Below are 57,671 nucleotides of genomic sequence, written 5' to 3'. Positions count from 1 at the left end.
ATGACTTAAGGAACATTAGGGCTATTTCTCCTTCACCCGAGAAAAGAGGCTTTTTGCCTCGCTTGCTCTTATGGCTAAGGATCGTATACTCTGCTGCCAACTCCTTTAGTGGGAGCTGGGAATGAATGCGTCCAAGTTCGCTTTGTGCAAAGCTTTCACGATAGCTCTGTAAAAAATCGAACTCTGTAAAGGGCAAAGTTGGTGTTATATCAGAAATTTTTTGTATCTTCACGACGATTTATTTTAAGTTTTCCCCCGATTCTGCCCGTGATGGGTCGTTCGGGGGATTTTATGTAAAGGTACAAATAATATATTATGCTGACAAACAATTAGTTAGAAAAATTCTGAATATCCCTACATAACCATGAAATTAAGATTATTATTACACGGATAATGTGTATCAATCCCTTTCCCATAATAGCCTTTAACATTTCTATTGTCGTAATTTATTACGTAAAAAATAAAGTTAAAAAGCTTTTAGTGCATCAATTACTTCACGCGAGTCAGCATCTTGCTTATATAACCAACCTCTATCATTCTACAAACTCATAGCAAGATTATCTTGCATGCCTATCTTATCCTTACCCCCAACATAGAGATTCTTATAACTTTAAAACCAATTGTTCAGACTCTGAAAAATCATTACATAATTTCAAAGAAAAACCTCGGAACAAAGCCAAAAAACAGATATATGAACCAAGTTTGTAACCTTCACGAAACCAATCAGTTACAAAAGTGCGTTTTAAAAGGTGCTTAATTAGACTCCAAAAGGGCGTTAGTAAGACATCAAAAGAGCACCTATTGGAAGCTAATTAAGGCTTAATTCGAATACAATTAAGCCTTAATTAAAAAGCAATAGAGGAAAAATATTTACATCGAACGGTTTAAAAAGACTTTCTAACAGCCCCAATTACTTCTCCTCTGTTAATAGCTTTCGTGCATGAAGAACACTTTCTTCCGTAGGCGATTCTACATCTGTGAGTGCGTAAGGAATACCTAACTGCTCCCATTTATAGACACCTAACGAATGATAAGGCAGAATCTCCACTCGCTCAACATTGCTTAAAGTATCTATGAAAGCACGAAGTTTATAGAGAGATTCATCATCATCATTAATACCAGGAATCAAGACATGTCTTATCCATACAGGTTTCCCAATGTCAGAAAGATAGCAAGCACAGTCGAGGATATTCTCGTTTTTCCAACCAGTCAATTGCTTATGGGCATCGCTATCAATATGCTTTATATCCAACAACACCAAGTCAGTATATTTCATTAACTCCTCAAAAGCAGAGAAGCTACTCGACTCCCGATTGAAAGGTTGGGCTGAAGTATCAAGGCAGGTATTGATTCCTAAAGCCTTAGCTTTACGGAACAGTTCCGTAAGAGGTTGTATCTGCAACAGAGCTTCACCGCCACTCACGGTGATACCGCCTTTCTCTCCCCAATAACTCCGATAACGTTGGGCTTGTGCCAAGACATCATCAACAGAGCGGAGGTTACCCCCCGCCCTGTCCCATGTGTCTGGATTATGACAGTACTGGCATCGCATAGCACACCCCTTAAGGAAGATAACGAAACGAATACCAGGTCCATCAACCGACCCGAACGACTCTACAGAGTGTACCCGTAGCATCATTTCGGAAGTCGGCGAATCCGATAAATTGTTATGTTGATTATTCACTTTACATTGAACCATGCGCACGACGTGCAATAACATCCATCTGCTGTTCGCGTGTAAGGTCGATGAACTTCACAGCATAACCGCTCACACGGATGGTGAAGTTTGCATATTCTTCCTTCTCAGGATGTTCCATACAGTCAATCAGTTTGTCTACACCAAAGACATTCACATTCAAGTGGTGTGCACCACGGTCGAAGTAGCCGTCCATAACACCAACAAGTGTACTGATACGCTCCTCATCATTGTGACCAAGAGCATCTGGACTAATTGTCTGTGTATTAGAAATACCGTCAAGCGCATACTCGTATGGGAGTTTGGCTGTTGAATTCAACGAAGCCAGCAAACCATTCTGCTCTGCTCCGTAAGATGGGTTTGCACCAGGAGCAAGCGGTGCACCAGCAGGACGACCATCAGGCATATTACCCGTAAACTTACCATATACAACGTTTGAAGTGATGGTAAGGATACTTGTTGTAGGCTCTGAATTACGATAAGTATGGTGCTTGCGAATCATATTCATAAAGGTCTTCAACAACCATACAGCGATGTCATCAGCACGATCATCGTCGTTACCATAACGTGGGAAGTCGCCCTCTGTCTTGAACTCGATAGGGAAACCAGTCTCATCACGTATGATATTAACCTTTGCATACTTGATAGCAGAGATAGAGTCAACCACATGACTGAAGCCAGCGATACCCGTTGCGAAAGTACGACGTACGTCCGTATCAATGAGTGCAAGCTCAGCAGCCTCATAGAAGTACTTATCGTGCATGTAATGGATGAGGTTCAATGTGTTTACATACACACCAGCCAACCACTCCATCATATCCATGAAACGAGGCATAAACTCATCATATGTTACCACATCACCCTCTATTGGACGATAAGCAGGTCCACACTGCTCACGTGTCTTACTGTCAACGCCACCACTGATTGCATAAGTAAGACATTTTGCAAGGTTTGCACGAGCACCAAAGAACTGCATCTCCTTACCCGTCTGTGTTGCAGATACGCAGCAGCAGATAGAATAGTCATCGCCCCAGATTGGTCGCATAACGTCATCATTCTCATATTGGATAGAGCTTGTAGAGATAGAAATCTTCGCAGCATAGTCCTTAAAGTTCTTTGGAAGACGTGAGCTATAGAGCACAGTGAGGTTAGGTTCTGGTGAAGGACCCATGTTCTCAAGTGTATGGAGGAAACGGAAGTCAGTCTTAGTTACCATTGAACGGCCATCCATACCCAATCCCGCAACTTCGAGGGTAGCCCATACTGGGTCACCTGAGAAGAGCTGGTTGTATGAAGGGATGCGTGCAAACTTAACCATACGGAACTTCATTACCAAGTGGTCGATGAGTTCCTGCGCCTCAGCCTCCGTAAGTGTGCCTTCCTTGAAGTCACGCTGAATGTAGATATCGAGGAAAGTTGAGATACGACCAACTGACATCGCAGCACCGTTCTGTGTCTTAATAGCTGACAGATAACCAAAGTAAAGCCACTGTACAGCCTCACGTGCGTTGTTTGCTGGTTCAGAGATATCATAGCCATAGATGGCTGCCATCTCTTTCATCTCCTTCAAAGCCTTAATCTGCATAGAGATTTCCTCACGCTGGCGGATAACCTCTTCGGTCATAGTACCATCACCACAGTTGCGGAGATCCTTTGCTTTTTCGTTGATAAGGAAGTCTACACCATAGAGTGCAACACGACGATAGTCACCCACGATACGACCACGACCATAGGTATCAGGAAGACCTGTGAGGATATGGTTGTGTCTAACGAGTTTCATCTCGTCTGTATAAGCATCGAAGACACCCTCGTTGTGTGTCTTACAATACTTCGTGAAAATCTCATGAAGTTTCTCTGATGGCTCATAACCATAGGTTGTACATGCCTGCTCAGCCATCTTGATACCACCATAAGGCATAAAGGCACGCTTCAAAGGTTTGTCTGTCTGCAAACCTACGACCTTCTCCAGTTCCTTAGTTCCTTCACCGATATAGCCAGGACCATATGCAGTCATACTGGATACCACCTCGGTCTCCATATCTAAGACACCACCCTTAGCACGCTCCTGCTTCTGTAGTTCTTTGAGCATACCCCAAAGTTTGTCTGTTGCTTCTGTTGGCTTCTCAAGGAAGGAAGCATCACCATCATAACTATCATAATTATCTTGGATGAACTGACGCATATTGACTTCATCAAGCCACTTGGTTCCAGTAAATCCTCTCCATGCTTTTTTCATGACTGTTTATTTGTTATTATGTGAAACGTTTTAATTAATATGCTTGTTAATTGTTATACTGATTGAGCATTACTAATTACCGAGGACAAAGATAGACAAAAAAAACGTAATATCAAGTATTTAGAGATACTTATATTTAAAATATGCATATAAATACCTATAAATAGTGAGAAGAAATCTACTCTTGCAAATATTCCAAACTTATAGGTATGAGATTTGATTATTGATAAGGCTAAACAATAAAGGTAGAATGGTAAGTATGAAGCCTCAACACCAAGAGAGGAATGCACATTTACCATTCTACCCGACAAGAATAGCCACAGCCGCTAAATACTTTCCGTGTCAACAGAAGCCTTACGATTTACGAAGTCGGGAATCATCACTGGCATTGAGCCTTGTTCAATAGAGCGTTTGGATAGCTCAGCAACGCAACACCACTCCGCTAAATCATACACATCCATATCTAAAGGCAAACCTTGTTGTAGGCATTGAGCAAGCCGTAAGTCCATAAGTTAACCTTACGCGTTGATGATAATTGTAAACAAAAAACTTGCCCCTTAACACCAAGAGTGGTGACAGGGGCAAGAAAACGAAAATTAAATTAATAAATTAAAAAGTATTGCTATTGATATCACATCAAGGGCATATCTCTAAAAACATGAATAAAAATTAATTCAGAATCTTTCAAAACCGAGTTTGTTTCCAAAGTTCTTTTCAAACAGCCACACCAAAAACTTTCGCATTCAGTGAGGGTTAGACGGTGTCTGGTACAGGACCATTTTCCTCTTCTTTCTTTTCCTTTTCCTTTTTCTTCTTGTCTTTGCCTGCCTCTTCTGTCTTTCTCACCGATTCGTAAGAATTTACGGAAAGCTCACGTTTCAATTCTGTTCCGGGAGTGAAGACCACACGAGGTTTAATCGTCTCGGTCTTAAAAGTTTTTTCTGTTTCCGACCCTTTGCTCGACAGTGTGACACGCATCGAGCCAAACTCGCCCAACTGAATGCTGAAACCATCACGGAGATAATGGGGCAAGCAGTCGATAAAGTTATACAGCACGTTCGACACATCACCACGTGTCAAGGACGAACGCCCCGCAATGTCACGTGCAATATCGTCGAGCGACTTATGCCCAAGGTTAACTGGGTTAGCATAAAACTTTACTTCCTCCCGCTTCTGCGGATTTTTCTTTGGTACTAAACGAATTTTCATAATTCTTCGTGTTTAAAGTTATACATTAGATTCTTATTATCATAGCGTAGGGCAGCACGCCTCTGCAGCTTTCTTTGTGCATCTTCATGCTGCCCCATTCTATTTTCTTGGTTTGTTTCCTACCTTTCATCGTCTCTTTTTTCCTCCTTTCTGCATCCTTATCCCGTCAGATACGTATTCCCTTGCTGCCGAATGCGTATCTACGTGCCGTTAGATGCGGTGAGCGCTGCTGCTGAATGCGGTGAGCGCCGCTGTTAGATACGCATCTAACGGTAGCGCAATGCGTATCTACAAGTAGCTAAATACGCATCTGCCAACACGTAGATGCGGTGAGCGCAGCAACGGAATACGCATTCAGCAGAAGCCTTGTCCGTTAGGCACTCCCTCCCCTTTACTTCCCTTCGGTCAGTGACCGTTGGTTCGGGGAGGGCCGGGGGGCTTCTTGGACTACTGGAACGCCTCCACCCTGAACCCGATATTGCGGTCACTGATGTTCACGCCGACGTAACCACTGCGGATGTACAGGTTGCACGCGCTGCCACTGTCCCATGCGTAAGCACTTGACGACCAAAAGTAGCCTTCGCTGCCAACAAGGTACAGCTGACCATCGATGTAGAGACCCAAGGCGGGCAGGTAGAAGTAATTGTTTGCGTCAGCAGCAGAAGGGAGAGTCTGAGATGCAGACCAGGCTTGATTTTTGCTGGTTGTTCGCCAATCAGTTCCGTCTATGGCTGTATTAGGGTTGTATCCGCTTATGTTTGCCTTCTTCTTAAACCACATGCCACCTTTATATAAATGATCCATTGTTGTCCATAACTCGTCACCGTCCCAACGTGGCTCGCCCTTTGCAGCGTACCAGGTCATCTCGTTAACGTTGGGAAGGCCTTTACATGAAGTGCGGGTTGCTGGGTTACTTACGCCATAACCTGGGTAACTTTCGTTATACCAACGATTGTTAGTATCGCTACTATTATAAGGGTAGTCGCTGCTGGCAGACTGACTCATCAGTGTTGGCTGACTGCCACCGAGGTTCCATTCGTATCCCTTCCAGTATTGTTCCTGTGCGTCCCACATGTAGTATTTGTCGCCGTCGTAATCAAACGGATTAAGATTAGCAGTTATATCATGGATAGAACCTGCTGTACAGTTAAGTGTAATAATTTTAGAGACTGTTCCATCTATTGTTCCTTCTGTATTGTCCGTTGTGTTACGAAGCCAGTAGCGAATACGGAAAGTATGAGTACCAGGAGCAACGACTGCATAAGTTGCATTCTTGCTCATATCATCTGCAGTATTGTCTATTGCAAAGCCCGAACCTGTTGTTACTGTAATCGTCTTAGAACCACCTGAAGCAAGCGTAAGTGTGCCATCTGCAGCCATATTGTAAGTTCCAGCAATCTCATCATCGCTCATAATCTCAACCTTAATCAACGTGCTGCGCTTTACATATTCGTTGTTTGTACGAGGAATTAAGCAAAGATAAGAGGCCTTGTGATTGAGCGTAAAATTATAACCACTACCAAGTTTGACACCTGTAGCAATTCCGCAATCTCCCGATTCACCTGCATGATCAAAGTTATTTGGTACAGACTGTGTTTGTTCTGTCTTTATCTCTACTTGTGGTTGTGAGCCTGAAACAGCCTTATTGGTGTAAATAATATCATGTGAAGCACCTGTATATGTCCCAGAAAGAGTAAACTTAGCAAATGCCTGGTTTGCTGCTGAAGGTATTGTTGCCGCAGCACTCTGCTGCCAAGTACCAGCATCATCCTTTACCCATATCCTGTCACTGCTACTCCAATTCACAGAAGCACCAGCACCCTTTGTATGGTTAAGAATTGCCGTACGTGTTGTTGCATCTGGCTGAGAAGTACCTGTAAAGACGGTTGAACCTGTAGGAATATCGGTCTTCTTTTGTTTTCCTTCCTGCACTGTATCATCATTGGTACAGCTGGTAGTAAGCAATAAAGCAGCAAAACCATAACACATGCTTTGCAATACTGAACTTATAGTTAATCTTTTCATAATTTTATTCATTTTCTTTTCAAACAATTATTAGTTCTCTTCCGTATCATTCCAAGAAGCATTATCCCAGTCTTCTTCACTAAAGATGTTTTGTTTTGCATCTCCTGTTACCGTACCAGGTTGAATCTTTCCAGCATTACCACTGGCATTATTCAACAAGAATTCTGTTTCAGTGCAAACAATTTTGCATTGAGGTTTTTGATAAACCATTCTTTCAGTTGCTATCATTTCGTTTAATTTTTTAGAGGACACATTGCAAACGTATATCCTGTTTTATTGATTAAAATAAAGTTATTATTTCGTGCTTAATTTCTTCTTATTTCGTTTACGTAGGGACACAAAAAAGCGAACAAAGGAAACTCCGAAAAGTCCTTTGTTTACAGGGGTTGCACGGTACGCCTCGCGCGCGTATGCGAGAAGAAAAAAGTGGGGAGGTTAGGCCTGCCCTATATGAGAGAGAGAGAGAGAGAGAGAGAGAGAGAGAGAGAGAGAGAGAGAGAGAGAGAGTACAAAATTATTTGGAATTACCAAATAATTTGCGATATTTTTTTCGTCTTTCTTCATTAAAGAATCTAATGCAGCACTAAACATGTTTACGCCTTTATTTCCAAAGGTGCAAACATTTGCTGAATTAATATTCTTGATGACGCTCACTGTTATTACAAGTTAATTTTAATTTAACTGGGCGCAAAGGTAGTGAGAAGATATGAAACAAACAAGAAAATAGCAAAAAAATAAAAACATTTGTCTCGCCTTGCTCTACGTATTACCTTATATAATAGCAAACATCTTTGCAGAAGGCTTGAATAATGAGGGCTAAGTCTGTTATCTTTTCTTTGCTTCTTTGCCTTTAGTTTAAAACGATAGCTTGGATCTCTGACGAAATGTCACACAGAGGCACGGAGTGGACGGAGGATTTTTAAAACAAAGCAATGGAAGTCACGGAGGCACCGTCAGTGCATGGAGCAGCGGAGGAAGTTTACCAGTTTTATTAGAGACTCTATACCCAAAGCATTTATCTCAGAACTTATCAGGAATCTGTACGCTACACCTCCGTCGCTCTTTATGCCGTCGGCACCTCCGTGACATTGCGTTTACCTCCGTGACTCCGTGTGCCTATTACATAAGCCTTTTTGTTTATCAACCATATTTCAGAAGAACCACAAAAATAACTTCAGAGAAAACTATTCAGTACTTGCAGAAAATTAACTATAGAATTACTTGCATACTACACAAAAACGACGTACCTTTGCGAGCATAATCAATAGGTAACGTAAAGAATACATTTCTATATCGCAAAGCAATGATTCTGAAGGGTATTTTAGGAAACACTTTTCTTAATAAGTTTCCATAAAGATGTAACGACAGCTCTGTTTTCTATTATTATAGATAGGAAAGAGAAAACAGAATGAGTAAATATGGCTACAAGGAGTAGTCAGGAAGTGTTGGATTAACGCGTTAACTTTTCACTTGTTTTTACGAAAACAAAAAGACCAATTTATGAAGAATTTAATTCAATTGTCTTGTCTTGCAATCATGTTTCTTCTATGTGCGTGTCATTCAAAGAAAGAAACACAAGTAAAACCAGTTTACACTGCAACGACACCACTGGTAGAAAGCATCTCCCTACCACAATCTTATGTGGCAAACATTGCCTCACAACGTAACATTGAAGTTCACTCTCAGCAAACCGGTATTTTGCAAGATGTGTATGTTAGTGAAGGTCAGTTTGTGAAAGCTGGTCAACCGCTATTTCGCATTGCGATTGTTGGTGCTAACGAAGAGATTGCCAAGGCGAAGGCAGCTGCAGAGCAGGCAAGTATCGACTTGCAGAATGTAACAACGCTAACGGACAACAAAGTACTCTCAAATAATGCGAAGCGCATGGCTACGGCTAAGTTGAAAGGAGCAGAAGCCGACTATCAGTTGGCTGTACTACATAAGCGTCTGTCTCTTATCCGTGCACCTTTTTCAGGCATCTTAGGGCGCATTCCTAATAAAGCAGGAAGTTTAGTAGATCCCAGTGATCTACTTACCAGCTTATCAGATAATAGTAAGGTATTTGCCTATTTCAATATTTCAGAAACAGATTATTTAGATTTCCGCCTCCATCCAGAACGCTTTTCACAAACTCCGTTACAGCTTGTTTTGGCGAATGGCGATGTCTTTCCTGCAAGCGGAAAGATATTAGATATTGGAGGACAGTTTGATAGTTCAACAGGTACGATTGCTGTTCGTGCCGTCTTTAGCAATGCCAACAATCTTTTACGTAATGGTCAGACGGGTACGATAAAACTCTTTATACAAAAGAAAAATGCAATATTGATACCACAAGAAGCTGTCTATGAGCTTCAGGATAAGAAGTATGTATTTGTGGTTGACAAGAATAATATTGCTCGCCAACGTGCTATCAAGATTGATGCTGAGTTTACAGGAGCATACGTTGTTTCCTCAGGCTTACAGCCTACTGACCGTTATCTTCTTGACGGTATACAGAAAGTAAATGATGGAGATAAGGTACGTGTGTCTATGGTTTCTCCACAAGCATCAATGAAGTTGGATAAGTTAAACGCTAATTAGGTATGTTTAAGATCTTTATTCGTAGGCCAGTGCTCTCTATTGTAGTGTCATTGGTCATAGCCTTTATTGGAATTCTATCACTTTCAAATCTACCTATAACGCAGTTTCCTTCCATCTCTCCTCCTAAGGTAAACGTGATTGCTAATTACCCGGGAGCAAATAATGAGTTGTTGGTAAAATCTGTGATCATTCCATTGGAGCAGGCTTTGAATGGTATTCCTGGCATGAAATATATCGAAAGTAATGCGGGAAACGATGGTGAAGCCGAGTTAAATGTCGTCTTCAAGTTGGGAACCGACCCAAATGTTGATGCGGTAAATGTTCAGAACCGTGTGTCATCGGCTACCAATAAATTGCCTGCAGAGGTTATTCGAGAGGGTGTAAAGATATCACGTGAAGAGCCAAACATACTTATGTATATCAATCTTTACAGTGATGACCCTAAGGTTGACCAAAGCTTCCTCTACAACTATTTTGATATAAACATCTCTCCAGAGTTGTTGCGTGTAGATGGTGTTGGCGACCTTGATATCCTTGGTACACGTAATTATGCTATGCGTGTATGGCTCCATCCAGACAAGATGATAGCCTATGGATTATCAACAGATGACGTCAGTGATGCACTTGAAGATCAGAATATAGAGGTTTCTCCTGGTAAGTTGGGAGAGAGTGGAGGACTACGTCCACAGGTCAAAGAGTATGTCTTAAAGTATCCAGGACGTTACACAACAGAGGATGAATATAAGAATATCATCATCAAGAGCAATAAAAATGGTAATATCGTACGCTTGAAAGACATTGCTGATGTACACTTAGGTAGCGAGGTATACGATATCTACTCAACCTTCAATGGACGTCCTTCGGCTGCTGTAACCTTGAAACAAGCTTATGGTAGTAATGCTCGTAACGTTATCACTAAGGTGAAGGACGCTATGGCTCATCTGCAAAAAGATATGCCTAAGGGGATGCACTATGAGATTAGCTATGACGTTAGCCGCTTCTTAGATGCAAGTATTGAGAAAGTAATACACACCTTGTTTGAGGCTTTTATCTTAGTAGCAATAGTTGTGTTTATCTTCTTAGGCGATTGGCGTGCCTCTATCATACCGATTATGGCTGTGCCAATATCACTTTTGGGCAGCTTCATTGCGATGATGTTGTTCAACATAACGCTCAATATGATATCCCTCTTTGCCTTAGTCATGGCTATTGGTATTGTGGTGGACGATGCTATTGTGGTGATTGAAGCGGTGAATGTTGAAATCTCTCGCAACAAACTCTCACCTGTTGAAGCTACGGAAAAAGCCATGAAAGAGATCAGTGGAGCGATTATTGCAATCTCTTTAGTTATGGCTTCTGTATTCATTCCTGTAGCCTTTATGGGTGGTCCAGAGGGTATGTTCTATCGTCAGTTCTCAATCACGATGGCGTCAAGTATCCTCTTCTCTGGCTTTGTAGCCCTAACTTTGACCCCTGCATTGTGTGCCCTTATCTTGACAAAAGAGCAGGAGAACCATGTTAAATTAGGGTTTATTGGACGTGTCCTGCAACGCTTTAATGCTAAATTCGATAGTGGTAGCCGTAAATATGAACGCCTCATACAACATACAGTAAAGAAGAAGTCTTTAACAATAATATTGATATTGGTGTTCTGTGGATTGGCATATTGGATCAATATGGGACTCCCTTCGGGCTTCATTCCACAAGAAGATCAGGGTATGATTTATGCCGTAATAGAGACTCCTCCAGGGGCTACTATCGAACGAACTAACGCTGTTGCGCAACAGCTTCTTAAGATAGCAGAGAAAGAAGAGGACGTTGAAAGCGTGTCTTCTTTAGCTGGTTTTGAGATTCTTTCTGAGGGAACAAGTGCCAATTCTGGTAGTTGTTTGATTAACCTCAAAGACTGGAAACATCGCAAACGTACCGCAAAGGAGATTATTAGTGACTTGGAACAGAAATGTGAGAATATCACACAAGCAAACATAGACTTCTTTGAACCGCCATCAATTCCAGGCTATGGAGCTGCCAGTGGATTCGAACTACGTCTCTTAGATAAGACTGGTAAAAACGATTATCATGAGATGGAGCGGGTGAGCAAGGCGTTCGTTAAAGACCTAAACAAGCGTCCCGAGATTGGTAACGCATTCACTTTCTACTCTGCGAGCTTCCCTCAGTACATGCTTCATGTTGATGACGAGAAAGCTTTACAAAAGGGAGTTAAGCCTGGAAAGGCACTGAACAACTTGTCTATCTTAGTAGGTTCGGATTACCAAACAGGATTTATTCTGTTCGGAAAACCTTATAAAGTAATTGTACAAGCTGCTCCACAGTATCGTGATTTCCCTAATCATCTATTAAGTCTTTATAGTAAAAATGAAGATGGACAGATGGTTCCATATTCCGACTTTATGTCGCTTTCAAAGACTTATGGTATGAGTGAGATTACTCGTCATAACCTTTACAACTCCTCAGAGGTGACAGGAGCACAAGCACCTGGATACTCAAGCGGACAGGCATTGCAGGCTATTCAAGAGGTAGCACAGCGCTCTCTCCCTAAAGGATATGACTATGACTGGGCTGGTATCTCTAAAGACGAAGCAGAACAAGGTAATACAGCTATCGTCATCTTCGTGGTTTGTCTCGTATTTGTCTACCTTATTTTGGCAGCGCAATATGAGAATTTCCTACTGCCATTACCTGTGATTATATTCCTACCAGTGGGTATATTCGGAGCATTCCTTTTCTTAAAGGCTTGTGGATTAGAGAACAACATCTATGCCCAGATAGCCTTAGTGATGCTCATCGGTCTGTTAGGAAAGAATGCCGTACTGATGGTTGAGTATGCTGTTCAGCGTAAGAATGCGGGCGAACGAATTTCTCAAGCAGCCATCTCTGCCGCTGTTGCACGCTTCCGCCCTATCCTTATGACGAGTATAGCCTTTATAGCAGGTTTGATTCCATTGGTATTTGCCTCTGGTGCTGGTGCCATTGGTAACCGTACCATTGGTACTGCTGCTGTCGGAGGAATGGTCATTGGTACCTTAGGCGGCTTGTTACTCATCCCTGGTCTTTACTATATCTTTGCTGGAATGACAGACAAATTGGTACATTATCAGAAAGAGAAACCACTGAGTGAAGAGAAAGATAAACGTTATAAGAACAAACAATTAAAAGAAAGTACTCATGACGACAAAGAGTAAACTATATCATGTCATTACTATTCTTGTAATCCTTATGAGCATTGTAGCCTGCAAAACACCGCAGGCTACAATGCCCAAAGATACGCTTAAGGACTCTTTACCAGCCTTATCCAAGGATAGTAGCGTAACCATATCGCCTGCATGGAGAGAGTTTTTTCAAGACCCAATGCTTCAGAAACTGATTGAAACTGCCTTACAAAACAATCAAGATCTCAAGATAACATTGCAGGAGTTGGCCATAGCGAGAAGTGCGATTACTGCTAAACAAGCTGCTCTCCTACCTTCTGTTACAGCAAATATTGGTGCGGGAGTTTCTAAAGTTGGCCGCTACACAGCTGAGGGAGCAGGTAATGTTGGTACGGAGATGACTCCTGGGCATAAGATTCCAACTGTTATTCCTGACCTTTCTCCATCACTACAAGTAGACTGGACCATAGATTTATGGAACAAATTAAATAGTGGTAAAAAGGCTGCTGTAGAGCGATATTTGGCTTCAGAAGCTGGACAACGTGCTATCAAAAGTCAGTTAGTGGCAGATGTAGCAGAGAACTATTATCTATTGTTGGCTCTTGATTACAAGTTATCGGTTATGCAACAATACATCTCGCTGCAGCAGGATGCAGTGAGAATTGCTCGTATTCAGAAAGAAGCTGATGCTGATACGCAGTTGGCTGTTGAGAAGTTCGAGGCTGAATTGGCTAAGGCACAGGCTGATGAGTACCTTCTACGTCAGTCTATCGTTGAGACGGAGAATAATCTAAACCTTCTCTTAGGTAGATTCCCTCAGACCATACAACGCACAAAGGTTGACTTCTTACAGCTTCCAATGCCTACAACTGCACATTCCTTATCTACTCAACTTCTATTACAACGTCCTGATGTCATACAAGCTGAGCACCAGCTAAAGGCTGCTAAATGGGATGTGGAGACTGCACGTAAAGAGTTTCTCCCTTCATTTAATATCTCTGCGGCTATTGGATTAAATGCTTTTAACCCTAAGTACTTATTCAAACTACCGGAGTCTTTGGCGTTTAATGCCTTAGGTGGACTTACCGCTCCTCTCATCAATAAGAAGGCTATTCAAGCCAACTTCGCTCAGGCTGATGCGTTGCAGATAGAGGCTCTTTATAATTACGACAAAACATTGCTTACTGCTTTTATAGAAACAAGTACGCTGCAATCTAAGATTTCTAACATTAAGTTACTCCAACAATTTAAGCAGAAACAGAACGATGCTTTGGTAAGAGCCGTTTCTGCTGCTCAAAAACTATACCTCAATAACAGAGCTACTTATTTAGAGGTGATAGATAGTGAGCGCGGACAGTTAGACTGTAAAATGGAACTTATTGACGCAAAGTCACAACAGCTCTCAACCCTTATAGAAATGTATAGTGCGTTCTTTTAGCACCAAGAAAGACTAAGGATTCCACTTTCTGCAGCTAATAACGATGTTTTATTACGCTGCGGAAGGATTGAATTTTCTTTACATTGCTTCTATATATTTACGCTTAAAAAGGGTAAAAAACAAGCTCTAAAATCGCCTTTGTAAGTCGTTTGCTATCAAGGAGTTGCAAAACAGCATTTTAAAAGATGCTTAGTAAGACTTCAAAAGGGCGTTAGTAGCATTGCAAAAGGGCATCTTTTAGAAGCCAATTAGGCGTTAATTGAAAGCCAAAAGAGCGTCTTTTGATTTTCAGCCTTTGAGGTTTCTTTACAAAAGAAAGTAATTTACTCAAATTAGTCATACATAGGCTATTAAAGTTGTAATTCTAAAATAATTTCTAATAGCTGGCTATAAGAGAATGATGTTTAAGAATGGTTATTATTCAAAAACATCATAAATCACTGAAAAAACATCCCTAATAAACTGATTTGATTAAATGTAAATGCTGATTCTCATATATCTCTCTACCATTTTCACCACATTTTAGGCAAATGTGACAAAATGTCATTTAATACGAACTCTCATATCATCATTTATCATTCATCCTCCATTTTTGATTTTTGGAACAATTTTTGCATACTTAGTTTTATGGGTAATATTGCCCTTAACTTTTAATATTAAATTAGAACTATGAAAAAAATTCTTTTCGAAGGCAAAGTTACATTAGCAGACAAACTTGTAGATTTTAGAATATACAAGAATGAAGAAGAGGGTACTACACCTTACTACTCTTACGAAACTAATCCACAACTTCTTAATGCTGGCCAACTTGATTTTCATACAGGGGCAACAACACGTGCAACTACTTTAGAAGACTTGTTGCATCAATTTACTTACATATATAAGCAAGAATTCACTAAAATTGTTAAACATCGTGAAAATCCTAACTTTTGAGAATGTATTGGAGATAAATATTTAGAAGCATTTCATATTGGGAGTAAGCCAATTCTTTTTTTTATAACGTAGCCCCCTATTTATAATAATATAGTCTCGTTTAAATAAGGTAAATATCCGTGGGGCTTATAATGAAAGCAAAATATTGTTATATTATCATTTTACAAAGATATATATTGTAATAGACTTTTTCAGTATTTTAGATTCATTTACAAAACAGAGGAAATTTAAGAGGGATACACATCAACTTGTGCATCCCTCTTTTGTTATCGTCCCTCAGCTGCCCAACTCCTCATAGTCTTTTACTCGTCTAAAAATGAGCGTGGAAAAAGACTAAGAGCGGGACTTAATCAGACATTATTAGATACGAATGGCAGGGGTTTGTGGGAGTTATTGACCGATCAATATCATTTTATTGTAGCCCTCTTCCTGCACTGACTACCCTACCCTGCTTGTCGGTCTTGATAGTAAGGGGAGAAGTTCTGCAGCAACCTGACATGCGGTAAACGGAATAGAAGATATTGGGTCGTAAGGGAAGGCGACGAAGAGACAAGGTGTCGCCATGTGAAACGATACTACAACAAGTAGGAAGGTTGTTGATTTCAAGGACAGATGGATTGTAACTATTATACCAAAAGGCGTGTACATTCTTATTATAAATGACAGCGAACTCATCTGATGCATCTTCACCGCTAATGTATAAGCTACCACCGCAGACACAACCTTGCTTCACAACGAAGGCTTGTTTATCTATGTCGAAAGCAAGACCTTCGCCATCAGAACAGCCATTTAGGAATACTAAGATGAATTCTATCACCAACGTTGAGAGGAATACTGTGATTAAAAGTGTTTTATTCCTCGTTTTCCATACTCCTTTCTTCATAATCAAAAGCTTTGTTCGTAGTAAGAATCTTATAAACAAAAGAGTCAATGTAAACAGTAGTGTGCTTACATTGACTTATCGTTAGAGGATATCAATATTCTGTTTTATCCGTCTTTGCTGTCCACTGCTTAAAGACTTCTAACGCTTCATTGTGCAAAAGGATTTCTGAAGGCTTCTTGCGATATTGCGGTTGTACGGCTATCTCCTGGTAGATGAAATCGTCATCAAAACCAATGTCGGCAGCATCTTTGCGGTCGTTGGCATAGTAGATCTTATCGAGATGTGCCCAATAGATTGCGCCAAAGCACATCGGACAAGGTTCGCAAGAGGTATAGATTTCGCAACCACTGAGGTCAAAGGTATTCAATTTCTGACACGCTTTGCGGATTGTAGAGACTTCCGCATGGGCTGTAGGGTCGTTGTAAATGGTCACACCATTGCTTCCTTCGGCAATGATTTCGCCATTACGGGCAATAACAGCACCAAATGGACCGCCCCCATTACGTACACTGTCGGCAGAGAGTTTAATAGCTCTTCGCATCAATTCTTCTTTCGTCATTTCAGTTGTATTTTGTTAGTTCTTTTCGTCTTGTTCACGTATCTGCTGATAGATGCGGTCAAATACCTTTCGCAACTCCGCCTCACTGTCAATCGTCTTGCGGATTATTTCAAGATTCTTTGCATTCGGTGAGCCTGGAATCCATAGTTTCAGATAACCAGAACGCCCATATTTCTCTTTCATATGGTCGCGGAAACGTTGCCACATCTGTTCATCATTCTTCTCTGGATAGTTCTCAATACCATAGAGAATGGCACGTGAGAAGACTACTTCTGGCTCAAGGTCACGGTCAGCCTCAGCAACAATTTTACCATAGATGCTGCGTGGTACACGTGAACTACTGGCCCGATGGTCTTCGACTGCCTCCTTCATAATCTTCAACTGTTCGGCAGAGAACCATTTTCGGAGTCGTACATCAGCAATGAGAATCTTACCACTGGTGATATGATGAATGGCTCGTGGACCCGCCATACCAAGGTCATGATAGGCGGCAATGACATATACCATATTCACATCGGCACCCGTTACGGCTGCCAAAGCAAGTGAACTCTTAATGACACGCTGCACGTGTCCGAGTCCATGGCTCTTTCCAAAGTCATTATAACGTGGGAGTATCTGTCGCTCCACAAAGTTCATTAGTTCGAGATTGGGCTGGGACATAGGGGTTGGGTGATGGGTGTTAAATGTTGGGTGATGATGAAATGAGGGATTAGGTGAAGGGGAATTAAAAGCGGGTTTATAAACCAACTAATGCAATCGTAGTTGCTATACCATAGATTAGCATGTTCCGAGCGGTTTGCGCCAAGATGATATTTAGCTCCTTACCTTTCTTTATTTGCTTCATTTGCATGGCTGTTTTGTAATGCAAGATACCATAAGGGATGAAGATAACAAACAAGAAGATAAAGGAAAGGAGACTGTCTCTCTCACCTGAAAAGAGAAGAAGAAGCAACTGAAGATAGGTCATAAGACCTAATGCTAAGTACAGCCTTTCTGCCTTTTTCTCACCTATTCTCACAATGAGGGTTATCTTTCCGTCACGTTTATCATTCTCTCTATCACGATAGTTATTGACTACAAGGAGGGTGTCTATCACCAAACCGCAGATAATGCCCGACATAATTACCTCAAAACACAGGGCTTGAGAATGGTCAGGAAGGATGACATAGGTGGTGAAAACGACGGGAACAATACCAAAGAATACTAACACCAAGACATCACCTAAGCCAAGATAAGAGAAGTAAGTGGTGTAGAGAAAGGCAAAGAGAACACAGGCTACACCAACGAGTATCATTTCCCAACCACCGAAGAAGATGAGGGGAATACCAACAAGAGAGGCTAATAAAGAATTGACAACAAGTCCTATGCGCATGACAGGGAGGGTTATCCAGCCTTCAGAACAAGCCCGCTTCGGACCTAAACGAGTGGCACGATCATCATTACCTTTCAAACAATCGAAGTAGTCATTGATGAAGTTCGAGTCTATCTGCATCAGAAAGGCAAAGAGAAAACAAAGAATGGCAGGCACAACCCGAAAGTTCTCCCCGCCACTTAGCTTCCAAGCCCAAGCAGTTCCTATCATTACGGGGACCATTGCACCTGTGAGCGTCTTCGGACGCGCAGCAAGTACCCATGCTGAAAGACTGTTGGTCTTTATCTTATCATTCTCTGAAATCACGTATTCGTATGTCTAAACGATTAGTTAAAGAAGTTCCAGCTGATACCAAACTGCAATACACGCTGGTTCAATGGGTAGTGAGGCGTATAGAAATATTTACCCCCATCAGCACTGTTTACATGCGTGAACATTACATAGAAGCGAGTATGCTGTAACTGGAAGTTAGCATAAGCATTCAAATGTGGATAGTTACCAATCTTTGTACGGCTCGCATCGGTCTCCTGTATACCAAAAGCACCGATTCCAGGTATATACTCTGGCGCATAATAACTTGTGAAGTAACGACCGTCAACACCAAGGTCAACATCCAACACACGTGCTATCTTGAATCGTATAAACAGGTTACTATAAGCGTTGAATGTCGGTACTGGGAGTATTTCTGCCTTACTTGATTTCTGGAAAGTCAGCACATTTTGCCAGTTGAAGATGCCCAAACGGAAGTCTTGTTGTAGCTGTAAAGTCAGCAAGTTGATAGGACTGCTGGACTGACGGACATTCAAGTTGTTATGCTGTACGAGGTAGTTATCACCGCTTTGGATGCGGTCGTTTTGTATACCAAAGTAGGTATAGTTCTTAAAAACATCATAGCCAACACGCAACTTAGTGCGTGTCTTCTTCAAAGAGAACTCACCCAAGATGCGAGAATGTATCTCTTGATTGAGGTTATTGTCCCACATATAATGCTTACCATAGTACTGACCCATATAGAAGGATGGAGCAGAACGGTGGAAGAAAGCTGTTGCAGCGAGTTGAACTGTGTCACCCAAAAGAGGGAAACCGAGGTCAGCATGACCATCAACATGAACCTGCCCTGCCCTACTTCCAGCCAACCAAGCCTCCGCACTAACATCATAATGGAACGTCTTACCCTGTGTCTTCAACAGCTGACCACCGACAGAAATGTCATGTTGGTTCCATGTCTTGTCACCATTATAGAAGGCAACAGTACTCGCACTTGGCGTTATCATTGAAGGAAGAGCATAATGGCGCAACTCATAGGAAAGGAAAGCTTTCAGTCCAGCCTTCGCCCATTTGTTGAATCCCTCAAGCAAAGCGACAGCAAAGGTATTCTTCAAGGACCAGTGCTTTGTCGTATCATAAATCGAATCATTGGCTGCAGTACCATAGTTAAAGTAGTTCTGTGCATAGAAATCAGTCGGAGTATCGTATGCTTGATAGATACGACGGTAATTATCGAAACGTACTGTATGAATGAAACTCGTCACTGGAACATACTCTTCCTTCATCCACTTCTGAGTAGAGTCCTTAGCCAAAGCATCCTGTTTCTTGAGGTTTGCCATCTGAATAGAGTCCTCCAAATTGACCGTCAAACGCTCATTGGCATTAGCATTGTCCGCTGTTGTCTTCACTTGTGACGCATCTCCAGCAATGACAGCATCGTCAGGTCGACCTGCAGAACGCTTCTCTTTATCGTAAGCTTCCTCATCAAACTTCTCGCCTTTTGCCTTTGCACGGCGACGAGCCTTGTCTTTATCCTGCTGTGCTTCTTGTGCTTTCTGAGATTTAAGAGCAAACTGCTTTGCCTTAATCTCCTCTTCCGTCATCGGCACCTTACGAAAGAAGCCGAGACTATAACGGTGATTGAAGAACACATGTTGATTGTCATTTCTATTCCAATTCTGCTTCAATATGGTTGGAATCTCTTCTTCGCTATAGCTATCACGGAACGACTCTGGATGCGTGATATAGGCATCATTGGCAATACCACCATTCTCAGCGACCTTCTGATGATTAAGAGAAAGAAGCAAATGTGCCTGATAGCGTTCACCTAAATAGCTTCCCCACATTGAATAGTTGAAATGAGAAGTACTCTGATTGCTATAATATCCACGTCCGTATAGGTAATCAAACTTAAAGCCAAAGCCCCACTCCTTACCCGCATTCACCGCAAAGATTGCCTTAAATCGGTCTTCTCCGTTGTTTCTGTTACCAGCGGTATTATAAGAGAGAACCGTGATCGGCGAAAGGGTTGAGGTAAACTGGAAATTGTTTGGCTGTACGATAAACATATCATACGGGTCGAGGAAGAAGAATTCTGACGTAGCAGGACGATCAATAAAGATACGATTCTGACGTGGAGAACCCAAGTTTCCCAAGGTGTTATACTCCCCTCGCTTTCCATAAGTGAGGTTAGAATTCATATACATATACGACAACGTATCGGGAACAGCAGCTTTGCGGTCACCGAAACGCTCATCAATCGTCCACACCTTCAAGCCACGTGGTATCTCCTTGTGCTCACTTTGTATAGAATCCGAACGTCCCATGTTACGATTGTTTCTATAACCATCAGCCGTGAACGTACCATCATCATACGGAGTGGTGCCGTCTGTCTGTGCCATAGCAGCATTAGCCACTAACACAAAAAGGGAAAATAAGATAGTAAGTTTCTTCATTTAACGAATAAAACGGAGTACACTTTCGACCATCTTAAAGACCATCGAAACAAGAATAATAATTGTACCAGTCGTAGTGTTATCGGTTAAGAAATAGACAATCACACCAACAAGCGCACCTAACATAAAGATAATGTTAAGCCATTGGCGGATAGGAAGAAACCTATCTTCTGTCTCACGTTTATGACGACGACGTTCTGGACGACGTGCCGTACTATTCTGTAGTTCCATTTTCTTTTCTTTATTGTATTAAAAGTGTTTGCCAGCGGCTTTGCTTTAACGCTTTATTCAGCGCATTAAAATAGGCAAAGACCAAACCTACATAAGGTTGTTATCCCACCCCATCACCACTGACACACCCAAAAGTATATCCTTTCTTTGTCTTACTTCAATGCCTGAGCGAAGCCTTCAAAGATACTATTCTTACGGTCAACAGTAGCACGACGGAACTTACCAGATACAGGCAAGAGACGAGTCTGCTTCTTATTGACAGCATACTTATCGGTAATCCACTGCTCTGCCAATAGGTCAGAAACATTGCCTTGAACATCATAACGATAAGTCAAACGGTTCATTGTCAATGTTGCCTGTCCATCACGACAAGTTGCTTGAAGCACATAGTTAAACTGCGTATAGTCCAATGAGAGAAACGAAGATGAGAAAATCAACTTCTCACGTACCGTTGCCACAATACAATGCTCACCCTTGTTCACCAAGGCAACCTTACTACCACTCAACTGATTGTCGCCCTGTGTAAGTTCTGTAAGATAAGCAAACGCCTTGTCATAGAGTTCGTCAGCAGTTGCTCCTGGTACATTGAATGTTTCAGTCCATACCACCTGACCGTTCACCTCTGGTATGATACCCTTCTGAAGATAAAGGTCTTTTTTTTCTTTATTGTCTGTACTCACATTCTTATTTGCACGTGCAGCTGCAGTCGCTGGCGTTGTTGGAACAACCCACGCATCTGATGAAGCGTTGCTAACAGCCTTTGTAGTGGTTGCCGCAGCCTTTGTTGCTGGTGCTACCGTAGTCGTCTGAGCTTTATTAGCAGCCTCACTGAGTGCCTCAGCCTCACGTGACAATCGTTCTGCCTCAGCCTTCATATCAGCAATCTTCTTTTCTATATCCTTTGCTTTCGCCTTATCCTCAGCTTCCTTCTTGGCTCTTGCTTCAGCCTCAGCCTTCGCTTTTGCAGCGTTTGCCTTCGCCTGTTCCAAGGCAGCCTTAGCCTCCTCTAACTGGCGTTGTGCCTGTTCCAACTTCTGTTCTGGAGTCAGCGTAGTCTGTGCCGCAGCCATCATTGGAAGGCACATAAACAAGAATATCAAAAATTTCTTCATATGTTCAAACTTTTATCTAATGACAATTTAACAAGCAAAGATACAAATTATTGTTTGCTTTATCGAACCTTTCAGTAAGTTTTTATCTTTTTTTTATTGAGACAGGATAATGAAAAGACAAAGTAACTGGAGAACAAAAGACAGGATAATGCAAGACAGAATAAGCATAAAGACAAAGTAGAAGAACGATTATTTGGTAGACAAGGTAACGAGATGACAAGTTGACGAGTTACTTATCGACAGGGTAACAGGAGAACGATTGATTTTCACATACTTCTGCCTTTTAAATTCTCTATAGCTTTTGTAAGAACGTGGGGGGGTGTAAATAAAATTCTAAGACTGCAAACGAAAATGGCGTAGATTGGCTTCCAATTAACGCCCTTCTGGCTTGCTAGAGATGCCCTTTTGAAGGCTTACTAAGCACCTTTTAAAACACAACTTTGCAACTATCTGACTCTATGCAACTTACAAAGGCGGTCTTTTAGCTCGTTTTTTCGCCTTTTAAAGTCCGAAAACACGGTAACTATTCAGCGATAAGGTGTATAAACTATTATTGATTATCAATAAGTTACATAAATAGATATATGACTCCTTGATGCGATAATAAGGAGCCATGTCGCCTGTTGCAGGGTTGAATCGTGTCTGTACATTTGCGTGCATGAGTGCAAAGCAGAAGAACGATTACTTGGTAGACAAGTTAACGAGTTGCTTGTAAGCTGGAGAAAAGAAAGACAGAGTAACAGAAGAACGATTGATTTTCGCATACTTCTGCCTTTTAAATTCTCTATAGCTTTTGTAAGAACGAGGGGTTTTATAAATAAAATTCTAAGACAGCAAACGAAAGGGGCGTAAATTGGCTTCCAATTAACGCCCTTTTGGCTTGCAAAAGATGCCTTTTTGAGCTCTAAGTAACGCCCTTTTGAAGGCTTACTAAGCACCTTTTAAAACGTAACTTTGCAACTATCTGATTCTATGCAACTTACAAAGGTAGTCTTTTAGATCGTTTTTTCGTCTTTTAAAGTCCGAAAGCACGTGTGGTTTGTAAATAAAATTCAAACATCAAAGGAGTATTTTACGACTTTTGTAATCATCAAAAAAAAACATTCTACTAAGCAATTTTATGGTGGTAATGGCGTTTATTACATAAAAGGGGTATAGACTAAAATTCTGTTTTGGTCAGCCTTTTAGGACATATGCACTTATTCGTGATTGTTGATATTGGTAAATTCGTGAGGTATGAGATACTACTTACTTTCTATTCTCTTGTTACTCTTGCTCGTTGCTTGCAGCAGGAACGATGGACCAGTTTATCCCAAAGAATTTATAGGGAACTGGGCAGGTGTGGAAAAGACAGACATTGGTATGTATCCAATCCTTGAAGTGACGGATTCTACCGTTGCATACGACCCAGGCATAGGCGATACTTGCAGGTGGTTTAATAGTTATCACTTTGTGAACGACTCTCTTTTTTTAGTCTATGAGGAAGAAGATACCAACCGTTGTAAAGTCATAGAGTTACACGATAGTATACTGATTATCAAAGGCTTGCCATGGAACGAGGAGAAAGCAGTTAGCTTTGTACGAAAAAAAGATAAGAAAAGATAAGTAGTATAGTCTTCATACGCTTCGATTAATTATTTTTCAACGGAATATCCCCTACAAAAATCCATACAGATTGACGCTTTCCGTTTTCTCTTTTTATTAAAGGTGAGAAGATACTGTCACCATTTTCTCGCTTAATGGGATACCGCTTATTCATAAACCAAACGGCATCCTTCGTGCGATAAAGATTCATTTTGATGTAGGGTTTGTCTGATACATCATAGCCGCCAGACGCCTTTAATTCCTCATGGTTGGGGAAGTCTTGCACCAAGATACCCTCTGTCAGTCCCTCACTTGTTATGGTATGCGAGAGGACACCATCGGTATATACCCATCCACGCAACAGTGTAAAGAACTTATTTCCGATACCTATTGGAGCTGTGTTGAAGTCGTAATCTTCACATTCCATGATGACTATGTCGTCCTTGAACGCCTTTAGCTGTTCCCTCTGGTCAGAGAAATGACCTACTGCCACACCTGAATCCTTCTGCACTTCAGCTGTTTTTGTCATGCAGGCTGTCAGTAGAAAGGAGAGGAAGAGCAGTGTTAGGGCTACTCGATATTGTTTCATACGCATCGTTATTGTTCGTTTGTAGTGTTCGAAAATAGGTGCTATTAGCTACGTCAAAGATAATAAAAGTTTTGCATACGACAATGTAATTCTACTGATTTTCAGCCATAAAACAAAAATCCTCTTCACCCGAAAGAATGAAGAGGACGCACATTTTATATTGTTTTGACTTACAATGCAGTAAAAGCTGCTACAAAACCAAAGATGATACCCGGTGTGTTAGCAATCGCCAATGGCCAGTCACGCTTCTCTTTGAACAATCCGTAAGCGACCCATAAGGTGCAGTTTACACCTGCCATAAATGGCTGAATGAAGGTTCCCTTCTGCCCTGCTAAGTTGTTTTCTATCTGTGGAAAATAGAAAACATACATTAACACTGATGTTACCATACCAATCCATCCCATAGAAGTGAAGAACTTTTCTTTTGTCATATTATCCTGATTTTATTTGTTTATGAATACAAGAAAGATTTAGTTTATATCTTTTCTTTACCTATCTAATATTTCATTCTAACGCTACAAAGGTACAAATTATTTCTTTTTAAAACAAATGATAGACAAAATATATCGTTTCATCTGCCACTTTCTTATTTTATATCAGTTATTTGATATAGCTGAATCCTAATTAAAATACTTTTGAATACTATCCATTAGGGGTGTCAAATCACGATTGAAAACCCTTCCGTGGCGGTCGACCATCTGCAAGGCATAAGCAATGAACAGGCGACGCTTAGCGCGTGACATAGCTACATAGAACTTACGAGCATCTTCCTCGTCTTGCTGTTTCGCATTGTTATAGGCGTTCGGGTAGCGTCCATCGGCTGCATCAAAGATGATAACATTATCAAACTCCAATCCCTTTGCCTTGTGAACAGTCGTCACATAGATACGCTCAAGAATACTCTTACTGTTACAGAAGTCGGCTTCTTTCAGCGTATTAATATCCATTACGTACTGCGAGAGCTGTGGTGCAAGGGCATTAGCTACCGTCTCATCCGTCAGCATATCTATGCGGAGATAACGCAGAATATAGTCTAATCGGGGGATGTCGTTGATTAAGCCATCTGAACGAAAGGCATGATAAGCTGCAGAGAGTTCACTTACAAGGGCGGGTTCATGGTTGGTTGATAGCTGATAAAGTCGGTTAACAGCCTCTCGATAGCGTTCGCCATAATTGCTACGCAGCACATTGGCAAATGGTTTCACCTTCGGATGGTGGATAAAAGCCTCTTGTTGTGCTTGCTTCTCACGTGCTTTCTCAGCACAGAGGCGTACAAGACTGACCGTTGCCTTCACATCATCAATCGCCTGATGACTATTAACACCCGCCAACTGGAAGGTTTCAAGCAGGCTTTCCAACTTATAAGAATGAAGGCTCGGAGCCAATAGTCTTATCAGTTTGAGCGAATCAAAGCAACGATTCTCGTGTGCTTGCATCGTGTCATTGCAGTAACGTTGCAGATTGTTGTCCAATATGTTATAATCATAGTTAGCGTTATGACCGAGAATAGGACTTGTACCCACGAATGTTAGGAAACATTGTAAGGCATCTTCAGGGGTAAGTAGTTCGCCAGTAGCCATCTTCTTATGATAGATAGCATACATCGGATTCTCCTTATCACCGAGCATTGGCGAAATCGGCTTATCGGTTTCTATGTATAGATCAAGCGGTTCACCAATCACTTCCCCACCCTTAATTCGGATGGCAGCAATCTCAATAATGTCGTCATTGAACACGTCTAAGCCAGTTGTTTCTGTATCGAAAACAATGATTTCCTCCTCATCATACGCACGAAGAAACTCTGCCGTATAACAGCTTTCGGGGTAGAGAAGGAAATCGGATGGTGACAGTGCCAACTGCTTTAGCTTCCAATTAAATCGGCGAGCAAGGGCATGAGAAGGGAAGGCACGCACCCCTTTCATAATACGTGTCCACGCTATAGAGTTATGTTCATTGGAGAGTACACTCAAATGTGCCAATAACAGCTTGACATCTGGTGTATCGAAGAGGTCGCGACCAGACACCTTAAAGTGGGTCAGCCCTGCTTCCGTCATAGCTTCACTGATACGGTCAGCATCCGAATTAGCACTAACGATGACGGCTGTACGCTCTTCCTTATTTTGCTCATAAAGGCAGAGAGCCTCAGTGGTAATATCCTTGTGTTCAGCTTCTATCGTACTACTATGTATGATTCTCAAGTCTCCCGACGTAGCCTTAGTGTCATTATCGGAAAGAGGAAGCAGTTCGCGGTCTATCTTCAGTTGCTTTTCTGCATAGTCATTGAAGACATCGAGCAAGTATTTTGGTGAACGGTGGTTACGCTGCAGATGATGTATATTACCCTTACAGCGCATCTTCAAGAGGGTTAGTGTCTCCACTTTCGCACCCATAAAAGAGAAGATAGCCTGCTGTTCGTCGCCTAAGTACATCACCATTGGGTTGTCTTCTGCTGTCAGTAGGTCGATGATAGCAAGCTGCATACCGTTAAGATCCTGCACTTCATCGACCTGTATCCATGGATAACGCTTGCAGGTAGGGTCAGAACGATAGATATCGTATGTATAGAGGAGCAAGTCTTCAAAGTCAAAGAGGTGATTCTCCTCCTTATATCGGGCATAACAATTAGCGTAATACATCTTCCAAAGGAGTACACGAATCCTATCTGCTGTCTTCCCATCAAGCCCTGGCGCATTCGCCTCGTCCATATATTCCTGTGCATGGTGATAGATATTCACTACCGCCTGCTCGTCATATTCAATCTTTTGTGAGGCACAAATATGCTTTACAGCTTCTCGATCATCATCCGTGAAACTCTCTGGATGAAGATAATACTTCCATGGATGCTGGTGTTCCATCTGATAGATGAAATGCTGAAAGAAGATAATCGTCTGATAACCTTTGTATCGGTTGAAGTCTCTTGTTACTCCTTCTTCATCTTCATTGCGGTAATCAGCGATAATACTCACCGCCTCTTCGTCGTCAATAATGGCAGAATCGGCTGGTATACGTCCCTGTTCAAAGAGGAATTTAGAACAAAAACGATGCACATTACCCACCATCAGTTCAGAGAAATCACCTCCCACCACCTTTTGAATACGGTTGGTCATCTCTCTTGCAGCACGGTTTGTGAACGTAAGACAGAGCATATCTTCATACTTCACACCCCTTTCTCGTGCGTATCTTATCCTCTCTACGAGGATATGTGTCTTACCACAACCCGGCGATGCCAATACAAGATGATGTCCCTGACTTGCCTCAACGACAGGAATCTGATATTTATCTAAACTTGGTGTGTAATTATTTGCTTCCATAGAAAGTATTTTTTATAGCAGTAGATGCTCCTTCTGCAAAAGTAAGAAAAAGATTGGAAATAACTCGTTATCAACCTAAAAGAATAAAAATAAAGTTGTAACTTTGTAGTCGGACTTGGTGTACAGGTGTGTACCCAGTCCCATTTTGTGGTTTAATAATTTAGCGTTTGCTATTTATTCAATAACGTTCAGGAAACTTGGCGGTAGAATGAACAACAAGAATGGATGAATAAGTGAACGTCCACGATAGCGTGGGCGTTTCTCATCTCTTGTTGTAGGTTTCCGCCAAGTACCTCTGAACGTGGATGAATACGTCCACGTTTCTCATGTAGGTACTTGGCTATAACTTTCGTAATTTGAGTATAAAGCATCGCATTAAAACGTTTTAATGCAATGACAAAAGAACAGACGACCATTTTAAAAGGTGTAGCTATCCTAATGATGTTATTCCTTCACTTATTTAATGGTTCTAACCTGACTGAAGTTTGTGAGCCTTTGCTTTTCATTGGCAACACTCCCCTTGTTCATATTATCAGCAAAGCATGTAACCCTGTGGGTATATTCTTAATGCTGAGCGGTTACGGACTAAGCTATACTTACTATCGAGGCAAATTATCTTTTAAAGGACAAGAGCATAGACTTTTAAAACTCTACATTCATTATTGGATTATTCTACTAATATTTGTCAGTATAGGTACTTTCGTTAGACCTGAAAAGTATCCTGGAAGTTTTTCGAATATAATATTGAATTTTATGAGTATAAGTAATAGCTATAACTCTGAAACTTGGTTCTTATTTCCTTATGCATTACTTTCGCTTACATCTGTATGGATTTTCAGGTGTATAGACAAATTAGGCTGTGTAAAAAGCATTATTATTACGTGGGTTTTATATATGATAAGCTGCTATATAACCAGTAGATATATAGCCGTAAACAAATTATATACAGAATGGTACGCCTACGTCATCACATACTTTAATGTATTATTCTCTTTTGTTATTGGAGCTGTATTCCATCGACAAGTTGAAAAAGGAAAAGGCTATATTTCATTCTTACATACACACAAGATAGTTACTTTTGCTATTTTAATTACTTTAGTAGTAATAAACTGTTTCATTTCAAGTGCAGCTACTGCGTATATATTTGAATTTTCTTATATATTCCTGCTATTGCACTTAAGTTTTAATGGTATTACGAAACAATTTCTTATGGCAATGGGTAAACAGTCTATGGTTATGTGGCTAACTCACTCTTTCTTCTGTTATCATATATTCCATGATTTTATTTACGGTTTCAAGTATCCGTTAGTCATTTATATTATTCTGATAGTAATTAGTTACGTTGTTTCACTTCCAATCAGCTATCTTTCTAAGGCAGTTATCCAGCGTGTTGCTTTTTTGAAGTAACGTTTGAATTAATCAAGAAAGTATTTTAAGTCAAATCCTTATTTCTCGTTGAAAAGTTATATCTTTGCACATAAGAACTTTATAATACTTATAATTACTTAATATGGGAAAGAGCTTATTATGACCAAATTAAAACTAAAGAAGCATCTTGACACATTGCCAAAGGAAGACGTAATAAGACTTGTACTGGATTTGTATGATGCAAACAAGGATGCGAAGGTGTATCTGGAAATGTATCTTACACCTGATTATAGTGCAGCGTTGGAAAGATACAAGAAGATTATCCGCAACGAATTTTTCCCCGCTCGAGGCTTTTCTGATAAGCCGTCATTTGCAACTTGTCGGAAGGCAATCTCTGATTTCAAGAAGTTGAAGGCTGACGCTATCAGTCTTGGCGATTTGATGCTTTACTATATAGAGTTGGGATGTGAATACACAATGACCTTCGGTGATATGTGGGAACAGTATTATACTACATTAGAAACGAATTTTGAGAAAGCTCTGAAGCATATTTCCGACCATAACCTTGAGGAACATTTCAGACAGAGAATTGAAAGTATGCTTAATTCAACACAATGTGGTTGGGGATTTTCTGATACCTTATGGGATATGTACTATGACTATTATGGTCGTCAAGAGTGAACAAAGAGACTTTGTCTAAACAAACATAAAGCCTCATCTATAAAATGAAGATATAGTAGACGACTAACAAATTTATAAAGATATTATGCAGGACTTTGCAGCGATTGACTTTGAAACAGCGAATTTTGAGCGGTGTAGTGTATGCTCGGTGGGCGTGATAGTAGTAAGGGGAGGAGAGATAGTCGATAACTTCTATTCCCTTATACAGCCCGAACCGAATTATTATCATTGGCGGTGTACGCAGGTGCATGGGTTGACATGTGCAGATACTGACGGTGCACCCGTATTCTGTGAGGTGTGGAAGCAGATAGAACCCATGATAGAAGGTCTACCACTTGTAGCCCATAATACACCATTTGACAAAGGTTGTTTGAAGGCTTCTTTCTATACCTACCAAATGGATTATCCTGATTATGAATTCTTTGATACGCTGAAGGCTGCACGTCAGCTGCTCCCTCACCTTCCCAACCATCAGTTACATACGGTTTCTTCTGCCTGTGGCTATGAGCTAACCGACCACCATCACGCCCTCGCTGATGCGGAAGCTTGTGCGTGGATAGCACGTGAGATATTGTAGGATGTTGGGTGATAAGTGATGGATGTTAGGTGGTGATGATGTGATAGGTGATGAATGATAGATATTGGGTGATGATGATATGTTACGTGAGAAATACTGGTGGTGACCATGATAGTAGGGTTCACAAAGGTTAGTCAGCATTAAATGCAAGGTCAACCCATTACCATGTCTTTCCTTTTCCTACAAACAACAGATTCCCATACTCATCCATGTTCGTAAAATATTTTTATGCTACTCAAAACCAACACATGCTCTTTAGACTTTGAAAAGACGCTCAATTAGCTTGCAAAAGATGCCCTTTTGAGGTCTTATTAACGCCCTTTTGAAGTCCAATTAAGCACCTTTTTATGAACGAACCCATAACCAATTGATTTCCTGATGATTGCAAGCCTGCCTTTTTAGACACATTCTTGTCCTTATTTGTAGATGTTTTACACGAATTTATGTCATGATTTTTCAACGTATTGTCTGCCAATTTTCGAAGCGTTAGTATGAAAAGATTATCTCTGTCAAAGGATGAATAAAACAGACTGCTAAGTCTGTCTTAACTGTGTTTTGTTTAATACATAAGCTCGTTTCTTCCGTTAAAGCTATACGAAAAAGTGTTCACACTTTTAACGCAAGAACCCCTAATTAGAGTTTATACAATATCTGAAACTACTCGTTAAGCAGAAGATATAGAAACGAGAATGGGTGTTGATGAATAGCATAAAGCTTCATCAACACCCATTATTTATCACTCAAACTCAACAAAAATCTTTAGTAAATGTAGTGTATAGCAGAGGAATTTCGTTAGTAAAAGGACAATTCATCAACACCCATTATTCATCACCCATCACCTAAGTGCCCCTCAACACCTAACACTTAACACCTTTCACCTAAACACTACGCACCCTCAAACTCGCGAAGGAAGCGGGTATCGTTCTCAGAGAAGAGGCGGAGATCGCTTACACGGTACTTGAGGTTGGCTATACGCTCAACACCCATACCGAAGGCATAACCTGTATATACGCTTGAATCGATACCACAAGCCTCAAGGTCGTGTGGATCAACCATACCACAACCAAGAATCTCAACCCATCCAGTGTGCTTACAGAAACCACAACCTTCACCGCCACAGATGTTACAGCTGATATCCATCTCTGCACTTGGCTCAGTGAATGGGAAGTAGCTTGGACGAAGACGAATCTTTGTATCTGCACCAAACATCTCACGAGCAAAGGTGAGAAGCACCTGCTTTAGGTCGGTAAAGCTAACATTCTTATCAACATAAAGACCCTCTACCTGATGGAAGAAGCAGTGTGCACGAGCCGAGATAGCCTCATTACGATATACACGACCTGGGCAAAGCACACGGATTGGAGGTTCGTGTGTAGACATATAGTGTGCCTCATCATTAGAAGTATGACTACGGAGAAGAACGTTCCTCGTAACGTCCATCGTACTACTGCGCTCAATGAAGAAGGTATCTTGCATATCACGTGCAGGATGATCAGCAGCAAAGTTCAACATTGTAAACACGTGCTGGTCGTCATCAATCTCAGGACCTTGATAGAGAGTAAAACCCATACGAGCAAAGATATCAATAATCTCGTTCTTTACAAGTGTCAACGGATGACGTGTACCAAGGTTAATAGGATAAGCAGTACGAGTCAAGTCGATATCATCACTCTGTGCCTCGCTTGTTTCAAGCTGGTCCTTGAGTTCGTTAATCTTGTCCTGTGCACTCTGCTTAAGTTCATTAATCTTCATGCCGACAACCTTCTTCTGGTCGGCTGCCACATTACGGAACTCGCCCATCAACGCATTGATTTCGCCCTTCTTACTAAGGTATTTCAGACGGAGTTGCTCCACATCATCAGCACTCTTAGCCGTGAGTGCGCTCACTTCCTTGAGAAGTTCTTCTATCTTGTCTAATAACATAGTTCTTGATTATTTTCCTGCAAAGGTACAATTTATAATCGTAACGGAGAAATTACCCTAATATAAATTTATAAAAATCCTATCTTATTAGAAATAAATATTGTACATTTGCAGGAAATTTGAGATGAATAAAAAGAGAGTATGAAAAAAGCTTTTTTAGTTATTGTGTGTGTTTGTGTAGCTATGGTAGCTGTTACTACAGGTTGCACAAGCAAGAAAGTTGATGGCGATGACAGTACAACTACTGATTCTACAGCATCAGAAGACACTGACACTGTAGATAGCGTTGACTCTGCCACGGAGGTGATTGCTGCTACTCCTATGCCAAAGGCAGCAGACCAATTGTTTGACGACTTCTTCTTCAACTTTATTGCTAATAAGAAGTTGCAGATGAATCGTATTAAGTTCCCACTGCCTGTAGTCAATGGTACAAAGACTACGGAGCTGACTCGTGGAAACTGGAAGATGGATTATTTCTTCCGCAAACAGGGCTATTATACGCTTATCTTTGATAATGAGAAACAGATGAAGTTCTCTAAGTCTACCGACTTGGATAGTGTCATCGTTGAGAAGATACATTTAAAGAGAGGTACGATAGAGCAGTATTGGTTCGATCATCAGGATGGAAGCTGGAAGTTGAATCAGATTCGTAACATCACATTCAAGGATAGTTATAACGCATCTTTCTATACCTTCTTGTCACACTTCTTCGCAAATGGTGGCAAAGGGGCTGTGAAGAGTCCATTAGCTTATACTGGTCCAGATCCCAATGGTGAAGAGACAAATGTGGTCAACACCACTATCCCTGCCAGCGAATGGTCATCATTCTTACCAGAACTTCCACACGAAATGATTTATAACATCCTTTATGGCCAGAAGTATTCAGACACTGATCGCAGGATTGTTACCTTCCGTGGGTTGTCTAATGGCGCAGAAACGCAGCTCATCTTTAAGCAGAATGGTAAGAGTTGGCGCTTAGAGAAGGTTGTAGCTTATTAACGAACAGACCCCTGCCTACCTTGGTAGTGGGTCTTTCTTTAAGCAATATACTCAACAATTTAAAACCTTTTGCTTATGAAAAGTGAACGTCAGAAAGCCTTAGATGGTGAGTTTTTTAATGCTGTTGACCCAGAATTGCAGCAGATAATATTACGTACAAAACGCTTATTGCGCAAGTTGAACGATTGCGACTATGCTGACCACGAAAGCAAGCACAGGATTTTTGAGCAGTTGTTTGGCTCTGTCGGTGAGCAGATTCATATCGATGTGGATTTTCATTGTGAGTATGGTGTCAATATCCACATGGGGAACTGGGTTGTTATCAATATGAACTGTACGTTTGTAGACAATAACCGTATTGATATAGGCAATCATGTTCTAATCGCTTCAGACGTGAAAATCTATACAGCAGCGCATCCTGTCACTGCCAAGGAACGAATGATTCCTGGTGGAGGATGGAATATCTATGCCCAACCTGTCAAGATAGAAGATGGCGTGTGGATTGGTGGAGGAGCAATTATCCTACCCGGTGTGACGATAGGTCGTAATGCTGTAATAGGCGCAGGAGCAGTTGTAACAAAGGACGTTCCTGCCAATGCTGTTGCTGTCGGCAGTCCTGCAAAGGTTCTCAGATATCAGGAAGAATAAATCCTTGTTATAAACAGAAACAAAGGAAAACACAAAAACGATATAAGTTAAAATGAAAATAGAGTTTAACTATAGTCTACTAAAGCATAATACCTTCGGCATTGACGCTAAATGTCAGCGTTTTGTCGAATACGAATCAGTAGAGGAAGCACAGGAACTTGTGCGCTCGTTGAAGGAAGACGACTATCCACTACTGATTCTCGGTGGGGGTAGTAACCTTCTACTCACTGGTGATTTCAAGGGAACCGTACTCCACTCTGGCATCTCTTTTATCGAGCAAATCGACGAAGAACGTGTACGTTGTGGGTCTGCTTACGTATGGGATGACTTTGTAGACTATTGTGTTTCTCATGATCTCTATGGTGCAGAAAACCTTTCTATCATTCCGGGTGAGTGTGGTGCGAGTGCTGTACAGAATATCGGAGCATATGGTGTGGAAGCTAAAGACCTGATTGATGAGGTTGAAGCGGTGGAGATTGCCACTGGCGAAGTGCATCATTTCAAGAATGCTGATTGCGAATACAGCTATCGACAGAGTAAGTTTAAGCATGAATGGCGCAATAAGTATCTTATCACATCGGTGACCTATCGCCTTTCTAAGACTTATCAACCTAAGCTCGATTATGGTAATATTCGTGCGGCATTGGCTGAACAAGGCATAGAGAATCCTACTGCAGCAGAACTTCGTCAGACGATTACTGACATCCGTAATGCGAAACTTCCTGACCCAAAGAAGATTGGTAATGCGGGTAGTTTCTTTATGAATCCTATCGTTCCTAAGGCTAAATACGAGGAGTTGGCAGCGCAATATGAACGGATGCCCCACTATACTATTGATGCTGACCATGAGAAGATTCCAGCTGGTTGGATGATTGAACAATGCGGTTGGAAGGGTAAGGCGTTAGGTCCTGCAGGTGTTTATGACAAGCAGGCTTTGGTTTTGGTAAACCTTGGTGGTGCAACAGGTGCTGACGTAGTCAGACTCTATCAGACGATTCAGCATGATGTAAAGGAGAAGTTTGGAATTGAGATACATCCAGAGGTGAATACCTTTCCAAATTAAAGCAGAAGCCTCCCCCAACCCCTCCGAAGGGAGGGGAGTGCTAAACAAACGAAGCCTCCCCCCAGCCCCTCCGAAGGGAGGGGAGTGCTAAACAAAAGTAGCTACTTCTTTAGGTTGTGGTATGGTTTAATATTAATACTTATCCTAACAACTGCGACATCCAACCATAAACACTCGTTATAAATAAGCTTTTAATTAAGAAATGCTTATAAAGCATCAAACCAACTTTTAAGAACATATCCGTTGAAGCAAGAAGAACATATAAGCAACGAACGACCGATAAAGGGCTCCCCTCCCTTCGGAGGGGTCGGGGGAGGCTTCACCTTCCTCGGCACTGGCACCTCCAATGGCGTCCCTGTACTTGGCTGTAGCTGCGATGTTTGTAAGAGTAAGGACCCACGCGACAACCGATTGCGTACCTCTGCTTTATTGGAAACGGCAAAGACACGTATTGTCATTGACAGCGGTCCTGACTTTCGCCAACAGATGTTACCACAACCTTTCCGTAAGATTGATGGTTTATTGATAACGCATATCCACTATGATCATGTAGGAGGGATTGATGATGTACGCCCTTATTGTGCATTGGGGGATATTGAGGTATATGCCAACGAAAACACTTGCAATGGTTTACGCCATAATTTCCCTTATTGTTTCACGGACAATCCCTATCCAGGAGTTCCAAAACTGAACCTTCATAGTATTCAACCGCATACCCCATTTATGATTGGCGACATCGAAGTGATGCCTATCTCTGTGATGCATGGCGAACTACCCATCCTCGGTTATCGCTTTGGAAAGCTTGCCTACATAACAGATATGAAAACTATTAAAGATGAGGAACTCCCTTATCTTGAAGGTGTTGAAACCTTGGTTGTAAACGCTTTGCGCTGGGAACGTGAGCACCACTCCCATCAGTTGATATCTGAAGCCATTGATTTCAGTCGAAAGATAGGAGCAAAACGCACTTATTTAACCCATCTCACCCATAAGATTGGCTTACATGAAGAGGCACAAAAACTTCTCCCAAATGATGTTTTCTTTGCATACGATGGTTTGAAGATTCATTTTTAAGCGCAGACAGTGAAATAAACCTATAACTACAAAACAAGTTTGTTTTTAGTTTCCTGTCACTTTTAACATTTAAGGCTATATCTCTGTATGATAGCGTCTTATACATCTAAAAGGAGTGACAACAGTGACAGGAAACGTAAACTTTAATATCTTTTTCTCTCCCCTCAGCCAAAACCCAAATCAGTAATTAGTGTGCCCCTGAGTAAGATATACTCAAAGGCAAAGAAATTTATTGACAAAATATTCGAAGAAGAGGTAGAAAAATGGGGTAAACATGAGATATTTTAACACCTATGTAAGTTACTCGTTTTCAAATAGTTGCAGAAAGGAAATCCAAAAGGTGCTTAATAAGGGTTCAAAAGGGCGTTAGTTAGACCTCAAAAGGGCATCTTTTGCAAGCTAAAAGGGCGTTAATTGCAAGCAATTTGGTAGTCTTTAAAAAATCGATATGTGAAAAATTCAGACAAAAAGTATTCTTCAGAAGTTTGGATTGACAAGCTCTGTCTTTTGTGTTTAGGACATTAGAAATATCTCACAGAGCAAATCTATGTTTCTTGCTGCAAACTTAGAGTTGCACTGTGTGCCTTATTATAATAGCTTTTTATCACTCCATATTTCAGAAGAAGCAGAATTATACATATTGTGGGGGCATGAGATTTGGGTTAAAGGACATAAAAACAGAGTTTTTCATTAGTATTTTTCAGATTTTATGAGTAACTTTGCCATGTGCCAGTGTATACCAGTTCGAACGATAGGGAAGTACACTTTTCAACACAAAAATAAGCAATAATAGAAATTACTGAATGAAAGAATTTATCATATCTGACGTCAAGGCGGAAACTGCCATCCTTGTAGGTCTTATTACAAAGGACCAGAACGAGGAGAAGACGAAGGAATATCTTGACGAATTAGAGTTCCTCGCTGACACAGCTGGTGCTGTCACGGTGAAGCGATTCACACAGAGGGTGACAGGTCCAAGTGCTGTTACCTATGTTGGCAAGGGTAAACTTGAAGAGATAAGAGATTACATCAAGATGATGGAGGACGAGGAGGAGCCTATCGGTATGGTCATCTTCGACGATGAATTGTCGGCAAAGCAGATGCGTAATATCGAACAGGAACTCGGTGTGAAGATATTAGACCGTACCTCTCTCATCCTCGACATCTTTGCTATGCGCGCCCAGACAGCCAATGCAAAGACACAGGTAGAGTTGGCACAGTACCGCTATATGCTCCCACGTCTGCAGCGTCTGTGGACTCACTTGGAGCGTCAGGGCGGTGGTTCAGGCTCTGGTGGCGGTAAAGGTTCGGTAGGTCTGCGTGGTCCTGGTGAGACCCAGTTAGAGATGGACCGCCGTATCATCTTGCAGCGTATGACCCTCTTAAAGCAAAGACTTGCTGAGATTGATAAACAGAAGGTCACACAGCGCAAGAACCGTGGGCGTATGATTCGTGTTGCCTTGGTGGGTTACACGAACGTGGGTAAGTCAACCACCATGAACCTCTTGGCTAAGAGCGAGGTATTTGCAGAGAACAAACTCTTCGCAACACTCGACACAACTGTGCGCAAGGTCGTTGTAGACAATCTTCCTTTCCTGTTAGCTGACACCGTTGGATTTATCCGTAAGTTGCCAACCGACTTGGTTGATTCTTTTAAGTCAACACTCGATGAGGTGCGCGAAGCCGACCTTCTCTTGCACGTTGTGGACATCTCACATCCTGACTTTGAGGAACAGATACAGGTAGTCAACCAGACTTTGTCTGAACTTGGTTGTGCTGATAAGCCATCGATGATTATCTTCAACAAGATTGATAACTATCATTGGGTGGAGAAAGAGGAAGACGACCTCACACCAGCAACCAAAGAGAATATCACCTTGGACGAACTGAAGAAGACATGGATGGCTAAGGAGCATGACAACTGTCTCTTTATTTCAGCCAAGGAAAAGGAGAATATCGACGAGTTCAGAGAGGTGCTTTACAAGAAAGTACGCGAACTGCACGTGCAGAAGTATCCTTACAATGACTTCCTTTACAATATCGAAGAGGAATAAAGACTATTGGGCATATTTGCCTTATTGGGCTTATTTGCCCAATTAGGCTAATAGGGCTAATATGCCCAATAAGGCTAATAAGGCTAATAAAAACAACTAAAAGAAAAGTTTATGCAATATCGTTCCCTTACCTTTGAAGAGATTGAGATACTCGAGAGCAATAGCTGCTGGGCAGAAGATTGGAGTCGAGTAGAGGTTGCGGAGGACGGATTTCAAGCGAAATTCTTCCACCGTGTCATGTTCTATGGTGACGTACAGTTGGGAAGTGTCCAGAAAGAAGTCGAGATAACAAAGGGCTTCGTCAAGCATTCTGGTATCAATGATGCTACCCTACGCAATGTTACCGTTGGTAACGACTGCCTTATTGAGAAGGTGGGGAATTATATTAATAACTATACAATCGGTGACGACTGCCTCATCTCTAACATCTCTGTCATGGAGACTACGGAAGGAGCTACCTATGGAGAAGGTAACCTTATCTCGGTATTGAATGAGGTGGGCGACGGCAATGTAATCTTCTTCCACGACCTCAATAGCCAGTTTGCAGCCTTTATGGTGAAGCATTTCAACGACAAAGACCTCAAGAATGCTATCCGAAGATTAGTGAAAGAGGAGATTGCTCGCACCAATCCTGAACGTGGAACGATTGGCAATAAAGTGAAGATTGTCAATACAAAGGAGATTACCAACACCGTCATTCAGGACGATTGCGAGATATCTGGTGCAAGTCGTTTGAGCGATTGTACCATTCTCAGCTCTGAATATGCCAGTGTTTACATCGGTACAGGGGTCATCTGCGAGAACTCTATCATATCAGATGGGTCAAGTATCGTGAACAGTGTGAAGATGCAAGACTGCTTCGTGGGTGAAGCCTGTCAGATAAGCAATGGCTTTACAGCCTCACAGAGTGTCTTCTTCGCCAATTCCTTTATGTCAAACGGTGAGGCGTGCGCTGCTTTCTGCGGTCCGTTCTGTGCCTCACATCATAAGAGTTCACTGCTCATTGGTGGTATGTTCTCTTTCTATAATGCAGGTTCTGGGACCAACTTCTCTAACCATGCCTATAAGATGGGACCAATGCACTGGGGCATCTTGGAGCGTGGAACAAAGACGGCAAGCGGTAGTTATCTACTCATGCCAGCAACAATCGGTACGTTCTCCGTATGTTTCGGTAAGCTGATGCACCACCCTAACACGACTGCCCTACCCTTCTCTTACCTCATTGCTGAGGCTGACAAGATGTATCTCGTGCCCGGTCGCAACATCACAACAGTTGGTCTTTATCGTGATATACGCAAGTGGCCAAAGCGTGATATGCGTCCACAGCAGACGCAGAAGAGTATTGTCAACTTCGATTGGCTATCACCTTACTCTGTTGGAGAGATTCTGCAGGGAAAGAAGATACTTGAGAATCTGCGCCAGGCAAGTGGTGACAATGTTTCATCTTATAACTATCATGAATACGTTATCAATGCTACCAGTCTAAGAAAAGGTATCAAATATTATGACATCGCACTGCGTATCTACATGGGAGCAGTACTGAAACGTGCCCACAAATGGGGCTTCTTTGGTAAGCCACAGACCGAAGTAGGACTCGGACGATGGGACGACCTTTCTGGTCTTCTGCTCCCAGTATCAGAAGAGCGACGCCTCATTGAGGATATCAAGAGCGGTAGTCTTGAAACGATAGAAGAGGTGGTTAACCGCTTCCGAGAGATTAACGAGAACTATCGTATCTATCAATGGGCATGGACCTATCGCATGATTTTAGAATACTACGGCATTAATGAGATTTCTCCCGAGGACGATGCACGCATCAAACGAGATTATATCGAGGCACGCCGTGCATGGATTGCAGAGATAAAAAAGGATGCCGAGAAGGAGTTTGAGATGGGCGATGTAGACAGAGAGGTCTTTGAATCGTTCGTTAATAGCCTTGATCATGAAGTTGATTTTGAGAATTAATCATTACATTCTCTACCCAATTATAACAATAAACAAATACTGATTGTATGAAAAAACATTTCCTTAACAGTACCCTCATACAGGGGCTAAGCTTAGGACTATTGTTCCTATTTGCATCTGTGGCAGCTTATGCGCAGCGTTACAGCTATGAAAGCATACCGAATGACCCGATGCAGACACGTATCTACACACTGAAAAACGGTCTGAAAATCTATCTTTCTGTCAACAAAGAGAAGCCACGTGTACAGACATATATCGCTGTGCGCACAGGTTCTCGCAATGACCCAAAGGAGACAACAGGTCTTGCACACTACTTAGAGCACCTTATGTTTAAGGGTACTACCCACTTTGGTTCGTCTAATGTGGAGGCTGAACACCCTTATCTCGACTCAATTGAGGCTCGCTTCGAGCAGTATCGTCGTATCACTGACCCAGCTGCACGCAAGCAATGGTACCACCAGATTGACTCTATCTCACAACTTGCAGCTCGTTATAACATTCCAAACGAGTACGATAAGATGATGACTGCCATCGGTAGTGAGGGTACAAACGCTTATACTTCTAATGACGTAACTTGCTATGTAGAGAATATTCCATCCAATGAGATTGACACTTGGGCAAGAGTTCAGGGCGATCGTTTCCAGAATATGGTTATCCGTGGCTTCCATACAGAGTTAGAAGCGGTGTATGAGGAGTATAACATCGGTCTTTCAAGTGACTGGCGTAAGGTTTATGCAGCACTCTTTGCAAAGCTTTTCCCTACTCACCCATACGGAACACAGACCACTATCGGACTTGGTGAGCACCTGAAGAATCCTTCAATCACCAATATCAAGAACTATTTTAACAAATACTACGTACCAAACAACATCGCTATCTGTCTTTCAGGCGACCTCGACCCAGACAAGACGGTAGCTTCGATTGAGAAGTATTTTGGCGATTGGAAGCCAAGTGCACACATCGACATACCACAGTTCCCAGCTCAACCAACACTCACAGCACCTGTCGATACGACTGTTGTTGGTAAGGAAGCTCCTATGCTCTTCATGGGCTGGCGCGCTGATGCAAGTAAGTCTTTACAGATAGATACATTAGAGATTGTAGCACAACTCTTGTCTAACGGACAAGCAGGACTCTTCGATCTCGACCTCAGTCAGAAGCTAAAAGTACAAGAGATAGAGGCTGGAGTGACCGATATGGACGAATATTCGGTATTCTATGTCTATGGACAGCCAAAGAGTGGACAGACTTTGCAGGAGGTTCGCAGCCTTGCTTTGTCTGAAATAGAGAAACTCAAGAAGGGTAACTTCTCTGATGATCTCTTGCCATCTATCGTTAACAACTACAAGCGTTACTATTATACGCAGTTAGATGATAACCAGTTCCGTGCAAAGCAGTATGTGGATGCCTTCATCAACCATAAAGACTGGAAGCAGGAAGTGGATAAACTCAATCGCATTTCAAAGTTAACAAAGGCTGAAGTTGTTAGATTTGCTAATGAATTCTTCCACAACGACTTCGCTTGTGTCTACAAGGAGCAGGGCAACGATACTACTATTAAGAAGGTAGAGAAACCTACAATCACTCCAATCCCAACCAACAACGACAAGCAGAGTGACTTCCTTAAGGAGATTGTAAACACCAAGACAACTCCTATCCAGCCACAGTTTGTTAACTACAAGCGCGACCTTACCAAGGCAACAACACAGAAGGGTCTTCCTGTTCTCTATAAGCAGGACAAGACAAACGACCTCTTTACACTTTGCTTCGTAGTACCTTACGGTGACGAACATAACCCAATGCTCAGCTATGCAGCTGGTTATCTTGATTACTTAGGTACCAATAAGCTCACCAACGAGCAGATTAAGCAGCAGTTCTATAAGTTAGCTTGCGACTATAACCTCTCTGAAAGAAACGAGGTTTCGTACATTACGTTAAGTGGTCTCAACTCTAACCTGCCTCAGGCACTTGCTCTGTTGAACAATTTACTCAGTAATGCAAAGGTTGACAAGGAGGCTTACGACCTCTATGTAGAGCAGATTCTAAAGTCACGCAGCGACAACAAGGCTAACCAGAACGCTAACTTCGCTGCCCTCAGAGACTATGCTACCTACGGAGAGTACAACCCTACTCGCAACGTTCCAAGTGAACAGGAGTTGAAGTCAATCAACCCACAGGTACTGCTTAACCTTTTGAAGAACTTGAAGAACTATAAGTTGACAGTGCTTTACTACGGTCCTTCAAGCCTGAAAGAGGTTGACCAGCTTGTCAGCAAGACTATCCAGACACCAAAGAAGTTCGCTGCAGTGCCTGCTATCAAGCGTTATACCGAGGAGACAACACCAAAGAACGAGGTTCTCATTGCACCTTACGACGCAAAGAATATCTACATGGTTCAGCTCCACAATCAGAACCAGAAGTGGTCTGCCGACCGTGCCCCTATCATCGCCCTCTTCAATGAATACTTCGGAGGTGGTATGAATGCCATCGTCTTCCAAGAGTTACGTGAGGCACGTGGTTTGGCTTATTCAGCTTCAGCTGTCTATGCATCTCCTTATCGTTTAGGAGGTAATGAGAGCTTCTACACCTACATCATCACACAGAACGATAAGATGATGGACTGTGTAACAGAGTTCAACAAACTTCTCAACAACGTACCTGTACGCCAGAGTGGCTTTGACCTTGCCAAGCAAAGCTTGATGAAGAGCCTTGCTTCCGCTCGTACAACTAAGTACTCTATCCTCACCTCTTATCTTGCAGCACAGCGTTTAGGTCTCGACACCTCATTGAGTGAAAAGATTTACAACGCTCTTCCAAGTCTGCAACTGCAGGATGTTATTAACTTCGAGAAGGAGTACATTGCTAACAAGACCTTCAAGTATATCATCCTTGGTAACGAGAAAGAACTTGACCTCAAGGCATTAGAAAAGATTGCACCTATCAAGAGACTGACAACAGAAGAAATCTTCGGCTATTAATAAACAGTAAGAAAAGAATACAAAAACATATTATAAACAAATAGAAAAAGCCCTGTCTGCCCTACCAATAAAGGGCAGACAGGTAAACAAAACATTATGGCAGAATTCAAGTATGCACCAATGTTCCAATTGGGCAAAGATGACACCGAGTATCGTCTGGTATCAAAGGAAGGTATCAGCGTTGGTGAGTTTGAAGGTAAAGAGATTCTGAAGGTAAGCAAAGAAGCACTTACTTTATTAGCACAGGAGGCTTTCCACGATTGTGAGTTCATGCTCCGTCGCGCACACAACGAGCAAGTTGCAAAGATTCTGACCGACCCAGAGGCATCAGAGAACGACAAGTACGTAGCACTCCAGTTCCTCCGCAATGCTGAGACAGCTGTGAAAGGCGTACTACCTTTCTGCCAAGACACTGGTACTGCTATCATTCACGGTGAAAAGGGTCAGCAGGTATGGACAGGTTTCGAGGACGAAGAGGCACTCTCTCGTGGTGTGTTCAACACCTTTACACAAGAGAATCTCCGCTACTCACAGAACGCTCCACTCAATATGTACGATGAGGTGAATACCAAGTGTAACCTCCCTGCACAGATTGACATCGAGGCTGTTGAGGGCGCAGAATATCGTTTCGTAATGGTAGCAAAGGGTGGTGGCTCTGCTAATAAGACCTACTTCTACCCAATGACCAAAGCTACTATACAGAATGAGGGTACGCTCATTCCTTTCCTCGTTGAGAAAATGAAGAGCCTTGGCACTGCTGCTTGTCCTCCTTATCACATCTGTTTCGTGATTGGTGGTACTTCTGCAGAGAAGAACCTCCTCACCGTTAAGCTCGGAAGTATCAAGTATTACGACAATCTTCCTACTACTGGCGACGAGACAGGACGTGCTTTCCGCGACATCGACCTCGAGAAGAAGATTCTCAAAGAGGCTCACAAGATTGGTCTTGGTGCACAGTTTGGTGGTAAGTATCTTGCTCACGACATCCGCATCATCCGTCTGCCACGTCACGGTGCAAGCTGCCCTATCGGTATGGGTGTTAGCTGTTCTGCTGACCGTAACATCAAAGCGAAGATCAATAAGGACGGTATTTGGTTGGAGAAGATGGACACTAACCCAAGCGAGTTGATTCCAGAGGAGTACCGCAAGCCAGGAGAAGGTGCGAAGGGTATCGAGATTGACCTCGATAAGGGTATGGATGCTGTTCGTACTGAACTGACAAAGTATCCTGTTTCAACACGTGTTAACCTCAAGGGTACTATCATCGTGGCACGTGACATTGCTCACGCTAAGCTCAAGGCACGTTTGGATGCTGGCGAGGACCTGCCTGATTACATCAAGAATTACCCTGTCCTCTATGCAGGACCAGCCAAGACTCCAGAGGGCTACCCATGTGGTTCAATGGGACCTACCACTGCCAACCGTATGGACCCATACGTTGACGAGTTCCAAGAGCATGGTGGTTCACTCGTGATGATTGCTAAGGGTAACCGTACACAGGCTGTGACAGATGCCTGCCAGAAGCATGGTGGTTTCTACCTCGGTACTATCGGTGGTGTGGCTGCCGTTCTCTCACAGAGCAGCATCAAGAGCATTGAGTGCGTAGAATATCCAGAACTCGGTATGGAAGCCGTTTGGAAGATTACCGTTGAGGACTTCCCTGCCTTCATCCTTGTTGACGATAAGGGTCATGACTTCTTCAAAGAGCTAAAGCCTTGGACTGGCTGCAGCTGCGAGAAGTAAGCTCTCCCAGCACATAAATCAGCTATATCAACGATGCTATCAAGCGTAAATCGCAGGAAAGGATATCCCTTTTCCTAACGAGACATTGGTATAGCCTCATCTTACAAAGCGGTATAAGACGAACTTTTGCGACGTCATTATACCGCTTTTTCTTTTGCTTCTTTTCTAAAAACAAAGCCTCACTGGTTGTGAAAAATATTGACACAAAATCATTAGAAAACTCTCTAAAAAAGCTCCAAAACGCCTCTTTTCGACACCTTTGTAACCCGCAGAGAATCAAACACTTGCAAAACGTGAAAACAAAAGGTGCTTAATTGGACTCCAAAAGGGCGTTAGTAAGACCTCAAAAGGGCACCTTTTGCAAGCCAATTAGGCGTCTTTAAGAAGCCAAATGAGTATCATTTAAAAAGCTTGTTGTGAATTTATTTTACATTAACCACAAAAACTATAATTCTTATAACTCAGTTCTAATAAAACTTTGCAATATATTTATTCAAATAGTTGCGCCGTATTGAATATTATTATATATTTGCGATATCTTAATCAATGAGACCTATAAAGAAAAGAGACTAATGCACAGAGGATTATCTCTAAACACGTTAATCAAAAATAATGATTATGAAATTATACGCTTTCTGTATCACATTTATGTTGTCACTGCTTAGTTGCTTTGGACAAGAGACACATATCATCGAACCGAGCATACTCGAAATCTGTTATCACACAAAGTATCTTAACAGTTATGATGACTATGCACTTAGGATAGGGAAAAATGTAAGTGAATACTTTAGCTATCATACTTTACGATTCGATTCCTTAGGGAGCAACCCTGAGACAGCTTTGGCAATAATTAATGAAAAGATAAAAGCTGCTCGCAATAATAATAAGACTACCCATAAGGTAGAAAGTCCTAATAGTCGTGATTATCTTTACAGAAATCTTGAAGAAGGAAAAATGACAACTTACACACAGGTCTGGGACTCTTATTATAAGATAACAGAGGACATACCCACACCGGAATGGGTTATTCACGAAGACAGTACACGAAATGTCATAGGCTTTAATTGCACGATGGCGACCACACATTTCCGTGGACGAGACTGGAAGGTGTGGTTCAGTGAGGAGATTCCTTTACCGCTCGGTCCGTGGAAATTAGGTGGACTACCCGGTTTAATCTTAGCTGCACATTGCGATGGCTATTTAGACATAACTGCAAGTAACATTAAAAGAGAACAGTTGTCACCTGTCAAGTTTTATAATTTCTGGGAGAAAAAGTATAAGGATATAGACCGACTCTCTTATTTAAAAAAGGCTTCAGACCCTACGATCTACCCAAAGAATACAACCAAGATTCCCAAAATGGAGTTAGAATAAGATATTACTAATGAAGAAATATATTATCTTATGTTTGCTTATCCTACTTGTACAATCAATAAGTGCACAGAGGATTGTGGAAGGTGTCGTTACTGATGTAGGAGGACACCCTGTGTCTGCAGCTATTATCAAGACTGTAGATGCAACCACAAAAAAGACATTACATTTCTGTCAGACAGATACAAAGGGGAAGTTTACCATTACAGCACAAGAAGGTAATATCCTATCTATTTCAGCAATAAGCTATAAGAAGCAGGAACTAAAGGTTTCAATGAATATGCCTGCACAGCATATCACATTAGAGGAAGATACGAAAACGTTATCGGAGATAACTGTAAAAGCAAAACCAATTAAGATAAAAGGCGATACGATTCAATATCTACTCACAACCTATAAAAAAGAAGGAGACCGAATATTAGCTGACGTTCTTGCACGTGTCCCTGGCTTTGATGTGAATAAAGAGAATGGCGAGATACAATACGAAGGTAAATCTATCAGCAACTTCTATATAGAAGGTATGAATCTAATGGGAGGGAAATATGGCTTGGCAACAAAGTCACTGCCCCAAGAGGATGTAGCAACTGTAGAAGTAATGAAGCATCATCAACCTATCCGTGTGTTAGATGATTTTACTTATTCTGACGATAACGCTATCAATATTAAGATGAAACAAGGAGCTAAGGCACGCTGGATGACGACCTATAGCGGTGGTATAGGACTAAAGAGTCATGGAGGATTGTGGAATTATGAAACCTTTGCCATGCGCCTGAAGCCTTCTTTTCAGACAATTCTCACTTATAAGACAAATAATATAGGTAAGAATATAAGAAGAGAGACGGACAAACTTTTAAGTTTTGATGAGTTACAAAGTCCTTTATCAGCTATGCTCGCCCTTCCTTCTCCATCGCCTTTATTGCTCAAGGGGCGTTCATTATTTAACCGCTCACATGCTGTTAGTTTGAATGCGCTACAGCGTATAGATGAAAATTCTCAGGTAAGCGTACAGATTACATTTGCCAATGACCGTAATGAGACTACCTCTTTGCGCCATTCAGACTTTTATACGAATAGCGGTATAAAGACAATAGAAAACAGAAAACAGTATTTGGAGAAAAGTAATGACCTCTTTGCAAAGATAAAATACGAGAATAACGCTAAAAATCATTATCTTAAAAATGAGCTTTCTGGTGACTTTTCTTGGAACAAACAATGGCTGAATGAACAGGGGACAAATCCGCACACGATGATGGGGAACTTGCCTGTTTATACGCTAAAGGACAACTTTAGTATCATGAAGAAGTATGGGAAACGCCTTGTTACTCTGCAATCAAAGAATATAATCGATATACGTCCGCAACAACTATATGTCGATTCGCTGGTGCAATCTATTAATCAACATTACTATGAAACGAATACGGACGTAAGAGGAAGTTTCAGAATAGGTAGATTTATTCTATCAGGACAAGTAGGAGTAAATGCTGGAGAACACCGCTTCACTTCTGATTTAGTGGGAGTTCCAGATAGTATCGGACTGCTGATGGGTAAAAGCAGCTTTACATTTGCAAGGTTATATGCCAATCCGAGCATTGAATATATGGTGAAGGACTTTGACTTCACATTATCTGGCGATATGTCGTACAACCATTATAAGTATAGTTTAGATAATGGTCAGTCTAAATTCTTACTATCTCCTAACCTCCGTATAAGATGGAAAGCCACAGCATCATGGACTTTCTCGGCTGATGCATCTATTAATACAATGCAGATAAATGCTGCCCAATTTTATCCAACTTTGGTACTGCAAGATTATCAATATATGAATAAAGGTCTGGCAGGCTATAACCTAAACAAAGAGAAAAGCGTAGGAATAGGAGTTGTTTATAGCGATGCTCTGAAAGGAACCTCTATACGATTACGCATAACAAGGTCGTTTGGAATCTCTCCTTATACATCAACCCAAGATTATGTGGGCAACTATATCGTAGAATCACTGACACAAGGAGACACGAAGTACAATAGCTGGAATATGTTCCTAATGGGTTCGCAAGGCATAGGCTTTTTAAAAGGGAAACTAAATGTAAAGGCTTTATATAATGCCATGAATAGTTATATGGTTCAGAATAGCCAACGAATGCCTTACGACACAAAGAACTTAAATATAACCTCTAACCTTGATATTGGTTTAATAAAGGGTGTCGATTTAGCTTATAAACTTACTTATGGCTTTCACCAGATGAAGATGCCTGCTTTTGGGAAGACGTCTAATCTAAATAGTTGGAAGCATGAGGGAAGCCTTAGAATACCTCTTTGTAAGGTTTTGAGTTTAGAAACTTTGACGGAATACTATCATAACGAAGTTGCGAAGAAGATGTTTAAAGATATGTTCTTTCAAGACTTTACTTTGATATTTAAAGCCAAACACTTTGACTTAAGTCTTGCTTGGAACAATGTCTTTAATAATAAAAACTATAGCTATGGGCTTAACAATACGCTTTCAAGTAGCTTTAGCAATCAAGACATTAGAGGTAGAGAGCTGATGCTTAGTTTCTATTATAAGCCTTGATAACTAAGTTGATTGATACTACATAAATAAATTTAAAACAAGTTGAGATATGATAGACATCATTATAATACTACTGATGAGTTTACCGCTGATTGTTCTTGGAAGCACTATCGGACCAGATTCTTCTATCAATTTTGGGTCAAGAATACCGAAAGCGAAACTTAAAAGCGAGGAAGGGCTTAAACGATTGAGAAGAATAAAGATAGCACTAATATTGGCAGGTAGCTTCATCCTTGTCGGTGGTTTCGCTTGTCTTGCCTTTCATTGGGAAGATTATCAACTTGTCGTTATACTCATCCCTGAGATAGTAGCTATCATCTACATGCTGTTACAGCTGTACAAGATAGAGAGGAAGGGGAAGGGTTTGCTCGTGCTCATGCTCTCTATCATTGTGATATTAGGTATGATTCCCCTCATTGCAGCCCTCCCAATCACTGGGAACGACAACAACACAGTGATTAGAAATGACACGTTGTTTATTGAAGGGTTATACGCTAAGGAAATACCGATAGCAAGTATTACACAAGTAGACAGCAACGCAACGGTGCCAGACATAGAGATGAGAACAAACGGAATGTCACTTGGCGAAATTAATGTGGGTCATTTCAAGACCGAAGAAGGGCAGGATGTGCTATTATACTTACATTCAGACGATACGAATGTGACGCATATCAAGACAAAGAATAACGAAGACATCTACATTAACTTCAAAGATTCAGCTCTGTCAGTTGACTTCCCTAATAAGCTGAGAGCCGTATATCGCCAACCAATCAAAGGTAAGTAACACCGTTACCTAAAATTTTCTGATGAGAAAGTATTCAGCGATTTAGAGCCTCTAACAGTAGGGGTTCTATCAGCTTTCACAGCCATATTAGTTTGTGAAAGTTGTCCTTGCACAATCATAATAAAGTGTAAATGCGTTAAACCTCTTATTTCCTGCATCTATTACAGTGTTTTTTAGTACCTTTGCAGAATGAATCCTTGCCAATAGGCAATGGACATAAGTATCAATTGACAATAATAAATCATACAGAGATAATCATGTTAATAGACTACAAGAAGGTAAACATATATCAAGATGAACACCTAATTCTGAAAGATGTTGACTTTCAGGCAGAAAAAGGAGAGTTTATCTATCTCATCGGTCGTGTTGGTTCGGGTAAAAGTTCACTATTGAAAACCATCTATGGCGAATTGGATATTGATAGCGAAGATGCTGAAAAGGCAGTCGTTCTCGACGAGAGTATGCCTAACATCAAGCGTAGTCGTATCCCTGCACTCCGCAAGCAGATGGGTATTATCTTCCAAGACTTCCAACTCTTACATGACCGCTCTGTAGCAAAGAACCTCAAGTTTGTCTTGCAAGCAACGGGCTGGAACAACAGTCAAAAGATTGACCGCCGCATTGAAGAAGTGTTGGCTCAGGTGGGTATGACCGACAAGAAGAACAAGATGCCAAGTGAACTCTCTGGTGGTGAACAGCAGCGTATTGTCATTGCACGTGCTTTGCTGAACAATCCAAAGATTATCATTGCCGATGAGCCTACGGGTAATCTTGACCCAGAGACAGCTGAGAACATTGTTAGCATACTTAAAGACTCGTGCGAGCGGGGTACGACGGTTATCATGTCTACCCATAACATCAACCTTATTGACCAGTTCCCTGGTAAGGTTTATCGCTGTCATGAGGGCGAACTCCATCAACTCACTGACAAGAAAGAAGTTTGCGAATTAGCAGAAGAGACGGCTCCCGTAGAGACGATTGACGAGCCAGAACAAAACGATTAAGCGCATAGAACTCAGCATAAATCCACATTTAGAAAGATTGAAGATGATGAAAGTAATGAAATTCGGAGGTACATCCGTTGGTTCACCAGAACGTATGAAGGGTGTAGCTTCCTTGATAACAAAGTCAGGAGAACCTACATTTATCGTGCTCTCCGCAATGAGTGGAACGACAAACACACTGATAGAAATATCTGATTACCTCTATCGCAAGAATCCAGAGGGAGCAAACGAACTTATCAACAACCTCGAACAGAAATATCTTGGGCACGTTGAGGAACTTTACTCTACTGAGGAATACAAGCAGAAGACACGCCAGTTCTTGACAGAAGAGTTCAACTACTTGCGCACCTTCACAAAGGATTTGTTCACTTCATTTGAAGAGAAGAGCATCGTTGCACAGGGTGAAATCCTCTCAACCAACATGGTTGTGAATTATCTGCAGGAGCAGGGAATCAAAGCAACATTACTTTCTGCACTCGACTTCATGCGCACCGACAAGAATGCAGAGCCTGACGGACAGTATATCAAAGAGCATCTGACAGCGATTATGGATGAGAATCAGGGCTATCAGATTTATATCACACAGGGCTTCATCTGCCGTAATGCTTACGGTGAGGTGGACAACTTGCAGCGTGGTGGTTCTGACTATACTGCTTCACTTGTGGGTGCAGCTATCAACGCAGAGGAGATTCAGATATGGACAGATATCGACGGAATGCACAACAATGACCCACGTGTCGTTGAGAAGACCGAGGCTGTACGCCAGCTGAACTTTGAAGAGGCATCTGAGTTGGCTTACTTTGGTGCAAAGATTCTCCACCCTACTTGCGTTCAACCTGCTAAGTATGCTGGTATTCCTGTTCGTTTAAAGAACACGATGGACCCAGATGCAGAGGGTACAATCATCGACAACACATTGGTGAGAAGGAAGATTAAGGCTGTTGCAGCCAAAGACAATATCACAGCTATCAAGATTAAGTCAAGTCGTATGTTAGGTGCATCGGGCTTCTTGCGTAAGGTATTTGAAATCTTCGAGAGCTATCAGACGTCTATCGACATGATTACTACCAGTGAGGTGGGTGTGTCAATGACCATCGAGAACAATAGCCATTTGGCTGAGATTGTTGATGAGTTGAAGAAGTATGGCACCGTAACCGTTGACACAGAGATGTGTATTGTCTGCGTTGTCGGCGACCTTGATTGGAGCAACGTTGGCTTTGAGACATTGGCAACTGACGCAATGAAGGACATCCCTGTACGTATGATTAGCTACGGCGGAAGCAACTTTAATATTTCTTTCTTGATTCGCGAGGAGGATAAGAAGCGTGCCTTACAGTCATTGTCAACCGTCCTCTTTAACTAAAGAAAGAACTGATAAATTAACAATAAGTATTTATTGTAGGCACAAATGCCCTCGCCTGTTCATCACTGGGAGCAGACAATTGGATAGGCGAGGGCGTAGATTTCCTCTACAACTCAGATAAACACCACTTCAGGAGACAAAACACATGGTACAGAAATTCCCTATAGATAAGTTCAAGAAGATTGAAACTCCGTTTTATTATTATGACTGTAATCTCTTGAGAGAGACACTACAGGCGATTAATAAAGAGTTGAAAAAGTATGAAAACTTCATCGTCCACTATGCTATTAAAGCCAATGCGAACGCAAAGGTGCTGAATGTTATCCAGCAGACAGGTATGGGAGCTGACTGTGTGAGTGGTGGTGAGATACAGCGTTGCTTAGACTGTGGCTTCCCAGCAGACAAGATTGTCTATGCAGGTGTGGGTAAGTCAGACTGGGAAATCAACCTCGGATTAGACCATAACATCTTCTGCTTTAACGTAGAGAGCGTGGCGGAGTTGGAGGTTATCAATGAGTTAGCTGCGAAAAAGGGTAAGACGGCAAACGTATGTTTCCGTATCAACCCTGACGTGGGAGCACATACTCATGAGAAGATTACCACCGGACTGGCTGAGAATAAGTTTGGTATTGCCATGCAAGACATGCTACCTACCATCCTTGAAGCAAGTAAGATGCCGAACATTCACTTTATCGGTTTGCACTTCCACATCGGTTCACAGCTGCTCGAAATGACTGATTTCCGTCACCTCTGCAGCCGTATCAACGAGATACAAGACGGTTTAGAGCAGGAGAATATAAAGATTAAGAACATCAATGTTGGTGGTGGATTGGGTATCGATTACGACAATCCTGACAACCATCCAATCCCTGATTTCAAGTCTTATTTCTATACTTTTGCACGCTATCTGAATCTAAGAGAAGGACAGAAACTCCACTTTGAGTTAGGTCGTGCAGTAGTAGGACAGATGGGAAGTCTCATCACTCGCACCCTTTATGTGAAGCAAGGAACAGCAAAACAGTTTGCGATTGTCGATGCAGGAATGACCGATTTGATTCGTCCTGCTCTCTACCAGGCAAGCCATAAGATAGAAAATCTATCGAGTGAGGAGCCTTTACACGCTTATGATGTAGTAGGACCGATTTGCGAATCGAGTGATGTCTTTGCAAAAGGAATCGAACTTAACACCGTTCATCGAGGCGACTTGATTGCGATGCGTTCTGCTGGAGCATACGGAGAAATCATGGCTTCGCAATATAACTGTAGAAAACTACCGATAGGCTATACCTCAGACGAACTATAATCCATAACGTAACGAATAAATGTTCACTTTTGATAATACGACCATCATCATCTCAGTAGTGTTGCTTTTAGTAGCATTGCTGACCTCTTTTCTCAATCCTTTCTTCCGAAAAGTGAGGATTGCAGAGTATGGTCTTCCAACTTCCACAGCCGAAAGTGAAGAAATAAGTAATGAAGATGAGCCTGTAGAGGAGGAGAAGGAAACAATAACGGAGCCAGTTATCACTGAAGAGCAACTCCCTACTTACCCCCCTATCACGATTATCTTCACGCCCCATGACAATGCACAGGAGCTTGCAAAGAACCTCCCACTCTATCTGAATCAGGACTATCCAGCAGACTTTCAAGTGATTGTTGTGGCACCACAGAATGATCATGAGACGAGTGATGTATTGAAACGCTTTGCATCTAACTCACATCTATACACCACCTTCATCCCTGAATCATCACGTTATATGAGCAAGAAGAAGCTTGCCATTACGCTTGGTGTGAAGGCAGCGAAGTACGATTGGGTGATAATGGCAGACATCTGTTGCTATCCAACGGGTGACAATTGGCTGCAAGCTATAGCCCGAAACTGTAAAGATGGGAAAGATCTCGTGGTAGGCTACACTCGTTATGAGGACGAAACGCCTGCTTATCGACACTTCGAAAGACATTATTTGGCACGCTATTTTATGCGTGAATATCAGCATAATAAGTCCTATGCGTGTCCGTTTAATGCTTTAGCTTTCCGCAAAAGTCGTTTCTTAAGTCAGGAAGGATTCCGCGGAAACCTCAAGTATATACGTGGAGAATACGACTTCATGGTAAATAAATATGCAAGTGGTAACAACCTTGTGTTTGAAAACTCGTTTGAGGGAACACTCATAGAAGAGGCTCCAACAGAGAAGGTTTGGCTCGGCACACACCTTTTCTATATGGAGAATCGCCAACACTTGGAACGTACATCACAGCATCGTTTCCTCCCGTATGTTGACCAAACGGCACTACATGGTAATTACTTCTTGCAGTGTATTGCACTTGCGGTCTCTCTCCTATTGGGTATGTGGACCATTTCTGTTGCTGCAGGATTATCCCTTATCATCTCTATCATTCTACGCTTAGTTATTGGTAAGAAAGCACTAAGACGTTTCGATATAGATATTCCAGCATGGAAGATTATCCCATACGAGATTGCTATCGTATGGAAGCACCTTGGTTATAAGCTAAAATACCATCGTGCAGACAAGTATGACTTCATATCTCACAAACTATAAATGCGCATCCTCCATTACATAGACAACATAAAGGCAGGCAATCTGCTTTCTGATTACCTTCTACGACTCACCACAGCGCAGAAAGAATATGCTGATGTCAAGACGATTACACAACAAGGGGACTTCAAAAAGCTCCTTGCTGACTTCCAACCTGACATCGTTCATATTCATACCTGTTGGGAACATCAAGCCGCCCAACATGCTAATTGGGCTGCTAAGAAGCATTGTGCAGTAGTGTTCTCACCGCATTGGGAACTCGATGAGAGAGCAAGAACGACAGAGCAGAAGTCTACTAAGAAGGTGAAGACACTTCTCTATCAAGCGGAGATGGTGAGAAGAATGGATGCGCTCCTTGTGAGTAGCGAGCAAGAAAGGCAAGACATTCTAAAGTTAGGCTGGACCAAACGCATTGATATCGTTCAGAACAGCGTTCTTAATAGTTCGTTGAGTGACGACGAAATGGCGCAGCAAACGATTTTTTTCTATCGTAAAGTACTTGACACACGCTATCAATTCGCCATGACAGCAATGGAGAAAGATGCTGTTCCAAGTCTGCTTCACGTTGGTTTAGCACAAGAGACAACCCACAACCTCTTGCCCAGCGACCAACTTCTAAACCTCCGAAGTCTGAATCCAGAACAATGGCGAAGAATCTTCCTCTATGCTGATGACGAGGGAATAAGAGAGATTGTAGACAACTGTATCAGCCGTCTACAACTCAATGCACCCACGATTGACACTGCTGCCATACAGCGATTCCCACTTTTGTCACCAAAGGAAACAACCTCGGTTGACACAGATAAGCTGATAGGAAACCAGCCCATGACGCGACAGCGACTCAGTGACTACTCCAATGAGGAAGATGCTATCATCAAGAAGATAGCAACCATCATTGCAAACACACGACAGATAGAGCGAAAGAAAAAACTTTCCCTACGTCTGTTGGCTGATTTATATACAGTTATAAAGTATAATGATTACGACGAAGACCGACTTGCAGATGTGCTCCGCCACCTCCGCCTCTACCGTTATTCACGCCGTATCATACAGCTCCTTGCCGAGAAGGTGCTACTTAAAGAGGGATTCATGCCTATCCCTCCACGAGATGACAGGAAAACAAAGGGCATCAAAAGAAATAATTTCGTACAAAGACATTAACGCATGACACAGAAGAAATACGATTTAAAAAAGGATGAACGATATCTACGACTATTAGCAACATCGTTCCCAAATATTGCTGACGCTACAACTGAGATTATAAACCTTGAGGCTATCGCACACCTACCAAAAGGTACTGAACACTTCCTTGCCGACATTCATGGCGAGTATCAAGCGTTCCAACACGTGCTTAAAAATGCCTCTGGTAACATTAAGAGAAAGGTTAATGAGCTCTTTGGTGAAAGACTAAGAAACATTGAAAAGCAAGAACTTTGTACTCTGATTTATTATCCAGAACAGAAACTTGAACTCGTTAAGAAAGAGGAAAAGGATATCAAAGACTGGTATCATATCACCATACACCGCTTGATAGAGGTTTGTCGTGATGTATCCAGCAAATATACACGCTCAAAGGTTCGGAAGTCTTTGCCGGATGATTTCTCTTATATCATCCAAGAGTTACTGCACGAACATGCAGACGACAAAGATAAGACCGACTATGTGAGTGCTATTATCAAAACGATTATCTCTACTGGACGAGCTGATGACTTCATCATTGCTATCTGTGAGGTTATCCAACGATTAGTCATCGACCAACTGCATATCTTAGGTGACGTGTACGACCGTGGACCAGGTGCTCACATCGTTATGGACACTTTAAAGAACTATCATAACTGGGATATCACATGGGGAAACCATGATATCTTGTGGATGGGTGCGTGTGCTGGTAACGATGCTTGTATCTGTAATGTTATTCGCATAGCCCTGCGTTATGCGAATATGGCTACCATTGAGGATGGATATGGTATCAACCTTATTCAGTTGGCTACCTTTGCAATGGACGTATATGGTGATGATCCATGCGAGGAGTTCATGCCAAAGATATCGAAAGACAATCCACTCGACGAACGTAGCAAGACGCTGACAGCACAGATGCACAAGGCTATCAGTATCCTTCAGTTTAAGATTGAGTCACAGATGATCAGTCGTCATCCGCTTTGGAAGATGGACGACCGTCGTTTGCTCAAGGCTATCGACTATAAGAAGGGTACGATTACCCTTGATGGTAAGGAATATAAGATGTGTTCATGCAACTTCCCAACCATCGACCCAAAGAATCCAGAACAGCTTACTGAGGCTGAGCAGGCACTCATCGATCGTCTTCATCAGTCGTTTACCGGCAGTGAGAAGTTGCGCAGTCATATTCGTTCTCTGCTCCGTCATGGCTGTATGTATAACGTCTTCAACCACAATCTCCTTTATCATGCCTCTATCCCACTCACGAAAGAGGGCAAACTAAAAGAGGTTGAGATTGGTCCAGGTATGAAGTTGAAGGGTAAGGAATTGCTTTATCAGACTGGTATGAAGATTCGTTCAGCCTTCCAGACAAACAATGAAATGCAGACAGAAGAAGAACGTCAAGATGCTATCGACTTCTTCCTCTTCCTATGGTGTGGACCTGATAGTCCGCTCTTCGATAAAGCAAAGATGGCTACTTTCGAACGCTACTTCATTGCAGACAAGGATACGCACCATGAAGAGAAAGGTTACTATTTCAGTATGCGCGACAATGAGGAGATTGCCGATATGATTTTAGATGAGTTTGATGTGCCACAGTCTAACCGTCACATCATCAATGGTCACGTCCCAGTTCATGTTGTCAAGGGTGAGAATCCTATCAAGGCAAACGGTAAACTGATGGTGATTGATGGTGGTTTCTCACAAGCCTACCACAAGGAAACAGGTATTGCTGGTTACACCCTCGTTTATCACTCACGCGGTTTCCAGCTCGTACAACACGAGCCTTTCACATCAACAGAAGATGCCATCAAGCGAGGAACAGACATTGTTTCAACCATTCAGATTGTTGAGATGAACCAACAGCGCCTACGCGTGGAAGACACCGACAAGGGTACAGAACTCCGTCTACAGATTGAAGCACTCAAAGAACTCCTCTATGCTTACCGCTGCGGTTTCCTCACCGAGCATGAACGTAAGACTCCGCCAAAAGCATAATCTAGACTAGCCTAACATCATCTTGTCCTTCTCCACGTACATAAACGTTACATCAAGGATAGTATTGTTATCAGCGTTTCTCGTTCTTAAAGTACGTAAATCTTTATAATACAAAAAGAGGATG

The 57,671-nt window shown here is 41.8% G+C and carries 45 protein-coding genes and 1 pseudogene (1 of these 46 cut by a window edge); 25 read left to right on the top strand and 21 right to left on the bottom strand.

All coding sequences use genetic code 11. The features are described from left to right. The 8 genes and pseudogenes from J4861_RS02585 to J4861_RS02550 form a co-directional block, all read right to left on the bottom strand. Positions 1-232, bottom strand: partial view of a transposase gene (locus J4861_RS02585; protein WP_211816589.1) — the 5' portion only. 1,136 nt of this gene lie to the left of the window's left edge; 232 of the gene's 1,368 nt are visible here — the first part of the coding sequence; it begins with the start codon at positions 230-232; its stop codon lies off the left edge, out of view. 678 nt (positions 233-910) lie between these two features. Then, positions 911-1,699 (bottom strand): pyruvate formate-lyase-activating protein, encoded by a 789-nt coding sequence (gene pflA / locus J4861_RS02580; protein ID WP_211816588.1) that lies wholly within the window; start codon positions 1,697-1,699, stop codon positions 911-913. Then, positions 1,686-3,932, bottom strand: coding sequence for a formate C-acetyltransferase (pflB, locus tag J4861_RS02575; RefSeq protein ID WP_211816587.1), 2,247 nt, complete (start codon positions 3,930-3,932; stop codon positions 1,686-1,688). Before pflB ends, pflA begins: the two co-directional genes overlap by 14 nt. 326 nt (positions 3,933-4,258) lie before the next feature. Then, positions 4,259-4,441: pseudogene (locus J4861_RS02570) on the bottom strand (glycosyl hydrolase); the annotation flags it as partial. Between the two features lie 244 nt (positions 4,442-4,685). Further along, positions 4,686-5,141 (bottom strand): HU family DNA-binding protein, encoded by a 456-nt coding sequence (locus tag J4861_RS02565; RefSeq protein ID WP_211816586.1) that lies wholly within the window; start codon positions 5,139-5,141, stop codon positions 4,686-4,688. Positions 5,142-5,588: 447 nt separating this feature from the next. Next, the gene (locus J4861_RS02560) at positions 5,589-7,178 is read right to left on the bottom strand and encodes a hypothetical protein (protein WP_211816585.1); all 1,590 of its coding nucleotides are present in this window, start codon (positions 7,176-7,178) and stop codon (positions 5,589-5,591) included. A gap of 18 nt (positions 7,179-7,196) precedes the next feature. Further along, positions 7,197-7,394: a hypothetical protein gene (locus J4861_RS02555; protein ID WP_211816584.1), complete on the bottom strand. Its 198-nt coding sequence runs from the start codon at positions 7,392-7,394 to the stop codon at positions 7,197-7,199. A gap of 207 nt (positions 7,395-7,601) precedes the next feature. Beyond that, the gene (locus tag J4861_RS02550; protein ID WP_211816583.1) at positions 7,602-7,820 is read right to left on the bottom strand and encodes a hypothetical protein; all 219 of its coding nucleotides are present in this window, start codon (positions 7,818-7,820) and stop codon (positions 7,602-7,604) included. Between the two features lie 846 nt (positions 7,821-8,666). Here J4861_RS02550 and J4861_RS02545 point away from each other — a divergent pair. The 4 genes from J4861_RS02545 (at position 8,667) to J4861_RS02530 (ending at position 15,287) form a co-directional block, all read left to right on the top strand. Continuing rightward, entirely contained in the window at positions 8,667-9,746 is a 1,080-nt protein-coding gene (locus J4861_RS02545) for an efflux RND transporter periplasmic adaptor subunit (RefSeq protein ID WP_211816582.1), read from the top strand. Positions 9,747-9,748: 2 nt separating this feature from the next. Then, a complete protein-coding gene (locus J4861_RS02540) occupies positions 9,749-12,949 on the top strand; it encodes an efflux RND transporter permease subunit (protein ID WP_211816581.1) in 3,201 nt (1,066 codons plus the stop codon). Continuing rightward, positions 12,933-14,354: a TolC family protein gene (locus J4861_RS02535; protein ID WP_211816580.1), complete on the top strand. Its 1,422-nt coding sequence runs from the start codon at positions 12,933-12,935 to the stop codon at positions 14,352-14,354. Before J4861_RS02540 ends, J4861_RS02535 begins: the two co-directional genes overlap by 17 nt. A 669-nt stretch (positions 14,355-15,023) precedes the next feature. Continuing rightward, on the top strand, positions 15,024-15,287 hold the full coding sequence (locus J4861_RS02530) for a hypothetical protein (RefSeq protein ID WP_211816579.1): 264 nt from the start codon (positions 15,024-15,026) through the stop codon (positions 15,285-15,287). A gap of 412 nt (positions 15,288-15,699) precedes the next feature. Here the strand turns inward: J4861_RS02530 and J4861_RS02525 are convergent, their stop codons facing one another. The 8 genes from J4861_RS02525 to J4861_RS02490 all read right to left on the bottom strand — a co-directional run bounded on the left by J4861_RS02525 (position 15,700) and on the right by J4861_RS02490 (position 22,827). Then, entirely contained in the window at positions 15,700-16,170 is a 471-nt protein-coding gene (locus J4861_RS02525; protein ID WP_211816578.1) for a hypothetical protein, read from the bottom strand. Between the two features lie 91 nt (positions 16,171-16,261). Further along, on the bottom strand, positions 16,262-16,729 hold the full coding sequence (locus tag J4861_RS02520; RefSeq protein WP_211816577.1) for a nucleoside deaminase: 468 nt from the start codon (positions 16,727-16,729) through the stop codon (positions 16,262-16,264). A gap of 15 nt (positions 16,730-16,744) precedes the next feature. Continuing rightward, the gene (locus tag J4861_RS02515; RefSeq protein WP_211816576.1) at positions 16,745-17,389 is read right to left on the bottom strand and encodes an HD domain-containing protein; all 645 of its coding nucleotides are present in this window, start codon (positions 17,387-17,389) and stop codon (positions 16,745-16,747) included. Positions 17,390-17,465: 76 nt separating this feature from the next. Then, on the bottom strand, positions 17,466-18,407 hold the full coding sequence (gene menA / locus J4861_RS02510; protein WP_211816575.1) for a 1,4-dihydroxy-2-naphthoate octaprenyltransferase: 942 nt from the start codon (positions 18,405-18,407) through the stop codon (positions 17,466-17,468). A gap of 20 nt (positions 18,408-18,427) precedes the next feature. Then, the gene (locus J4861_RS02505) at positions 18,428-20,824 is read right to left on the bottom strand and encodes a putative porin (protein ID WP_211816574.1); all 2,397 of its coding nucleotides are present in this window, start codon (positions 20,822-20,824) and stop codon (positions 18,428-18,430) included. Then, positions 20,825-21,055: a hypothetical protein gene (locus J4861_RS02500; protein ID WP_004361511.1), complete on the bottom strand. Its 231-nt coding sequence runs from the start codon at positions 21,053-21,055 to the stop codon at positions 20,825-20,827. It lies immediately after the preceding gene. A 152-nt stretch (positions 21,056-21,207) separates the two neighbouring features. After that, positions 21,208-22,167: a DUF4468 domain-containing protein gene (locus J4861_RS02495; RefSeq protein ID WP_211816573.1), complete on the bottom strand. Its 960-nt coding sequence runs from the start codon at positions 22,165-22,167 to the stop codon at positions 21,208-21,210. A gap of 501 nt (positions 22,168-22,668) precedes the next feature. Then, positions 22,669-22,827 carry a hypothetical protein gene (locus J4861_RS02490; RefSeq protein WP_211816572.1) on the bottom strand — a complete coding sequence of 53 codons (159 nt, stop codon included), beginning with the start codon at positions 22,825-22,827 and terminating at the stop codon, positions 22,669-22,671. 576 nt (positions 22,828-23,403) lie between these two features. On the opposite strand from J4861_RS02490, the gene J4861_RS02485 reads away from it, so the two are divergent. After that, positions 23,404-23,772, top strand: coding sequence for a hypothetical protein (locus J4861_RS02485; RefSeq protein ID WP_211816571.1), 369 nt, complete (start codon positions 23,404-23,406; stop codon positions 23,770-23,772). 25 nt (positions 23,773-23,797) lie between these two features. Here the strand turns inward: J4861_RS02485 and J4861_RS02480 are convergent, their stop codons facing one another. The 4 genes from J4861_RS02480 to J4861_RS02465 all read right to left on the bottom strand — a co-directional run bounded on the left by J4861_RS02480 (position 23,798) and on the right by J4861_RS02465 (position 28,022). Then, a complete protein-coding gene (locus tag J4861_RS02480) occupies positions 23,798-24,346 on the bottom strand; it encodes a hypothetical protein (protein ID WP_211816570.1) in 549 nt (182 codons plus the stop codon). Positions 24,347-24,510: 164 nt separating this feature from the next. Further along, a complete protein-coding gene (locus J4861_RS02475) occupies positions 24,511-24,771 on the bottom strand; it encodes a SemiSWEET family transporter (protein ID WP_065367910.1) in 261 nt (86 codons plus the stop codon). Between the two features lie 189 nt (positions 24,772-24,960). Beyond that, entirely contained in the window at positions 24,961-27,651 is a 2,691-nt protein-coding gene (locus J4861_RS02470; protein WP_211816569.1) for a 3'-5' exonuclease, read from the bottom strand. Positions 27,652-27,839: 188 nt separating this feature from the next. Then, complete coding sequence (locus J4861_RS02465; RefSeq protein WP_211816568.1) at positions 27,840-28,022, bottom strand: hypothetical protein; 183 nt, start codon at positions 28,020-28,022, stop codon at positions 27,840-27,842. Between the two features lie 22 nt (positions 28,023-28,044). Between J4861_RS02465 and J4861_RS02460 the strand changes: the two genes are divergently transcribed. From J4861_RS02460 to J4861_RS02450, 3 genes are all read left to right on the top strand, one after another. Continuing rightward, positions 28,045-29,058: an acyltransferase family protein gene (locus J4861_RS02460; RefSeq protein ID WP_211816567.1), complete on the top strand. Its 1,014-nt coding sequence runs from the start codon at positions 28,045-28,047 to the stop codon at positions 29,056-29,058. A gap of 120 nt (positions 29,059-29,178) precedes the next feature. Then, on the top strand, positions 29,179-29,700 hold the full coding sequence (locus J4861_RS02455) for a DUF6155 family protein (RefSeq protein WP_211816566.1): 522 nt from the start codon (positions 29,179-29,181) through the stop codon (positions 29,698-29,700). Positions 29,701-29,785: 85 nt separating this feature from the next. Beyond that, positions 29,786-30,277: a 3'-5' exonuclease gene (locus J4861_RS02450; RefSeq protein ID WP_211816565.1), complete on the top strand. Its 492-nt coding sequence runs from the start codon at positions 29,786-29,788 to the stop codon at positions 30,275-30,277. A gap of 885 nt (positions 30,278-31,162) precedes the next feature. Here the strand turns inward: J4861_RS02450 and pheS are convergent. Then, positions 31,163-32,200 (bottom strand): phenylalanine--tRNA ligase subunit alpha, encoded by a 1,038-nt coding sequence (gene pheS / locus J4861_RS02445; protein WP_211816564.1) that lies wholly within the window; start codon positions 32,198-32,200, stop codon positions 31,163-31,165. Between the two features lie 141 nt (positions 32,201-32,341). Between pheS and J4861_RS02440 the strand changes: the two genes are divergently transcribed. The 17 genes from J4861_RS02440 to J4861_RS02360 all read left to right on the top strand — a co-directional run bounded on the left by J4861_RS02440 (position 32,342) and on the right by J4861_RS02360 (position 57,547). Beyond that, positions 32,342-33,199 carry a DUF4348 domain-containing protein gene (locus tag J4861_RS02440; protein WP_211816563.1) on the top strand — a complete coding sequence of 286 codons (858 nt, stop codon included), beginning with the start codon at positions 32,342-32,344 and terminating at the stop codon, positions 33,197-33,199. Positions 33,200-33,274: 75 nt separating this feature from the next. After that, entirely contained in the window at positions 33,275-33,847 is a 573-nt protein-coding gene (locus J4861_RS02435) for a sugar O-acetyltransferase (RefSeq protein ID WP_211806109.1), read from the top strand. 52 nt (positions 33,848-33,899) lie between these two features. Next, positions 33,900-34,910 (top strand): UDP-N-acetylmuramate dehydrogenase, encoded by a 1,011-nt coding sequence (murB, locus tag J4861_RS02430; RefSeq protein WP_211816562.1) that lies wholly within the window; start codon positions 33,900-33,902, stop codon positions 34,908-34,910. A 279-nt stretch (positions 34,911-35,189) separates the two neighbouring features. Next, entirely contained in the window at positions 35,190-35,984 is a 795-nt protein-coding gene (locus tag J4861_RS02425; RefSeq protein ID WP_211816630.1) for an MBL fold metallo-hydrolase, read from the top strand. Between the two features lie 803 nt (positions 35,985-36,787). Further along, positions 36,788-38,038: a GTPase HflX gene (gene hflX / locus J4861_RS02420; protein WP_211816561.1), complete on the top strand. Its 1,251-nt coding sequence runs from the start codon at positions 36,788-36,790 to the stop codon at positions 38,036-38,038. A gap of 111 nt (positions 38,039-38,149) precedes the next feature. Beyond that, positions 38,150-40,003, top strand: a complete 1,854-nt coding sequence (locus J4861_RS02415; RefSeq protein WP_211816560.1) for a DUF4954 family protein — start codon at positions 38,150-38,152, stop codon at positions 40,001-40,003. 47 nt (positions 40,004-40,050) lie between these two features. Beyond that, positions 40,051-42,981 carry a M16 family metallopeptidase gene (locus tag J4861_RS02410; RefSeq protein ID WP_211816559.1) on the top strand — a complete coding sequence of 977 codons (2,931 nt, stop codon included), beginning with the start codon at positions 40,051-40,053 and terminating at the stop codon, positions 42,979-42,981. A 96-nt stretch (positions 42,982-43,077) separates the two neighbouring features. Continuing rightward, the gene (locus tag J4861_RS02405) at positions 43,078-44,724 is read left to right on the top strand and encodes a fumarate hydratase (protein WP_211816558.1); all 1,647 of its coding nucleotides are present in this window, start codon (positions 43,078-43,080) and stop codon (positions 44,722-44,724) included. A 612-nt stretch (positions 44,725-45,336) separates the two neighbouring features. Next, the gene (locus J4861_RS02400) at positions 45,337-46,098 is read left to right on the top strand and encodes a GLPGLI family protein (protein WP_249110801.1); all 762 of its coding nucleotides are present in this window, start codon (positions 45,337-45,339) and stop codon (positions 46,096-46,098) included. Positions 46,099-46,108: 10 nt separating this feature from the next. Next, positions 46,109-48,661 (top strand): peptidase associated/transthyretin-like domain-containing protein, encoded by a 2,553-nt coding sequence (locus tag J4861_RS02395; protein WP_211816557.1) that lies wholly within the window; start codon positions 46,109-46,111, stop codon positions 48,659-48,661. A 49-nt stretch (positions 48,662-48,710) separates the two neighbouring features. After that, complete coding sequence (locus J4861_RS02390; protein ID WP_211816556.1) at positions 48,711-49,445, top strand: PH domain-containing protein; 735 nt, start codon at positions 48,711-48,713, stop codon at positions 49,443-49,445. A gap of 257 nt (positions 49,446-49,702) precedes the next feature. Beyond that, complete coding sequence (locus J4861_RS02385) at positions 49,703-50,449, top strand: cell division ATP-binding protein FtsE (RefSeq protein WP_211816555.1); 747 nt, start codon at positions 49,703-49,705, stop codon at positions 50,447-50,449. Between the two features lie 46 nt (positions 50,450-50,495). Then, the gene (locus J4861_RS02380; protein ID WP_211816628.1) at positions 50,496-51,812 is read left to right on the top strand and encodes an aspartate kinase; all 1,317 of its coding nucleotides are present in this window, start codon (positions 50,496-50,498) and stop codon (positions 51,810-51,812) included. A gap of 145 nt (positions 51,813-51,957) precedes the next feature. After that, the gene (lysA, locus tag J4861_RS02375) at positions 51,958-53,115 is read left to right on the top strand and encodes a diaminopimelate decarboxylase (protein WP_211816554.1); all 1,158 of its coding nucleotides are present in this window, start codon (positions 51,958-51,960) and stop codon (positions 53,113-53,115) included. Between the two features lie 19 nt (positions 53,116-53,134). Further along, positions 53,135-54,373, top strand: coding sequence for a glycosyltransferase (locus J4861_RS02370; protein ID WP_211816553.1), 1,239 nt, complete (start codon positions 53,135-53,137; stop codon positions 54,371-54,373). Then, a complete protein-coding gene (locus tag J4861_RS02365; protein ID WP_211816552.1) occupies positions 54,374-55,531 on the top strand; it encodes a glycosyltransferase family 4 protein in 1,158 nt (385 codons plus the stop codon). A 3-nt stretch (positions 55,532-55,534) separates the two neighbouring features. Continuing rightward, positions 55,535-57,547, top strand: coding sequence for a fructose-1,6-bisphosphatase (locus J4861_RS02360; RefSeq protein WP_211816551.1), 2,013 nt, complete (start codon positions 55,535-55,537; stop codon positions 57,545-57,547). Positions 57,548-57,671: the final 124 nt, after the last annotated feature.

This window comes from Prevotella melaninogenica, assembly GCF_018127925.1.
Lineage (GTDB): Bacteria > Bacteroidota > Bacteroidia > Bacteroidales > Bacteroidaceae > Prevotella > Prevotella melaninogenica_C.
Note: the sequence above shows the minus strand (reverse complement) of the source record. Positions and strands in the feature narration are given on the sequence as shown.

What these genes read in the sequence shown, in the direction of transcription:
- J4861_RS02545 (WP_211816582.1), top strand. Translation starts at nt 8,667, where the DNA reads ATGAAGAATTTAATTCAATTGTCTTGTCTTGCAATCATGTTTCTTCTA.
- J4861_RS02530 (WP_211816579.1), top strand. Translation starts at nt 15,024, where the DNA reads ATGAAAAAAATTCTTTTCGAAGGCAAAGTTACATTAGCAGACAAACTT.
- pflA (WP_211816588.1), bottom strand. Translation starts at nt 1,699, where the DNA reads ATGGTTCAATGTAAAGTGAATAATCAACATAACAATTTATCGGATTCG.
- J4861_RS02560 (WP_211816585.1), bottom strand. Translation starts at nt 7,178, where the DNA reads ATGAATAAAATTATGAAAAGATTAACTATAAGTTCAGTATTGCAAAGC.
- J4861_RS02415 (WP_211816560.1), top strand. Translation starts at nt 38,150, where the DNA reads ATGCAATATCGTTCCCTTACCTTTGAAGAGATTGAGATACTCGAGAGC.
- J4861_RS02405 (WP_211816558.1), top strand. Translation starts at nt 43,078, where the DNA reads ATGGCAGAATTCAAGTATGCACCAATGTTCCAATTGGGCAAAGATGAC.
- J4861_RS02515 (WP_211816576.1), bottom strand. Translation starts at nt 17,389, where the DNA reads ATGTCCCAGCCCAATCTCGAACTAATGAACTTTGTGGAGCGACAGATA.
- J4861_RS02455 (WP_211816566.1), top strand. Translation starts at nt 29,179, where the DNA reads ATGACCAAATTAAAACTAAAGAAGCATCTTGACACATTGCCAAAGGAA.
- J4861_RS02390 (WP_211816556.1), top strand. Translation starts at nt 48,711, where the DNA reads ATGATAGACATCATTATAATACTACTGATGAGTTTACCGCTGATTGTT.
- hflX (WP_211816561.1), top strand. Translation starts at nt 36,788, where the DNA reads ATGAAAGAATTTATCATATCTGACGTCAAGGCGGAAACTGCCATCCTT.
- J4861_RS02470 (WP_211816569.1), bottom strand. Translation starts at nt 27,651, where the DNA reads ATGGAAGCAAATAATTACACACCAAGTTTAGATAAATATCAGATTCCT.
- J4861_RS02450 (WP_211816565.1), top strand. Translation starts at nt 29,786, where the DNA reads ATGCAGGACTTTGCAGCGATTGACTTTGAAACAGCGAATTTTGAGCGG.
- J4861_RS02410 (WP_211816559.1), top strand. Translation starts at nt 40,051, where the DNA reads ATGAAAAAACATTTCCTTAACAGTACCCTCATACAGGGGCTAAGCTTA.
- J4861_RS02365 (WP_211816552.1), top strand. Translation starts at nt 54,374, where the DNA reads ATGCGCATCCTCCATTACATAGACAACATAAAGGCAGGCAATCTGCTT.
- J4861_RS02485 (WP_211816571.1), top strand. Translation starts at nt 23,404, where the DNA reads ATGAGATACTACTTACTTTCTATTCTCTTGTTACTCTTGCTCGTTGCT.
- J4861_RS02480 (WP_211816570.1), bottom strand. Translation starts at nt 24,346, where the DNA reads ATGCGTATGAAACAATATCGAGTAGCCCTAACACTGCTCTTCCTCTCC.
- J4861_RS02495 (WP_211816573.1), bottom strand. Translation starts at nt 22,167, where the DNA reads ATGAAGAAATTTTTGATATTCTTGTTTATGTGCCTTCCAATGATGGCT.
- J4861_RS02500 (WP_004361511.1), bottom strand. Translation starts at nt 21,055, where the DNA reads ATGGAACTACAGAATAGTACGGCACGTCGTCCAGAACGTCGTCGTCAT.
- J4861_RS02360 (WP_211816551.1), top strand. Translation starts at nt 55,535, where the DNA reads ATGACACAGAAGAAATACGATTTAAAAAAGGATGAACGATATCTACGA.
- J4861_RS02475 (WP_065367910.1), bottom strand. Translation starts at nt 24,771, where the DNA reads ATGACAAAAGAAAAGTTCTTCACTTCTATGGGATGGATTGGTATGGTA.
- J4861_RS02380 (WP_211816628.1), top strand. Translation starts at nt 50,496, where the DNA reads ATGAAAGTAATGAAATTCGGAGGTACATCCGTTGGTTCACCAGAACGT.
- J4861_RS02565 (WP_211816586.1), bottom strand. Translation starts at nt 5,141, where the DNA reads ATGAAAATTCGTTTAGTACCAAAGAAAAATCCGCAGAAGCGGGAGGAA.
- J4861_RS02400 (WP_249110801.1), top strand. Translation starts at nt 45,337, where the DNA reads ATGATTATGAAATTATACGCTTTCTGTATCACATTTATGTTGTCACTG.
- J4861_RS02520 (WP_211816577.1), bottom strand. Translation starts at nt 16,729, where the DNA reads ATGACGAAAGAAGAATTGATGCGAAGAGCTATTAAACTCTCTGCCGAC.
- J4861_RS02460 (WP_211816567.1), top strand. Translation starts at nt 28,045, where the DNA reads ATGACAAAAGAACAGACGACCATTTTAAAAGGTGTAGCTATCCTAATG.
- J4861_RS02440 (WP_211816563.1), top strand. Translation starts at nt 32,342, where the DNA reads ATGAAAAAAGCTTTTTTAGTTATTGTGTGTGTTTGTGTAGCTATGGTA.
- J4861_RS02540 (WP_211816581.1), top strand. Translation starts at nt 9,749, where the DNA reads ATGTTTAAGATCTTTATTCGTAGGCCAGTGCTCTCTATTGTAGTGTCA.
- J4861_RS02535 (WP_211816580.1), top strand. Translation starts at nt 12,933, where the DNA reads ATGACGACAAAGAGTAAACTATATCATGTCATTACTATTCTTGTAATC.
- J4861_RS02385 (WP_211816555.1), top strand. Translation starts at nt 49,703, where the DNA reads ATGTTAATAGACTACAAGAAGGTAAACATATATCAAGATGAACACCTA.
- J4861_RS02435 (WP_211806109.1), top strand. Translation starts at nt 33,275, where the DNA reads ATGAAAAGTGAACGTCAGAAAGCCTTAGATGGTGAGTTTTTTAATGCT.
- J4861_RS02395 (WP_211816557.1), top strand. Translation starts at nt 46,109, where the DNA reads ATGAAGAAATATATTATCTTATGTTTGCTTATCCTACTTGTACAATCA.
- J4861_RS02555 (WP_211816584.1), bottom strand. Translation starts at nt 7,394, where the DNA reads ATGATAGCAACTGAAAGAATGGTTTATCAAAAACCTCAATGCAAAATT.
- pheS (WP_211816564.1), bottom strand. Translation starts at nt 32,200, where the DNA reads ATGTTATTAGACAAGATAGAAGAACTTCTCAAGGAAGTGAGCGCACTC.
- murB (WP_211816562.1), top strand. Translation starts at nt 33,900, where the DNA reads ATGAAAATAGAGTTTAACTATAGTCTACTAAAGCATAATACCTTCGGC.
- pflB (WP_211816587.1), bottom strand. Translation starts at nt 3,932, where the DNA reads ATGAAAAAAGCATGGAGAGGATTTACTGGAACCAAGTGGCTTGATGAA.
- J4861_RS02490 (WP_211816572.1), bottom strand. Translation starts at nt 22,827, where the DNA reads ATGCACGCAAATGTACAGACACGATTCAACCCTGCAACAGGCGACATG.
- J4861_RS02370 (WP_211816553.1), top strand. Translation starts at nt 53,135, where the DNA reads ATGTTCACTTTTGATAATACGACCATCATCATCTCAGTAGTGTTGCTT.
- J4861_RS02505 (WP_211816574.1), bottom strand. Translation starts at nt 20,824, where the DNA reads ATGAAGAAACTTACTATCTTATTTTCCCTTTTTGTGTTAGTGGCTAAT.
- J4861_RS02525 (WP_211816578.1), bottom strand. Translation starts at nt 16,170, where the DNA reads ATGAAGAAAGGAGTATGGAAAACGAGGAATAAAACACTTTTAATCACA.
- lysA (WP_211816554.1), top strand. Translation starts at nt 51,958, where the DNA reads ATGGTACAGAAATTCCCTATAGATAAGTTCAAGAAGATTGAAACTCCG.
- J4861_RS02465 (WP_211816568.1), bottom strand. Translation starts at nt 28,022, where the DNA reads ATGCTTTATACTCAAATTACGAAAGTTATAGCCAAGTACCTACATGAG.